This window comes from Massilia luteola (assembly GCF_034420155.1).
In the GTDB taxonomy this organism is placed as follows: Bacteria; Pseudomonadota; Gammaproteobacteria; order Burkholderiales; family Burkholderiaceae_D; genus Telluria; species Telluria luteola.
Map to the genome: position 1 here is coordinate 1 of NZ_JAXOFN010000025.1, position 57,237 is coordinate 57,237.

General features: G+C 65.1%; 50 protein-coding genes and 1 pseudogene (1 of these 51 only partly in view). 30 read left to right on the forward strand and 21 right to left on the reverse strand.

The features are described from left to right. Nucleotides 1-449: 449 nt before the first annotated feature. Together U9J41_RS21850 and U9J41_RS21855 are read left to right on the forward strand one after the other, a co-directional pair. Complete coding sequence (locus U9J41_RS21850; protein WP_322404263.1) at nucleotides 450-1,379, forward strand: aldo/keto reductase; 930 nt, start codon at nucleotides 450-452, stop codon at nucleotides 1,377-1,379. A gap of 13 nt (nucleotides 1,380-1,392) precedes the next feature. Next, a complete protein-coding gene (locus U9J41_RS21855; protein WP_322404264.1) occupies nucleotides 1,393-1,701 on the forward strand; it encodes a metal-sensing transcriptional repressor in 309 nt (102 codons plus the stop codon). Nucleotides 1,702-1,833: 132 nt separating this feature from the next. Here U9J41_RS21855 and pssA read toward each other — a convergent pair whose 3' ends face one another. Beyond that, a complete protein-coding gene (pssA, locus tag U9J41_RS21860) occupies nucleotides 1,834-2,616 on the reverse strand; it encodes a CDP-diacylglycerol--serine O-phosphatidyltransferase (protein WP_322404265.1) in 783 nt (260 codons plus the stop codon). A gap of 144 nt (nucleotides 2,617-2,760) precedes the next feature. Between pssA and U9J41_RS21865 the strand changes: the two genes are divergently transcribed. Continuing rightward, the gene (locus U9J41_RS21865) at nucleotides 2,761-3,726 is read left to right on the forward strand and encodes a CAP domain-containing protein (RefSeq protein ID WP_322404266.1); all 966 of its coding nucleotides are present in this window, start codon (nucleotides 2,761-2,763) and stop codon (nucleotides 3,724-3,726) included. 6 nt (nucleotides 3,727-3,732) lie between these two features. Next, on the forward strand, nucleotides 3,733-4,353 hold the full coding sequence (locus U9J41_RS21870; RefSeq protein ID WP_322404267.1) for an Hpt domain-containing protein: 621 nt from the start codon (nucleotides 3,733-3,735) through the stop codon (nucleotides 4,351-4,353). A 43-nt stretch (nucleotides 4,354-4,396) separates the two neighbouring features. Here the strand turns inward: U9J41_RS21870 and U9J41_RS21875 are convergent, their stop codons facing one another. Continuing rightward, entirely contained in the window at nucleotides 4,397-4,609 is a 213-nt protein-coding gene (locus U9J41_RS21875) for a hypothetical protein (protein ID WP_322404268.1), read from the reverse strand. 333 nt (nucleotides 4,610-4,942) lie between these two features. After that, nucleotides 4,943-5,521 carry a DUF1439 domain-containing protein gene (locus tag U9J41_RS21880; RefSeq protein WP_322404269.1) on the reverse strand — a complete coding sequence of 193 codons (579 nt, stop codon included), beginning with the start codon at nucleotides 5,519-5,521 and terminating at the stop codon, nucleotides 4,943-4,945. 333 nt (nucleotides 5,522-5,854) lie between these two features. On the opposite strand from U9J41_RS21880, the gene U9J41_RS21885 reads away from it, so the two are divergent. Both U9J41_RS21885 and U9J41_RS21890 read left to right on the forward strand, forming a co-directional pair. After that, nucleotides 5,855-6,349: a chemotaxis protein CheW gene (locus U9J41_RS21885; protein ID WP_322404270.1), complete on the forward strand. Its 495-nt coding sequence runs from the start codon at nucleotides 5,855-5,857 to the stop codon at nucleotides 6,347-6,349. A 17-nt stretch (nucleotides 6,350-6,366) separates the two neighbouring features. Continuing rightward, nucleotides 6,367-8,064, forward strand: coding sequence for a methyl-accepting chemotaxis protein (locus U9J41_RS21890; RefSeq protein WP_322404271.1), 1,698 nt, complete (start codon nucleotides 6,367-6,369; stop codon nucleotides 8,062-8,064). 30 nt (nucleotides 8,065-8,094) lie between these two features. Here the strand turns inward: U9J41_RS21890 and mnmE are convergent, their stop codons facing one another. From mnmE to rpmH, 5 genes are all read right to left on the reverse strand, one after another. After that, nucleotides 8,095-9,474 carry a tRNA uridine-5-carboxymethylaminomethyl(34) synthesis GTPase MnmE gene (gene mnmE / locus U9J41_RS21895; protein WP_322404272.1) on the reverse strand — a complete coding sequence of 460 codons (1,380 nt, stop codon included), beginning with the start codon at nucleotides 9,472-9,474 and terminating at the stop codon, nucleotides 8,095-8,097. 203 nt (nucleotides 9,475-9,677) lie between these two features. Beyond that, nucleotides 9,678-11,330, reverse strand: coding sequence for a membrane protein insertase YidC (gene yidC / locus U9J41_RS21900; RefSeq protein WP_322404273.1), 1,653 nt, complete (start codon nucleotides 11,328-11,330; stop codon nucleotides 9,678-9,680). 9 nt (nucleotides 11,331-11,339) lie between these two features. Beyond that, nucleotides 11,340-11,600, reverse strand: a complete 261-nt coding sequence (yidD, locus tag U9J41_RS21905; protein ID WP_322404274.1) for a membrane protein insertion efficiency factor YidD — start codon at nucleotides 11,598-11,600, stop codon at nucleotides 11,340-11,342. After that, the gene (gene rnpA / locus U9J41_RS21910) at nucleotides 11,597-12,052 is read right to left on the reverse strand and encodes a ribonuclease P protein component (RefSeq protein WP_322404275.1); all 456 of its coding nucleotides are present in this window, start codon (nucleotides 12,050-12,052) and stop codon (nucleotides 11,597-11,599) included. The genes yidD and rnpA overlap by 4 nt, the downstream gene beginning before the upstream one ends. A 34-nt stretch (nucleotides 12,053-12,086) precedes the next feature. Further along, on the reverse strand, nucleotides 12,087-12,221 hold the full coding sequence (gene rpmH, locus U9J41_RS21915; RefSeq protein WP_075796440.1) for a 50S ribosomal protein L34: 135 nt from the start codon (nucleotides 12,219-12,221) through the stop codon (nucleotides 12,087-12,089). Nucleotides 12,222-12,590: 369 nt separating this feature from the next. Between rpmH and dnaA the strand changes: the two genes are divergently transcribed. The 7 genes from dnaA (at nucleotide 12,591) to U9J41_RS21950 (ending at nucleotide 24,821) form a co-directional block, all read left to right on the forward strand. Beyond that, a complete protein-coding gene (gene dnaA, locus U9J41_RS21920; protein WP_056438002.1) occupies nucleotides 12,591-14,000 on the forward strand; it encodes a chromosomal replication initiator protein DnaA in 1,410 nt (469 codons plus the stop codon). Between the two features lie 114 nt (nucleotides 14,001-14,114). Continuing rightward, nucleotides 14,115-15,221 carry a DNA polymerase III subunit beta gene (gene dnaN, locus U9J41_RS21925; RefSeq protein ID WP_322404276.1) on the forward strand — a complete coding sequence of 369 codons (1,107 nt, stop codon included), beginning with the start codon at nucleotides 14,115-14,117 and terminating at the stop codon, nucleotides 15,219-15,221. Nucleotides 15,222-15,459: 238 nt separating this feature from the next. Beyond that, on the forward strand, nucleotides 15,460-17,964 hold the full coding sequence (gene gyrB, locus U9J41_RS21930) for a DNA topoisomerase (ATP-hydrolyzing) subunit B (protein WP_322404277.1): 2,505 nt from the start codon (nucleotides 15,460-15,462) through the stop codon (nucleotides 17,962-17,964). A gap of 157 nt (nucleotides 17,965-18,121) precedes the next feature. Continuing rightward, the gene (locus U9J41_RS21935; protein WP_322404278.1) at nucleotides 18,122-19,591 is read left to right on the forward strand and encodes a DUF3375 domain-containing protein; all 1,470 of its coding nucleotides are present in this window, start codon (nucleotides 18,122-18,124) and stop codon (nucleotides 19,589-19,591) included. Continuing rightward, nucleotides 19,572-20,288 carry a DUF4194 domain-containing protein gene (locus tag U9J41_RS21940; RefSeq protein WP_322404279.1) on the forward strand — a complete coding sequence of 239 codons (717 nt, stop codon included), beginning with the start codon at nucleotides 19,572-19,574 and terminating at the stop codon, nucleotides 20,286-20,288. Before U9J41_RS21935 ends, U9J41_RS21940 begins: the two co-directional genes overlap by 20 nt. Next, nucleotides 20,285-23,647, forward strand: coding sequence for an ATP-binding protein (locus U9J41_RS21945; protein ID WP_322404280.1), 3,363 nt, complete (start codon nucleotides 20,285-20,287; stop codon nucleotides 23,645-23,647). Before U9J41_RS21940 ends, U9J41_RS21945 begins: the two co-directional genes overlap by 4 nt. Further along, on the forward strand, nucleotides 23,631-24,821 hold the full coding sequence (locus U9J41_RS21950; protein WP_322404281.1) for a Wadjet anti-phage system protein JetD domain-containing protein: 1,191 nt from the start codon (nucleotides 23,631-23,633) through the stop codon (nucleotides 24,819-24,821). Before U9J41_RS21945 ends, U9J41_RS21950 begins: the two co-directional genes overlap by 17 nt. A 21-nt stretch (nucleotides 24,822-24,842) precedes the next feature. Here U9J41_RS21950 and U9J41_RS21955 read toward each other — a convergent pair whose 3' ends face one another. The 3 genes from U9J41_RS21955 to U9J41_RS21965 form a co-directional block, all read right to left on the reverse strand. Further along, a complete protein-coding gene (locus U9J41_RS21955) occupies nucleotides 24,843-25,409 on the reverse strand; it encodes an HNH endonuclease (protein WP_056437990.1) in 567 nt (188 codons plus the stop codon). Nucleotides 25,410-25,485: 76 nt separating this feature from the next. Further along, nucleotides 25,486-26,565 (reverse strand): acyltransferase family protein, encoded by a 1,080-nt coding sequence (locus U9J41_RS21960; protein ID WP_322404282.1) that lies wholly within the window; start codon nucleotides 26,563-26,565, stop codon nucleotides 25,486-25,488. A gap of 281 nt (nucleotides 26,566-26,846) precedes the next feature. Beyond that, the gene (locus U9J41_RS21965; protein ID WP_322404283.1) at nucleotides 26,847-28,058 is read right to left on the reverse strand and encodes an extracellular catalytic domain type 2 short-chain-length polyhydroxyalkanoate depolymerase; all 1,212 of its coding nucleotides are present in this window, start codon (nucleotides 28,056-28,058) and stop codon (nucleotides 26,847-26,849) included. A gap of 185 nt (nucleotides 28,059-28,243) precedes the next feature. Here U9J41_RS21965 and U9J41_RS21970 point away from each other — a divergent pair, with 185 nt between their 5' ends. The 7 genes from U9J41_RS21970 to U9J41_RS22000 all read left to right on the forward strand — a co-directional run bounded on the left by U9J41_RS21970 (nucleotide 28,244) and on the right by U9J41_RS22000 (nucleotide 34,982). Then, entirely contained in the window at nucleotides 28,244-28,561 is a 318-nt protein-coding gene (locus U9J41_RS21970; RefSeq protein WP_322404284.1) for a hypothetical protein, read from the forward strand. A 235-nt stretch (nucleotides 28,562-28,796) separates the two neighbouring features. Beyond that, nucleotides 28,797-29,429, forward strand: coding sequence for an HAD hydrolase-like protein (locus tag U9J41_RS21975; RefSeq protein WP_322404285.1), 633 nt, complete (start codon nucleotides 28,797-28,799; stop codon nucleotides 29,427-29,429). Nucleotides 29,430-29,767: 338 nt separating this feature from the next. Further along, the gene (locus tag U9J41_RS21980; protein WP_322404286.1) at nucleotides 29,768-30,220 is read left to right on the forward strand and encodes a MarR family winged helix-turn-helix transcriptional regulator; all 453 of its coding nucleotides are present in this window, start codon (nucleotides 29,768-29,770) and stop codon (nucleotides 30,218-30,220) included. Next, nucleotides 30,217-32,259, forward strand: coding sequence for an FUSC family protein (locus U9J41_RS21985; protein ID WP_322404287.1), 2,043 nt, complete (start codon nucleotides 30,217-30,219; stop codon nucleotides 32,257-32,259). Before U9J41_RS21980 ends, U9J41_RS21985 begins: the two co-directional genes overlap by 4 nt. Before the next feature lie 11 nt (nucleotides 32,260-32,270). Continuing rightward, nucleotides 32,271-32,477, forward strand: coding sequence for a DUF1656 domain-containing protein (locus U9J41_RS21990; RefSeq protein ID WP_056437962.1), 207 nt, complete (start codon nucleotides 32,271-32,273; stop codon nucleotides 32,475-32,477). A 5-nt stretch (nucleotides 32,478-32,482) separates the two neighbouring features. Then, nucleotides 32,483-33,460 carry an HlyD family secretion protein gene (locus U9J41_RS21995; RefSeq protein WP_322404288.1) on the forward strand — a complete coding sequence of 326 codons (978 nt, stop codon included), beginning with the start codon at nucleotides 32,483-32,485 and terminating at the stop codon, nucleotides 33,458-33,460. A gap of 10 nt (nucleotides 33,461-33,470) precedes the next feature. Next, nucleotides 33,471-34,982 (forward strand): TolC family protein, encoded by a 1,512-nt coding sequence (locus U9J41_RS22000; RefSeq protein ID WP_322404289.1) that lies wholly within the window; start codon nucleotides 33,471-33,473, stop codon nucleotides 34,980-34,982. 179 nt (nucleotides 34,983-35,161) lie between these two features. Here the strand turns inward: U9J41_RS22000 and U9J41_RS22005 are convergent, their stop codons facing one another. From U9J41_RS22005 to U9J41_RS22015, 3 genes are read right to left on the reverse strand one after another with little or no spacing between them, the layout of a single operon-like run. Then, entirely contained in the window at nucleotides 35,162-37,381 is a 2,220-nt protein-coding gene (locus U9J41_RS22005; protein ID WP_322404290.1) for a xanthine dehydrogenase family protein molybdopterin-binding subunit, read from the reverse strand. Then, nucleotides 37,378-38,385 carry an FAD binding domain-containing protein gene (locus U9J41_RS22010; protein WP_322404291.1) on the reverse strand — a complete coding sequence of 336 codons (1,008 nt, stop codon included), beginning with the start codon at nucleotides 38,383-38,385 and terminating at the stop codon, nucleotides 37,378-37,380. The genes U9J41_RS22005 and U9J41_RS22010 overlap by 4 nt, the downstream gene beginning before the upstream one ends. A gap of 10 nt (nucleotides 38,386-38,395) precedes the next feature. After that, nucleotides 38,396-39,004 (reverse strand): (2Fe-2S)-binding protein, encoded by a 609-nt coding sequence (locus tag U9J41_RS22015; RefSeq protein WP_425260913.1) that lies wholly within the window; start codon nucleotides 39,002-39,004, stop codon nucleotides 38,396-38,398. Nucleotides 39,005-39,278: 274 nt separating this feature from the next. Between U9J41_RS22015 and U9J41_RS22020 the strand changes: the two genes are divergently transcribed. Further along, nucleotides 39,279-39,701, forward strand: a complete 423-nt coding sequence (locus U9J41_RS22020; protein WP_322404293.1) for a hypothetical protein — start codon at nucleotides 39,279-39,281, stop codon at nucleotides 39,699-39,701. Between the two features lie 65 nt (nucleotides 39,702-39,766). On the opposite strand, the pseudogene U9J41_RS22025 reads toward U9J41_RS22020, so the two are convergent. Next, nucleotides 39,767-40,042: pseudogene (locus U9J41_RS22025) on the reverse strand (transposase); the annotation flags it as partial. A 236-nt stretch (nucleotides 40,043-40,278) separates the two neighbouring features. Continuing rightward, nucleotides 40,279-40,845, reverse strand: coding sequence for a GTP cyclohydrolase I FolE (gene folE / locus U9J41_RS22030; RefSeq protein ID WP_322404294.1), 567 nt, complete (start codon nucleotides 40,843-40,845; stop codon nucleotides 40,279-40,281). A gap of 150 nt (nucleotides 40,846-40,995) precedes the next feature. Here folE and U9J41_RS22035 point away from each other — a divergent pair, with 150 nt between their 5' ends. After that, nucleotides 40,996-41,874 (forward strand): hypothetical protein, encoded by an 879-nt coding sequence (locus tag U9J41_RS22035; protein WP_322404295.1) that lies wholly within the window; start codon nucleotides 40,996-40,998, stop codon nucleotides 41,872-41,874. A 39-nt stretch (nucleotides 41,875-41,913) separates the two neighbouring features. Here the strand turns inward: U9J41_RS22035 and nudC are convergent, their stop codons facing one another. Continuing rightward, nucleotides 41,914-42,735: an NAD(+) diphosphatase gene (gene nudC, locus U9J41_RS22040; protein ID WP_322404296.1), complete on the reverse strand. Its 822-nt coding sequence runs from the start codon at nucleotides 42,733-42,735 to the stop codon at nucleotides 41,914-41,916. Between the two features lie 276 nt (nucleotides 42,736-43,011). Between nudC and U9J41_RS22045 the strand changes: the two genes are divergently transcribed. Beyond that, a complete protein-coding gene (locus tag U9J41_RS22045; protein ID WP_322404297.1) occupies nucleotides 43,012-43,470 on the forward strand; it encodes a hypothetical protein in 459 nt (152 codons plus the stop codon). Between the two features lie 28 nt (nucleotides 43,471-43,498). Next, nucleotides 43,499-44,551 (forward strand): glycosyltransferase family 9 protein, encoded by a 1,053-nt coding sequence (locus U9J41_RS22050; RefSeq protein ID WP_322404298.1) that lies wholly within the window; start codon nucleotides 43,499-43,501, stop codon nucleotides 44,549-44,551. Between the two features lie 37 nt (nucleotides 44,552-44,588). Here the strand turns inward: U9J41_RS22050 and U9J41_RS22055 are convergent, their stop codons facing one another. The 3 genes from U9J41_RS22055 to U9J41_RS22065 form a co-directional block, all read right to left on the reverse strand. Further along, entirely contained in the window at nucleotides 44,589-45,434 is an 846-nt protein-coding gene (locus U9J41_RS22055; protein ID WP_322404299.1) for a glycosyltransferase family 2 protein, read from the reverse strand. Next, nucleotides 45,431-46,057 (reverse strand): DUF4254 domain-containing protein, encoded by a 627-nt coding sequence (locus tag U9J41_RS22060; RefSeq protein WP_322404300.1) that lies wholly within the window; start codon nucleotides 46,055-46,057, stop codon nucleotides 45,431-45,433. The genes U9J41_RS22055 and U9J41_RS22060 overlap by 4 nt, the downstream gene beginning before the upstream one ends. 118 nt (nucleotides 46,058-46,175) lie before the next feature. Beyond that, a complete protein-coding gene (locus U9J41_RS22065; protein WP_322404301.1) occupies nucleotides 46,176-47,342 on the reverse strand; it encodes an MFS transporter in 1,167 nt (388 codons plus the stop codon). A gap of 362 nt (nucleotides 47,343-47,704) precedes the next feature. Here U9J41_RS22065 and U9J41_RS22070 point away from each other — a divergent pair, with 362 nt between their 5' ends. Further along, the gene (locus U9J41_RS22070) at nucleotides 47,705-48,931 is read left to right on the forward strand and encodes a DUF418 domain-containing protein (protein WP_322404302.1); all 1,227 of its coding nucleotides are present in this window, start codon (nucleotides 47,705-47,707) and stop codon (nucleotides 48,929-48,931) included. Here U9J41_RS22070 and U9J41_RS22075 read toward each other — a convergent pair. Further along, on the reverse strand, nucleotides 48,898-49,446 hold the full coding sequence (locus tag U9J41_RS22075; protein ID WP_322404303.1) for a putative glycolipid-binding domain-containing protein: 549 nt from the start codon (nucleotides 49,444-49,446) through the stop codon (nucleotides 48,898-48,900). The two genes, U9J41_RS22070 and U9J41_RS22075, sit on opposite strands and share 34 nt — an antisense overlap. A 138-nt stretch (nucleotides 49,447-49,584) precedes the next feature. Here U9J41_RS22075 and U9J41_RS22080 point away from each other — a divergent pair, with 138 nt between their 5' ends. The 5 genes from U9J41_RS22080 to U9J41_RS22100 form a co-directional block, all read left to right on the forward strand. Further along, entirely contained in the window at nucleotides 49,585-50,658 is a 1,074-nt protein-coding gene (locus U9J41_RS22080; protein ID WP_322404304.1) for an AI-2E family transporter, read from the forward strand. A 349-nt stretch (nucleotides 50,659-51,007) separates the two neighbouring features. After that, a complete protein-coding gene (locus tag U9J41_RS22085; protein ID WP_322404337.1) occupies nucleotides 51,008-51,493 on the forward strand; it encodes a gluconokinase in 486 nt (161 codons plus the stop codon). A gap of 90 nt (nucleotides 51,494-51,583) precedes the next feature. Beyond that, entirely contained in the window at nucleotides 51,584-54,616 is a 3,033-nt protein-coding gene (locus U9J41_RS22090) for a TonB-dependent receptor (RefSeq protein WP_322404305.1), read from the forward strand. A gap of 12 nt (nucleotides 54,617-54,628) precedes the next feature. Next, nucleotides 54,629-55,951 (forward strand): GntT/GntP/DsdX family permease, encoded by a 1,323-nt coding sequence (locus U9J41_RS22095; protein ID WP_322404306.1) that lies wholly within the window; start codon nucleotides 54,629-54,631, stop codon nucleotides 55,949-55,951. Between the two features lie 5 nt (nucleotides 55,952-55,956). Then, nucleotides 55,957-57,237 carry the 5' portion of a glycosyl hydrolase family 28-related protein gene (locus tag U9J41_RS22100; RefSeq protein WP_322404307.1) on the forward strand. Its footprint extends 1,743 nt past the window's final position, so only the first 1,281 of its 3,024 coding nucleotides appear in the window; the start codon lies at nucleotides 55,957-55,959; its stop codon lies beyond the right edge, outside the window.

Below are 57,237 nucleotides of genomic sequence, written 5' to 3' on the forward strand. Positions count from 1 at the left end.
GATCAGTTCTTCGATGCCAGCCTTCGTATTCGATAACGATTTGGACTTCAACTTGTCGTTCGTACTGTTGAGCAGCATGCAGTCCAGTTTTTTCTTCGAAACGTCTACGCCAAGATAAAACATTACTCTTCCTCGTGTTATTGATTTCCCTAATCCACTCCACACTCGCCTTGTACATGCAGGGTCAGCGCCCTCGGATACCGTCCAGTGTTCAGCAATGGGGTGGGAGAGGTGAAGGGCTTAATCTACACTCGAAGGTCGATGCCTTAAGGGTGGGCACAAGCTGGTCTTCACCTCAGCTGATGGTAGCTAACCATCAACTCTATCAAGATACAAGGGTGGGCACGCCGTGCCCACGCGTGGCGTTTGCGGTTTGCGAACGGCGGCGTGGGCACAGGGGTGCCCACCCTACGTCTATAATGACCCTACGATTACCCGGAAGAAGAACGATGACCTCTGCCCTGCCCCGCGACCTGTCCTGCCCGCGCATCGCCATCCGCAAGAACGGTGGCCTCGAACTGTCCCGCATCGTCGCCGGCATGTGGCGCATGGTCGAATGGGGCATGACGGTGGAGCAGCGCATCGCCTTCATCGAGCAGTGCATCGCGCTGGGCGTCACGTCGTTCGACCATGCGGACATCTACGGCAACTACGGCGTCGAAGGCCTGTTCGGCGAAGCCCTGCGCGCCCAGCCTTCGCTGCGCGACCGCATGCAGCTGATCAGCAAGTGCGGCATCAGGCTGCTGTCGAATAAACGCCCGCAGCACACCATCCAGCACTACGACACGAGCGCCGCGCACATCGTCGCCTCCGCCGAGGAATCGCTGCGCCAGCTGCACACGGACCGCCTGGACCTGCTGCTGATCCACCGCCCCGACCCGCTGATGGATTTCGACGAGATCGCGCAGGCCTTCACGCGCCTGAAGCAGGACGGCAAGGTGCTGCACTTCGGCGTGTCGAATTTCAGCCACCACCAGTTCGAGGCGCTCGATCGCCGCATCGAGCTGTCGACGAACCAGGTGGAATTCTCGCCGCTGCACGTGGCGCCGATGTTCGACGAGACCTTCGACGGCCTGCAGGACAAAGGCGTCGCGCCGATGATCTGGTCGCCGCTGGCCGGCGGCCGCCTGTTCACGGCCAACGATGCGAACGCCGAGAACCTGCGCCTCGTGATCAAGGACATCGCCGACCGCCTGCACCAGCCGTTCGCCAGCGTGGTGTTCGCGTGGATCATGCAGCTGCCGTCGCGCCCCTTCCCGCTGACGGGCAGCGGGCGCATCGAGGCGATCTCGGTCGCGGTCGCCGGCACCACGTTCCAGCTGGCGCGCGCCGACTGGTTCACGATCCTGCGCGCGGCGCGCGGCCACGACGTCGCGTAAGCGCAGCGGCGCCATGGCCGAACCGCTCAAGATCGTCGAAGGCCGCGCGCTGACGGCGCAGCAGAAGAAGGATTTGCTGAACCGCCTCGCGCGCGTGGAGGGACAGCTGCGCGGCGTCCAGAAGCTGATCGCGCTGGCCGATACGCCGTCCGATTGCGACGCCGTGGCCCAGCAGATGGCGGCCGCGCGCAAGGCGCTGGACCGCTCGTTCGTACAGCTCCTCACCGCCAGCATCGTCACCCATACGGGCAATGCGGGCGACGTCGAGGAAGCGAAGGTGGCCGCGGCGCATCTGGCGGCCCTGTTCGACAAGTTCGCGTGATGCATCGTGGGCGGAGGCCGCCCACCCTACGGCCCTGACGCATCGTGGGCACGGGGTGCCCACGCGTTCAGCCAGCTCGTGCGGGCACATGTCGTCCGGACGCGCGGACGGCAAGCCGTCCACGCTGCCCGTTCATTCGTCGTCGTACACCTTGGGCGGCGCGATCTTCGTCCAGCCACCCCGCCACGCGATGTTCAGCAGCAGCGTCGCGCCGATATAAAACACGAAGAACAGCGCAAAGAAGCGCGTCCGCAACAACACCAGCAGCACGATGCAGACCGCCAGCGCGACGAAGGCCGCCTTCGATTTCGGCTGCTTGGAGCTCGGGAAGCGGATCGTCGACACCATCAGCGTGCCGACCGCGATCATCAGCAGCATGACGAGGAAGGCGCCGGCCATGTCCGCCACCGGATCGGGCCATGCGACCACCACCGCGGCCACGCACGCGGCGCCGGCCGTGATCGGCATGCCGACGAAATAGCGGGGATCGGTCCTCCCGACCATCACATTGAAGCGCGCCAGGCGCAGCGCACCGCAGGCCACGAACACGAAGCAGGCCAGGCCGCCCATGCGCACGAGGGTCGGGTGCGCGGCCCCCATCTGGGCGAAGCCGTAGCAGTACAGCAGCAGGCCCGGGGCGCAGCCGAAATTCATCACGTCGGCGATCGAATCCAGTTGCACGCCGAACGCGGACTGCGTGTTGGTGGCGCGGGCGACGAAGCCGTCGAGGGCATCGAAGACGCCGGCCAGCACCAGCAGGATCGCGGCCAGGCGATAGTCGGACGGATCGCCCACGGGCGCGTTGTCGACCGAGATCACGATGCTGCCGAAACCGCAGGCGATCGACAGCAGGGTCACGAAACTGGGTAGGGCAAACTTGGCGCGCGCGAGGCGCTGCTGGCGGGTAGCGTTCACTGAAATCGTTCGAAGCGGAAGAATGGCTTATTTTACATGGGCTTATGCCGGGGCCGCGATTGTCCGTACGCTCGTCGCCGCGCGCCGATTTCGCCTAGAATGGAAGCTCTTTTTAGCCGGCACGCCGGGCACTGGGAGTTTCATATGACGAACAGCATGCATCGTGTGCGGCAAATTGCCCTCGCCTGCACCGCGGCGTGGGCGCTGGTCGCCTGCGGCGGCGGCAGCGGCGGGAGCAGCAATGCCGCCGTCTCGAACGGCACGCCGTCGACCGGGTTCTCGGGGCAGGACGCCTCGGCGCCCATCGCGACCAACAACATCGCCACCGACGGCCTGAACTGGATTAACTACCGCCGCGGCCAGATCGGCATGCCGGCCCTCACGCACAATGGCGTCATCGATGTCGCGGCCCAGGGCCATTCCGACTACCAGCGCATCAACAACGTCGTGACCCACGACCAGACGGCCGGCAAACCGGGCTTCACGGGCGTGGACCTGGGGGCCCGGCTGAAGGCGGCCGGTTACACGTTTGTCGGCGAAAACGCGATCGGCGAAGTCATCTCGGCAACCACGAACGGCACCGGCTTCTACATGGCCGAGGAACTGATCACGGCCATCTATCACCGCTTCGTGATCTTCGAGCCCATGTTCAAGGAAATCGGCACCGGTGCGGCGACGTCGTCGGGCAACTATAATTACTTCACCGCCGACTTCGTCGCCAACAACCGCTACGGCAGCGGCATCGCCGCCGGCACGCTCGTGACGTGGCCGTTCAGTGGCCAGACCCAGGTGCCGGCGAACTTTCTCAGCGATTACGAGGAGCCGGATCCGGTGCCCAACATTAATAACGTCGGCTACCCGGTCAGCGTGCACACGAACCTGACGCGCAAGCTGACGGTGCAGAGCTTCACGATCCGCGCCCACGGATCCGGCAGCGACCTGTCCACGCGCCTGCTGGTGCAAGGCCAGGATGCGAACACGCACACCCAGTCGGCGGCGGCGATCGTCCCGCTGGCCCCGCTGGCGGCGGCCACCACCTACGACGTCGCCTTCACGGGGGCCATCGACGGCACACCGGTCAGCCGCAGCTGGTCGTTTACGACAAAATAACACCCGATGGACAGTCCCGATCAACGCCACCTGCCCGCTGCGCTCGACGACCCGGCCGTGAATCACGCGGGCGGCATCGCGCGCCTGATGGGCGACGGAAACCTGTTCGGGCGCGTCCTCGCGCGCTTTCGCAACGAGTACCGCCAGGCCGCGGCCGGCATCCGTACCGCGCACGACCAGGGCGACGCCGTGCTGGCGCTGCGCCTCGTGCACACCCTCAAAGGGGCCGCCGGCATGATCGAGGCGGTGCCGCTGCGGCGCCAGGCGGACGTCGTGGAGCGGATGCTGCACACGAACGATGGCGGCATCCACGGCAGCCTCGCGCGCCTGCAGGACGAACTGGAACGGGTGCTGCGCGAACTGGATGCACTGGCCAGCACCCTGCCCGAGCGCCGTCCCGCGGCGCCGGCGACACGGCCGCCGCAAACCGGTCACGACGCCGTGGGCCGCCTCATGACGCTGCTCGACGAAGGCAATGGCGATGCGGTCGACCTCGTGCGCGAGGCCGCCGGCGCGCTGGCCGCTCAACTTGGGGAAGACGATTACCGCGAGGTGGCGGATCTGGTCGAATGCTTCGATTTCGACGGTGCCCTGGCGCTGCTGCGCAGCCGGGCCGACGGCGGCTGACCGCGCCGCTGCGATCGCCGTCAGCAACACGCGGTGCCGCGGTTCAGCGGTTGTATTCCGCTTCTTCGTCGAACGAGTCGGCGCAGGATTTGCCGCAGAAGCGGCGTACGCTATCGAGCGGTTTTTCGCAATACCAGCACGCGCCCTTGGGCGGCAGGCTCAGACGGGCTGGCACCGGCGTCGCGCTCATCGAGGCGGCGACGATCGGCTCGACAGGCACGCTCTTGTCCGGAACACTTTCCTGTATCGTTTCCAAGGTTACCCCCTTACCCGGCAGCACGTCAGTAACGCAGAGATTACTTTAGTGGAACACCGTGTGCATGAGAAAGCGCAAGCGCGGTTGTGCCCGCTTCTGCGGTTCGTGCTGTTGTGGTCTTTCAAACCAGTGTGCGCCGTTTGCGCTACCTGTGCAACGCTTGGGCCCAGCTAGTTTTAAAGAAACAACAGTTGCAGTGTCCCGACGTCATCGTCACCGATGCCGGACCGTCCAACTGCCGGAAATAATAGCAGTACTGGTAACGTATGCATCTGGCCGTTCAATCGTGCGCGCCGGTCGTATCGGATTTGCGACGCGCAGTTTTGGCAACCGTCAGCGCACCGGTTCCAGCGTGACGAACAGGGCGTCGGGCGCCGTCTCGAGCCGCGTCGGAACGAACTGCATGCCCGCATAACGCAGGTCTTCGGGGTGGAAACTGTAGACCGGCATCTCGCGCAGCAATTGATTCACGAGCACATCGGCAGCGCGGCCCAGGTCACGCACGCGCTTGCTGTCCATGCCGTCGACGTCGAAACGGTCGACGTGGGTCGCGGAGAGGACGACGGCGTTGCGCGCATTGTCCAGCACCAGATGGCCGGACAGCGCGAGCGTGCCGTTCCACGACTGGCGCAGGAACGGCGGCGATACGGACACATCCAGGGTGAGGCCGACGCGGTCGGTGTCCGGCAGGATCGCCAGACGTGGCCGGGTCAGTTGCACGTCGAACAACTCGAGCATGCGGTTATGCAGCGGAAAGCGGCGCTCCAGGCCGGCCTGCAGGCGAGATTGCGACAGCTCGATGCGGCGCGGCCCGACGATGCTGGCGCACGACGCCAGCAGACTGCCGCCCGCCAGCGCCAATGCCGCCTTGCCGAAGCGCCGTCTCGTCATCCCGTCTTGCGTCGCCGCCATGGTTGCCTCATTCGTCAATGGATGGGGCAAGCCTAGCACATCCGCGGCGGGCGTCATTTGGCGTTACTTCCCGATACAGAACCGGCTGAAGCGATTCGCCCGCCTGCACCCGGCACGCAGCGCTGCACCATCAAAACGGGAAATTCCCAGCCGCACATAAGGATTTCCCTAGAGAAAAATAATCCCCGACCGATTTTCCCTCATGGAAATTTTTGTTAGCGTTGCTATCCGCAGAAACCAACAGTTCCAACAGTTCCAACAGTACCGACATTAACTCGACCAAACCTGGCCTCGTTGTCCAGGCACTTCATTTCATTACCGCAAACAATAAAAATGCAGGACACATCCCAACATGCTTCTTCGCGACCGGCACAGCAACCCTGTGAATTTCTAGCCTTCAGGCTTGGGAACGAGGAATACGGCATCAGCATTCTGAAAGTGCAGGAAATTCGCGGTTACGAGGCCGTGACCGCGATCGCCAACGCTCCGGTTTTCATCAAAGGCGTGGTGAACCTGCGCGGGATCATCGTGCCGATCGTCGACATGCGCGTCAAATTCGATCTCGGCACACCCGTCTACGACCAGTTCACCGTGGTCATCATCCTCAACATCGGTACGCGGATCGTCGGCATCGTCGTCGACAGCGTGTCCGATGTGATTACGCTCAATGCGGAACAGATCCGTCCCGCTCCGGAAATGGGTGCGGCCGTCGATGCCGATTACCTGATCGGGCTCGGCACGCTGGATCAGCGCATGCTGATCCTGATGGACATCGATAAGTTGATGTCGAGCGCGGAAATCGGCCTGATTCAGAAACTCACCACATGACCAATAGAAAAACAATCATGAAATTATCCAATCTTAAAATCGGCACGCGTCTTTATTTCGGCTTCGGCGGTATCGTCCTTCTGATGCTGGTCTTGCTGACGATCGCCTATACCAACTTTGCCCGGCTGGGCAAGGCAAACGAACTGAACATCCACACCTACCGGGTGCTGGAAGAAGTCAACGGCATGCTGGGGAACCTGGTCAACGTTGAAACCGGCGAGCGTGGCTTTGCGCTGACCGGCAACGAAGCTTCGCTGGAACCATTGAATGAAGGCCAACTGGCCTTCAAAATACACTTCGAGAAGGCGAAGTCGCTTACAGCAGACAATCCTCACCAGCAAGAGCGTCTGCAGAAACTGAATGCCGCACAACATCAATGGCTTGCGGATGCAATCGATCCGGTCATCGCGATGCGGCGCGATGTCGCCGACGGCAACATGGACGGCATCATCACGTTCGAGCGGGCGGGCAAAGGCAAGCGGGGCATGGATGCGATGCGTGCCCTGCTCGCGGACATGGACAAGGAAGAACGCTCACTGCTGGCGCAGCGCATCACGGAAGCCAATGCATTGCGTTCGCTGACGAGCGCAACCATTATCGGCGGCGGGATCGTGACGGCGATACTGGCCGCCTTGCTGGCGCTCTGGCTGACGGCGAACATCACCAAACCGATCGGTGTTGCGGTCGACCTCGCGCAACGCGTGGCCAAGGGCGACCTGACGGCCGGCATCGAGGCCACATCGACGGATGAAACCGGACAGCTGATCATCGCATTGAAGGACATGAACGACAATCTTGCCCGCATCGTGACCGAAGTGCGCAACGGCACCGAAACCATCGTTTCAGCCTCCGATCAAATCGCCTCGGGCAACATGGATCTGTCGGGCCGGACCGAGGAGCAGGCAAGCTCGCTGGAAGAAACGGCCTCCTCGGTGGAAGAACTGACCTCGACCGTGCAACAGAACGCCGATCACGCGCGCCAAGCCAACCACTTGGCAACATCTGCCTCGGAAGTGGCGCAAAAGGGTGGTTCCGTCGTGTCCGAAGTGGTACAGACGATGGGCTCCATCAATGACTCCGCCAGGAAGATCGTCGACATCATCAGCGTGATCGACGGCATTGCATTCCAGACCAATATCCTGGCCCTGAACGCAGCCGTGGAGGCGGCCCGCGCCGGAGAGCAAGGACGCGGTTTCGCGGTCGTCGCCTCCGAAGTGCGCACCCTGGCCCAACGCTCGGCAAACGCAGCCAAGGAAATCAAGGCGCTGATCGGCGATTCGGTCGAGAAAGTCGAAGTGGGAAGCAAGCTGGTGGATCAGGCAGGCGCGACGATGGAAGAAGTGGTTGCCAGCGTCAAGCGCGTCACTGAAATCATTTCTGAAATCGCGGAAGCGAGCGCAGAGCAGCGCAACGGCATCGAGCAGGTCAACCAGGCCATCACGCAGATGGACCAGGCGACGCAACAGAATGCGGCCCTCGTCGAGGAAGCGGCAGCTGCCGCGAATTCGCTGAAGGATCAGGCCAGCAATCTCGACCAGATGGTGTCCGTCTTCAAGCTCCCCGGCGCGCAACAATCCGCGTCCCACCGCACGGCAAGCGTGAACCCCATCATGGGCAGGCGTGTAGCCTTGAAAGCAATGCCGACGGCGCCCGTGCGATCGGCAGCGCTGACCCGGCCGACGGCGACGGCCGGCGAGGAATGGGCGGAGTTCTAAGCCTCCCGCGCCGGCGCACCGTGCAGCAGATCACTTGCCGATACAGAACCTGCTGAAGATCACCCCCAGCAGATCATCCGGCGTGAACTGCCCGGTGATGCTGGACAGCTGATCCTGCGCGAGCCGCAGCTCCTCGGCGAACAGGTCGAGCGACTGGTCGTCCTGCGCCGCGTGTTCGGCGGCGAACCGCAGGTGCTCGCGCGCGTTGCGCAATGCGACGAGGTGGCGTTCGCGCGCGAGGTACAGCGATTCGCCCGTCTGCTGCCAGCCGGCGATGCGCAGCAGTTCCGCGCGCAGCAGGTCGATGCCGAGCTTTTCGTGCGCCGACAGATAGATGTGGGCCGCGTCGGCACTCTGGTCGATGCCCGGCTGGTGGCCCGACAGGTCGATCTTGTTCCAGATGCGCACGACGGGCACGCCGGCCGGGAACGCGGCGACGATCGCTTCGTCGGCCTCGGCGGGGCCCAGGCTGGCGTCGAGCAGGTGCAGGATCACGTCCGCCTTGCCGACCTCGCCCCAGGTGCGCTCGATGCCGATGCGCTCGACGACGTCGATGCCCTCGTCGATGGCGCGGATGCCGGCCGTGTCGACGATGTTCAGCGGGATGCCCTCGACCTGGATCGTCTCGCTGACTTTATCGCGCGTGGTGCCCGCGATCGGCGTGACGATGGCGACGTCCGAGCCGGCCAGTGCATTCAGCAGCGACGACTTGCCGACGTTCGGCTGGCCGACGAGCACGACGTTCAGCCCCTCGCGCAGCAGCGCGCCCTGGGCGGCCTGGCGGAACACGGCTTCGAGCGCATCGACGATGCCCTTCAACTGGCCGCGCGCATTCGATTTCTCGAGGAAGTCGATCTCCTCCTCGGGAAAATCGAGCGTGGCCTCGACGAGCATGCGCAGGTTGATCGTCTTGTCGACCAGTTCATGAACGACCTTCGAGAACGCGCCGGACAGCGATTGCGACGCCGATTTCGCGGCGGCCTCGGTGGACGCGTCGATCAGGTCGGCGACGGCTTCGGCCTGGGCGAGATCGAGCTTGTCGTTCAGGAAGGCGCGGCGCGTGAATTCGCCCGGCTCCGCGAGGCGCAAGTCCGCGTCGCGGCCTGCCTCCAGCACGCGCGCGAGCAGCATGCGCAGCACGACGGGGCCGCCGTGGCCCTGCAGTTCCAGCACGTCCTCGCCGGTGTAGGAATGCGGCGCCTTGAAGTACAGCGCGAGGCCTTCGTCGATGACGGTGCCCGCGGCATCCTTGAACGGCAGGTAGGTGGCGTGGCGTGGCGCCAGCATCGCGCCCGGGAACAGCGCGGCGACGAGCGGAGACAGGTCCTTGCCGGAGGCGCGCACCACGCCGATGCCGCCGCGTCCGGGGGCGGTGGCGATGGCGGCGATGGGGGAGGTGTCGAGTTTCATGGGGTGCGATTGTAGTTGATCGAAGGTGCGAGTGCTGGCGGCATCGGCGCGCGTTCCAACGTCGTCCTCGCGCAGGCGGGGACCCAAGTGCTGCCGGCGCCGTCGTAACGCATACAAACTGGGCGCCCGCCTGCGCGGGAACGGCGGCTCATCAAAAACAAAAAGCCCGTGAAGACACGGGCTTTTCGGTCACCAGGCCAGGCTTACTTGGCCGGCGCGAACTTCTTGGTGATGACGTACTGCTGCGCCATCGAGATCAGGTTGTTCACCACCCAGTACAGCACGAGGCCGGACGGGAAGAACAGGAACATGACCGAGAACGCCAGCGGCATGAACATCATCATCTTGGCCTGCACCGGATCGGCCGGTTGCGGATTCAGGCGCTGCGTGATGAACATCGAGATCGCGTACAGGACCGGCAGGATGAAGAACGGATCCTTCAGGGTCAGGTCGGGAATCCACAGCCAGGTCGCGCCGCGCATCTCGACCGCGGCCTGCAGCACCCAGTACAGGGCCAGGAACACCGGCATCTGCACCACGATCGGCAGGCAGCCGCCCAGCGGGTTGATCTTCTCGGCCTTGTACAGCTCCATCGTGGCCTGCTGCATCTTGGCCGGATCGTTCTTGTGACGCTCGCGCAGCGCCTGCATCTTCGGCGTCACGGTCTTCATCTTGGCCATGCTGCGGTAGCCGGCCGCCGACAGCGGGAAGAACAGCAGCTTGATCAGGATGGTGAAGGCCATGATGGTCCAGCCCCAGTTGCCGATCATCGAGTGCAGCCAGTTCATCGTCGCGAAGATCGGCTTGGCGATGATCGCGGCCCAGGCGTAGTCGCGCACCAGGTCCAGGCCCGGGGTCACTTTTTCCAGCAGGCTCTGCACTTGCGGGCCCGAGTACAGGCGCGCGGCGTTGGAGACGGTCGCGCCCGGCGCGACGGTGCCCAGCGGCTCGACGGCGCCGATGGCGAACAGGTCGTTGCCCAGGGCCTTCGTGTAGATGTCGCGCTGCGCCTTTTCCGGCGGGATGAACGCCGAGACGAAGAAGTGCTGCGAAATCGCGATCCAGCCGTCGGTCGCCGTCTTCGTATGGTCGTCCGTGCCCTTGGCGATCTTGTCGAAGGTCAGCTTCTGGTAGTGATCCTGCGACGTCCACAGCGTGGGGCCGGTGTAGCTGCTGTTGAAATAGGTGTCGCCTGCCGGCTTCATGCCGTCATGCTCCAGCTGGAAATACAGCGACGGGGTCACCGGTGCCTGGGTCAGGTTCGTCACGTCGTGACGCACGTCGATCACGTAATCGTTGCGCTTGAACGTGAAGGTCTTGGTCAGGCGCACGCCGCCCTGCTCCGCGTCCAGCACGAGCTGCACCTGGTTGCCGTTGTCCAGCGTGCGCACGCCCGGACGGGCCGTGAAGGCGGTGTTGTGGTTCGGCAGGACGCCGGCCGTGCTGGTGCCCGTCAGGCCCGTCTGGGCCAGATAGACGCGCGGGCCATTGCTCTGGAACAGCACCTGGTTCTTGGTCGGGTCGACCTTGTCGCGGTACTTGAGCAGCTCCAGGCGACGGATGACGCCGCCGGCCGTGTCGATGTCGGCCTTGACGACGTCGGTGGTGATCGTGATGACCTGGGTCTGGACCGGTGCGGGCGCGGCAGGCGCGCCCGGGACAGTCGCGGCCGGGGCCGTCGTGGCGGCAGTCGGCAGGTCGTTCGGCTTGACCGGGTTAGGGGCTTGCGCGACCTTGGCCGGCGGCTGCGCCGAGAACATCGACTGCTTGCCGTTGGCCACCATCCAGTCGTTCCACAGGACGACCAGTGCGACGGCGAACACGATCCACAGGATGGTACGTTTATTGATTTCCATTGGTCTTATTCAGGAATGCTTGCAACCGCAAGCGGTTGGTGAGGAATGCTGCTCTCCGGGACGCGGTACCAGGTCGACGCCGCCCTCGTTCCACGGATGGCAACGGCAGATGCGGCGCACGGCCAGCCAACCGCCGCGCGCGGCGCCGTGGATCTTGACGGCCTCGATCGCGTAATTGGAACAGGTCGGATAGAAACGGCAGTTCTGCCCGAGCATCGGAGACACCAGCAACTGGTAACCGCGCAACAGCCAGACGAGCAACCGGTTCATGATAATCCCGGTTGCGAACCTGAAGGCGCAACGCTCGCCGCCTGTGGAGCGGCGGCGCCGGCCTGATCGGCTTTGCGGACACGCGGTGCCTGCGACGCGAACAGGCGCGCCAGTTCGACGCGCAGCAGCGCCTTCAAGGCGGACGTCGTGGCCGGACCGTCCTTGCCGTTGACGGGACGGGCCAGACGGACGATGCAGTCGAGCGCCGGCAGCGGCGTGGTGCGGAACAGTTCGCGGGTGATGCGCTTGATGGTGTTGCGCGTGACCGCGCGCGGCGCAAAACGTTTGGCCGCGACGACGCCCAGCCGCGCATGAGGCAGGGCATTCGGTCGGGTATACAGCACGAAATGCGCGGTTTTTTGTGCAGGGCGCAAACGAAAAACGGATGAAAACTCATCCGTTTTTACGATACGCCGAACGCGCGCGAAGTCGTGCGAACCTTCGCCTGTCATGTGACGTAGGCGTGGTCGATGCCGCTTCCTGGGCTTAGACAGCCAGGCGCTTGCGGCCTTTGGCGCGGCGAGCGTTCAGGACAAGGCGGCCACCACGGGTAGCCATACGTGCGCGGAAGCCGTGCGTGCGCTTGCGACGAACGACGGAAGGTTGGTAAGTACGTTTCATGGTGGTCTCGCTTAAAGCAAAATAGAATGCAAAAAATCGGGGCTGAGCTCACGCTGAGTCAGCATTGCGCCAATGACATTTCGCAGTTGTTAAGCCAGCGTCACGCCACAGCAAAGCTAGTCGCCTGTGTGCTCATTGTTGGATTAACAAAGCGTACGGGCGGGGAACCCTGAATTAAACTGCATTTTTGGTTCGGCTGTCAAGGAAGCCGTTGCGTTGCGGCTGCGTTTTTGTGCACCGCAAACCGCTTCGCCCGTATACAAAGCCATCGGACAAGCTGCCCGGTTTCGGTGGAAAATTCGCGAATCGCCTGTGGATAACTTGCGAGAACACGGGTAAAATAGAGTGTTACGCTTAACTTAGTCATGTATGGATAACTTTTGGCAGACCTGTTCCAACCAGTTGGAGCTCGAGCTGACACCGCAGCAATATACCGCGTGGATCAAACCACTTGTCGCCCTCGACTACGAGGACGGCAAGCTGCGCATTGCGGCGCCCAATCGCTTCAAACTCGACTGGGTGAAGTCGCAGTTCGCCAACCGCATCACATCGTTCGCGTCCGATTATTTCCAGCGGCCGGTCGACGTGCAGTTCGTGCTCGACCCCAAGAACAGCATGCCGAAGAAAACGGTAGCGGCACCGTCCTCCGCGCCCGCCATGACGGGTGCGCTGGGCGTGAACGCCGCCGCCGACAAGACCGTGCCGGAGATGCCCGTCGTCACGCCGGACAACGTCATCGCGAACAATCCGCGCCGCGAACAGAGCCGCGTCAATCCGGACCTCACGTTTGAGAACTTCGTGACCGGTAAGGCGAACCAGCTGGCGCGCGCCGCCGCGATCCAGGTCGCGAACAACCCGGGCGTCTCGTACAACCCGCTGTTCTTCTACGGCGGCGTCGGCCTCGGTAAGACCCACCTGATCCACGCGATCGGCAACCAGGTGATGGCCGACCAGCCGGGCGCGCGCATCCGCTACATCCATGCGGAACAGTATGTGCGCGACGTCGTGACGGCCTATCAACGCAAGGGCTTCGATGACTTCAAGCATTACTACCACTCGCTGGACATGCTGCTCATCGACGATATTCAATTCTTCGGCGGCAAGAGCCGCACGCAGGAAGAGTTTTTCTATGCGTTCGAAGCGCTGATCGCGGCCAAGAAACAGATCATCATCACGTCGGATACCTATCCGAAAGAGATCACCGGCATGGACGACCGCCTGATCTCGCGCTTCGACTCCGGCCTCACGGTTGCGATCGAACCGCCGGAACTGGAAATGCGCGTGGCGATCCTCATGAAGAAAGCGGAATCGGAAGGCGTGATGCTGAACGACGACGTCGCCTTCTTCGTGGCCAAACACCTGCGCTCGAACGTGCGCGAGCTGGAAGGCGCGCTGAGGAAGATCCTCGCGTACTCGCGTTTCCACGGCAAGGACATCACGATCGACGTCGTGAAGGAAGCGCTGAAGGATCTGCTGTCGGTGCAGAACCGTCAGATCTCCGTGGAAAACATCCAGAAGACCGTGGCCGACTTTTTCAACATCAAGGTCGCGGACATGTATTCGAAACGCCGCCCGGCCAACATCGCGCGGCCGCGCCAGATCGCGATGTACCTGGCGAAAGAGCTGACGCAAAAAAGTCTGCCGGAAATTGGCGAACTGTTCGGCGGCCGCGACCATACGACGGTGCTGCACGCGGTGCGCAAGATCGCGCAGGACCGGACCAAGAACGCCGAATGCAACCACGAATTGCACGTGCTGGAACAGACGCTGAAGGGCTGACGGGCAGAGGGGAAACTGCCTGATTTTTCAGCAACTTGCGAAAAGGCCGTGTCCCCGATGATTTCTGGCAAAATATTGCGCGAACAACATTTTTACCCCTAATCGAGGATATCTATGCAACTGGTCAAATCCACCCGAGACACGCTTCTCCGGCCACTGCAGATCGTGAGTGGTATTGTCGAGCGTCGGCACACCATGCCGATTCTGGCCAATATCCTCATCCGCAAGAATGGCGAGAGCGTCTCGTTCCTGTCGACCGACACCGAGGTGCAGATCACGACCCTGGCCAATATCGGCTCGGGTCCCGAAGAAGCCGGCACGACCGTCGCCGCGCGCAAGCTGCTCGACATCCTGCGCGCGCTGCCGGAATCCGGCGACGTCACGATGACCCTGCTGAACAAGCGCCTCACCGTGCAGAGCGGCAAGTCGCGCTTCGCGCTGCAGACGCTGGCGGCCGAGGAATTTCCCACGGTGTCCGTGGCCGACACCTACAACGCGACCGTCACGCTGCCGCAAAAGACGCTGAAGCACCTGTTCAACATGGTGCACTTCGCGATGGCCCAGCAAGACATCCGCTACTACCTGAACGGCCTGCTGCTGGTGCTGGAGGGTAATAACGTGATCGCCGTCGCCACCGATGGCCACCGCCTCGCGTTCTCGCAAGTCACGGCCGAGCAGCACTTCGAGCGCCAGGAAGTGATCATCCCGCGCAAGACCATCCTGGAACTGCAGCGCCTGCTGGAAGAAAGCGACGACACGGTCCGCCTCGACATCGCCGCCTCGCAGGTCAAGCTGACCTTCGCCGACATCGAACTCGTGTCGAAGCTGGTGGAAGGAAAATTCCCGGATTACACGCGCGTGATCCCGAAAGGCTACAAGAACGACTTCACGATCAGCCGCGAAGAACTGCTGCGTTCGCTGCAGCGCGCGGCGATCATGACGAGCGACAAGTTCAAGGGCGTGCGCTGCATGATTTCGCCGGGTTCGATGAAGATCAGCTCGACCAACGCCGACCAGGAAGAAGCTGTCGAAGAGCTGGAAATCGACTACGGCGGCGACACGATCGACATCGGGTTCAACGTCACGTACCTGCTGGACGTGCTGAACAACCTCAAATGCGACCAGGTGAACATTTCGCTGGGCGATTCGAATTCGTCGGCACTGATGTCGATTCCCGACAATGGCGACTTCAAGTACGTCGTCATGCCGATGCGTATTTAATTCGGGCAAAGCGCCCATATATTCGTCCTGTTTGCGGGGATTCAAGTGGTGATTGGATCCCTGCCTGCGCGGGGAGCCGTTTCCGGCAGTGCCGGGAACGACGGTTTTGAGGCCGCGTGCCCCAATCCGTCGTTCCCCCCAAGTTCGTAACCGAAGCCACTCCCCGCATTGATCGACGATCCAGACAGCTGGCTGTCCGCCCGTCCGTCTGATTCACACGTTATTTGAGAAAGCAGTCATGTCCGAGAACACTCAAGCAGTTTTGGAAGCCTCTCTTGCCAAAGTGGAAGAATATGGCGCCGCGTCGATCCAGATCCTGGAAGGCCTGGAAGCCGTGCGCAAGCGTCCGGGCATGTACATCGGCGACACGTCGGACGGCACCGGCCTGCACCACCTGGTATTCGAGGTGCTCGATAACTCGATCGACGAGGCGCTGGCCGGCTACTGCACCGAGATCCACGTCACGATCCATTCCGACAATTCGGTCTCGATTACCGACAACGGACGCGGCATCCCGACCGGCGTCAAGATGGACGACAAGCACGAGCCGAAGCGCTCGGCGACCGAGATCGCCCTGACCGAATTGCACGCCGGCGGCAAGTTCAACCAGAACGCCTATAAAGTGTCCGGCGGCCTGCACGGCGTCGGCGTCTCGTGCGTGAACGCGCTGTCGAAGCTGCTGCGCGTGACCGTCCGCCAGAACGGCAAGGTGCACCAGATGGAATTCGAGCGCGGCGTCCCGCTGAACCGCGAAATCGAAATCCGCGACGGCTTTGAAGTCTCGCCCATCAAGGTCATCGGCGAAACCGACAAGCGCGGCACGGAAGTCCATTTCTGGGCCGACGAGCAAATCTTTTCGCACGTCGAATTCCACTACGAGATCCTGTCGAAACGCATCCGCGAACTCTCGTTCCTGAACAACGGCGTCAACATCAAACTGACCGACCAACGCACCGGCAAGGAAGAAGTATTCGCCTTCGAAGGCGGCACCCGCGGCTTCGTCGAGTACATCAACAAGTCCAAGACCGTGCTGCATCCGACCGTGTTCCAGGCGACCGGCGACCGTATGTCGGAAAACGGCACCAATGTCTCGGTGGACGTGTCGATGCAGTGGAACGACGCCTACAACGAGCAGGTGCTGTGCTTCACGAACAATATCCCGCAGCGCGACGGCGGCACCCACCTGACCGGCCTGCGCGCGGCGATGACGCGCGTGATCAACAAATACATCGACGAGAACGATTTCGCCAAGAAGGCGAAGGTCGAAATCTCGGGCGACGACATGCGCGAAGGCCTCACCTGCGTGCTGTCGGTCAAGGTGCCCGAGCCGAAGTTCTCGTCGCAAACGAAAGACAAGCTCGTGTCGTCGGAAGTGCGCGGCCCGGTCGAGGAAATCGTGGCGAAGACCCTCACCGACTTCCTGATGGAAAAGCCGAGCGACGCCAAGATCATCTGCGGCAAGATCGTGGAAGCGGCGCGCGCGCGCGAAGCCGCGCGCAAGGCCCGCGACCTCACGCGCCGCAAGGGCGTGATGGACGGCCTGGGCCTGTCGTCGAAGCTGGCGGACTGCCAGGAACGCGACCCGGCGCTGGCCGAGCTGTACATCGTCGAGGGTGACTCCGCGGGCGGCTCCGCCAAGCAGGGCCGCGACCGCAAGTTCCAGGCCATCCTGCCGCTGCGCGGCAAGGTGCTGAACGTGGAAAAGGCGCGCTTCGAAAAGATGCTGTCGTCGGAACAGATCACGACCCTGATCGCGACCCTGGGCACGTCGATCGGTCCGGACGAGTTCAACGTCGACAAGCTGCGCTACCACCGCATCATCATCATGACCGACGCGGACGTCGACGGCGCCCACATCCGCACCCTGCTGCTGACCTTGTTCTACCGCCAGATGCCACAACTGGTCGAGCGCGGCCACATCTACATCGCGCAGCCGCCGCTGTACAAGGTCAAGGCCGGCCGCGACGAGCGCTACCTCAAGGACGACGTCGAGGAAGCGAGCTACATGATGCGCTTCGCCCTGAATGGCGCCGCGCTGCTGCCGAAGGAAGGCGCGGAACCGGTCACCGACGGCGCGCTGGGCGACCTGGTCGACAAGTACAACAAGGCCAACGCGATCATGATGCGCCTGTCGCGCGTGATCGACCGCGCGGCCCTGTCCGCCATCATGACCGGCGTGAAGCTGGACCTGTCGAGCCAGGAAGCGGCCGAGAAATCGGGCGAGGCGCTGGCGAACGCGATCCACGACCCGAGCGTGAAGGTGGGCGTGCGTTCCGACGAACTGTCGGACAAGCACAGCCTGCGCATCGAACGCATCCACTACGGCAACGTGCAAGTGACCTCGATCGACGCCGACTTCGTCGCCGGCGCCGACTACAAGACACTGGAAACCTCGGCCGAAACGTTCCAGGGCCTGATGGGCGCAGGCGCCATCATCCGCCGCGGCGAAGGCGACAAGATGAAGGAATTCGCCGTCCGCGACTTCCAGCAGGCCATGGAATGGCTGCGCGAAGAAGCCGAGCGCGGCGTCTCGAAGCAGCGCTATAAGGGTCTGGGCGAGATGAATCCCGAGCAGCTGTGGGAAACGACGATGGATCCGACCGTGCGCCGCCTGCTGAAGGTGCAGATCGAGGATGCGATTGCGGCGGACCAGATCTTTACCACGCTGATGGGCGATGAAGTCGAGCCCCGGCGTCACTTCATCGAGTCGAATGCGCTGCAGGCGGGGAATATCGACGTCTAAAAAAATCGATGTTGCAGGTCCCCGGACAACCTGCAAAATTTCCCAGCATTTGCAAAATTCAACGGCCTCCTTCGAGGCCGTTTTTTCTGCCAGGTCGACGACGTCCCGAAAGCCGGCGGCGGCCTGCGCTACAATCGCGTATTCCTCTCTTCGCGCAATGAAAGCCGACAAGCCCCTCGCCCTCTACCGACAACTGCGCAGCCAGCCCTTATGGCGCCTGTTGGCGGCCGATACGGGACCCACTGTGCTCGCGCTGCTGCAGACCCACCTGCACGACGCCGAGCGCAGCCTGCCGGCCTCGATCCTGCATGAGCGCATTGAACGAGACCTCGAGCAATTGCGCAATCGTGGCGAGGACTGGCCACAGGCGGCGCAATCGTATGTGGCGCGCTGGCTGGCCGAGGGCTATCTCGAACGGCGCTTTCCGCCCGGTTCCAAGGAAGAAGAATACGAGCTCGCCACCTCGGCGGTCGATGCCATCCGCTTTGTCGCCGGCCTGGTCAGGCCGCACAATGCAGCCACCGAAAGCCGTCTCGGCCTGGTCATCGGGGCACTGGCCAAGCTGGCCGACGACACGGATACCGACAAGGAAAGACGCATCGCGCGCCTGCGCGCGGAGCAGGAAAGGATAGCGCGCGACATCGCCGACATCGAGCACGGCACGTTCCAGGTCTTGTCGCACGGCGCGGCGCTGGAGCGCACGCGCGAGATCATCGCCCTGGCCGACAACCTGGCCGGCGACTTCCGCCGCGTGCGCGACCAGTTCGAGCAGTTGAACCGCGATCTGCGCGAACGGATCATGGATAACGATGGCAACCGCGGCGACGTGCTCGACGCTTTGTTCGCCGGCATCGACGTCGTCGCGGAAAGCGAGGCGGGACGCACGTTTTCCGCATTCTGGCGCCTGCTCACTGACCCGGTCCAGTCCGCATCACTGGACGACGCGCTGGACCAGTTGATGTCGCGCGATTATGTGGCCACCCTGAGCCTCGATGAACGCCGTTTCCTGCTGGGCCTGACCAGAACGCTGCTGGAGCAGGGCGGCATGGTGCACGATGTGCTGCAGTCGTTTGCGCGCAGCCTGAAGAATTTCGTGCAAAGCCGCGAGTTCATCGAACAACGGCGCCTGAACCAGCTGCTGCGCAAGGCGCAACGGGCTGCGCTGGGCCTGAAGGACGAAATCAAGGCGACCGAAGCCCTGCAATATACGCTCCCGCTCACCAGCAGCAGGCTCGCATCGCTGTCGCAGTGGGTGTTGCACGATCCCGCGTTGCAGGCCTTGCCCGACCGGATGGCGGATGCCGATGCCGTCCCTCTCGACCTGGCGATGATCGGGGAACTTGTCGCGCAATCCGAAATCGACTTTCGCTCGCTGCAAGAGAACATCAGTTGCGTGCTGGACATACGCTCACAAGCGTCGGTCGGTGAAGTCTTGCGCGAATTCCCTGCCAGCCAGGGCCTCGGCAGCGTGCTGGGGCTGCTTGCTTTGGGCGCGCGTCATGGCATCGTGGCGGAAAGCGGCGAAACCGTCGCCTGGATCGGCGGCGATGGCATTGCCCGCCAGGCGCGCATTCCTCTCATCTATTTCTTGAAGGAGAAGCTCAGTGATGTCCGAGCCGGCACATGACGATACGACGGCGCCCGCTGCCACCGGGGACGCGCAGTCGGCCGGCGTTTTATTCGTCAACGATACGGGCGAACTGCCGCTCGACACGCGCCGCGTGCTCGTGCAGTTGCTGTCCGGGCCGTCGCTGGAAGGCCGGCGCCATCCGCGGCTGTGGCCGGTCCTGCTGCGCGACGAGCAGGTCATCCGCCGCCGTCTTGCCGAACTGTTTCTCGAGCTGGTACTGGATCGCGATCTCCAGGTCGCCTTCACCAGCCAGGTCGCCGCCGACGAACTGGACATTCCGATCCTGCTGCGGCGCGCACAGCTGACCTTCATCGACTCGGTCTTGCTGCTGTTCCTGCGCCAGCGCCTGACCCAGGCCGATTCGCACGGCGAGCGCGCGGTGGTCGCGCGCGACGAGATGACGGAAAACCTCATGCCGTACGAACGTGCCGCCAGCACCGATCGGGCCGGTTTCAGCAAGCGCGTCAACGCCTCGATCGAAAAGCTCAAGAAGCATAATATCTTGCAGAAGCTGCGCGCCAGCGACGACCGTTTCGAGATCTCGCCGACACTCAAACTGCTGTTCTCGGCCGAGGAAATCATCGCGCTGACCGCACTGTACGACCGCATGGCGGCGGGGGAACTGCCCACGCTGGCGCGCCAGCCATTGGACGGCAACGAGGACGAGGACGAGGACAAGGACGAGGGATCATGAGCCTGACGACGCTGGACGCCGGCGAACAATTCCGTATGACCCGCCTCCAGGTGTACAACTGGGGCACGTTCAGCGGCCTGCACGATATTCCGGTCAGCAAACGCGGATTCCTGATCGTCGGTCGCTCGGGCGCGGGCAAGTCCACCTTGCTCGATGCCTTGTCCGCGCTGCTGGTCCCGCCGCGCTGGATCGATTTCAATGCCGCCGCGCGTGAAGCCAGCCGTGCCGGCCGCGACCGCAACCTGGTCAGCTATGTGCGCGGTGCCTGGACCGCGCAGACCGATACCGCGTCGGGCGAATCCGCCGTACGTTACCTGCGCGCCGGCACGACCTGGTCGGCCCTAGCATTGCAGTACGAGAATGGCGCCGGGCAGCATGTGGCACTCGTCCAGCTGTTCTGGGTACGGGGCAATGCCAACAGCAACCGCGACGTGAAGTCGTATTTCCTCGTCCTCGAACGTCCTTTCGATCTGCGTGAGCTGCAAGATTTTGGCAGCAATAATTTCGATGTGCGCAAGCTGAAGCAGCTTCTGCCGGATGCGTTCGCACGCGATGAATTCCGGCCGTATTGCGAACGCTTCTGCCGCCTGCTGGGCATCGAAAGCGACATGGCCCTGCGCCTGCTGCACAAGACGCAATCGGCCAAGAACGTCGGCGACCTGAATGCCTTCCTGCGCGATTTCATGCTGGACAAGCCCGAAACCTTCGACGTGGCCGACCGCCTGGTCAGCGAGTTCGGCGAACTGCACGCCGCACACCAGGCGGTGGTGACCGCACGCGAACAAGTGCAAGTGCTGGCCCCCGCACGCAGCCGGCACCAGCATATGGCGTCACTCGAGCTGGAGCGCAATGGCTTGCAGGAACTGGTGGCCGGCATGCACAGCTATCGAGAGCGGCTGCGCATGGACCTGCTGGCCGAACACATTAGCGCGCTCAAGATCGAACTGGAGGGCCTGGGCGGCAATGTCCAGCGCCATCAGAGCTTGCTCGACAATCGCAGCGCCGCCTTGCGCGACCTGGAACGCCAGCGCCGCGAAGCTGGCGGCGAACAGATCGAATTCTTCAAGGGCGAGATCGACACGCTGGAAACGCAGCGCAAGGAACGCATGCGCAAGCGCTCGCAGGCAGTCGCGGCGTGCAAGGCGCTTGGCTGGGACTTGCGTGCATCGCCGCAAGGCTTTGCGGACATGCTCGGCATGGCGCGCCAGGAAATCGATGACTGGCAAAATGACGACGCCCAGCAGGATGCGCTCCTCGCGCTGGACCGCGAAGCCACCAGTGTTGCGGCGCGGCGCGCCATCGTCGAGCATGAGCTTGCCTCGCTGCGGCGCCAGCCATCGAATATTCCGGCACCCATGCTGGAGCTGCGGCGCCAGATCGCCACGGCCGTCGACGTGGCGGAAGCGGCCCTGCCCTTCGTGGGAGAACTGATCGAGGTCAAGTCCGACGAAAGCGCATGGCGCGGCGCCATCGAGCGCGTGCTGCACGGCTTCGCGCTGTCGCTCCTGGTGCCGGAAGACCATTACGCCGCCGTTTCCGCTTACGTCAATGACACCAATCTCGGACACAAGCTGGTCTACTACCGCACCGTGCGCGCCGAACAGCCGGCGCGGCCGCTGCAGGCGCAATCCCTCGTGCTGAAGCTGAAAGTCAAGGATGACGGATTTTCCAGCTGGCTGCAGAACGAACTGCGGCAACGCTTCGACTACGATTGCGTCGATTCGCTGCGCGCATTCCGGGCGGCGCGCGAACGCGCGCTGACGCGCGAAGGCCAGATCAAGCACAACCGCTCGCGCCACGAAAAGGACGACCGCAACAGCGTCGACGCCCGCCAGTACTGGGTGCTCGGCTTCGACAACCGCGCCAAGCTCGCCTTGTACGAGCACGAAGCCCGCCAACTGCAGGCGCGCGCGGCGCAACTGGATGCGCAGCTGGACGCCTTGCGCGGCCAGCGCCAGGCGCGCGCCGGCCGCCTGCTGCAATGCCAGACGCTGATCAACCTGCAATGGCAGGAAATCGACGTGTTGCCGCTGGCGGACCGCATCGCAGCCGTCCAGCGCCAGCTCGACGCCCTGAGCACGGGTAACGCCGACCTGCAGCGCATCGAGGAGCGCCTGCGCCAGCAGGAAGACCTGGTCAGGGAGGCGCGCGCTGCCCTGAACGATGAACTCGTGGAACAACGGTCACGCCAAAAGCTGTGCGCCGAACAGGAAGACCTGCTGGCCACCCTGCGGGGCGATCCCGCCATCGTGCCGCTGACGCCGCACCAGCAGGCGGGTCTGGCGCAACGGTACGCGGCCGGGGGCGGCCGGCCAAGGCTGAAGGACGTGGACAGCGCCGACCGCGCCGTCGGCAAAGCGCTGCACGACGACATCCGCGCCATCGACAGCGAACTGGCGCAAGGCGAAAAATACGTGGAAGCCCGGTTCGCCCAATTCATCGGTCAATGGCGCGCCGATGCGGACGGCCTCGATGCGCGGCTGGCGGCGGCGCCCGATTTCTTCCGCAAGCTCGCGCGCCTCGAATCGGATGGACTGCCGGCCCACGAGCAGCGTTTCTTCGACCTCCTCCAGAACCAGAGCCACCAGAACCTGGCGGCTTTGTCCAGCTACCTGAACGACGCGCGCAAGGCGATCCTGGGGCGCATGGAACTGGTCAACGACAGTCTGCGCCAGGTGCCCTTCAACAGCAGCGAGCATCAGCGCACCTACCTGCACATCCAACCCAAGGATCGCCAGTTGCCGGAGGTGCAGCAGTTCAAGCAGGACATCGCGGCCGCGCTCAAGCATGCGTGGATCGACGACCGGGAATTTGCCGAGGCCCGCTTCATCGATTTACGGCGCCTGGTGAACCGGCTCGCCAGCCAGGAGCCTGAACATCGCCGCTGGCGCGAAGCGGTACTCGACGTGCGCCAGCATGTGGAGTTTATCGGCCGGGAATTCGACGAAGACGGCCAGGAAGTGCAGGTGCACCAGAGCGGCGCCGGCCTCTCCGGCGGACAACGGCAAAAGCTGGCGACGACGGTGCTGGCCGCCGCCCTGCGTTATCAACTCGGCGGCCACGATACCGGCATTCCGCGTTACGCGCCCGTCGTACTGGATGAGGCGTTCGACAAGGCCGACAATGAATTCACGGCGCTGGCCATGAACATCTTTGCCAACTTCGGCTTCCAGATGATCGTCGCCACCCCGCTCAAGTCCGTGATGACGCTGGAACCCTTCATCGGCGGCGCGTGCTTCGTCGATATCCGCGAACGCAAGGCATCCAGCGTGCTGTTGATCGAATACGACGACGAACGCCAGCGCCTGAAGCTGGCCGAACGCCTGCATGCGGGGGACGCGCTTGAAACTGCCGACTGACGTACACGCACTGCTGCGGCGCCGGTTCGACAGCCGCCATCGCGACTGGCTTGCCGGCCCGGATGCCGGCGACGAATGGCCGCTGACGGTCCCGTTGGGCATACCCACCGAACAGGCAGTGCGGGACCGGCTGGACGCCGCCCTCGCCTGGGTGCGCGCGTGGCAATCGTGGCGGGGCGTGGGAGAACTGTGCTGGACGGAGCGGCGCTGGCGCACACTCGGCACGCAGCGCGTGCCCGAATCGCTGCGCCTCGCCGGCCCGCGCGACGTGGCCATCTGGCTGGACGACGTGGATCGCTGGGACCGGGCTTGCCGTCGCCAGGCCGAGATGTGCCGACGCTGGCCCGTGCTGGAGGGGCGCCTGGGCCGGTTGTTCGACGCCCTTGCCGATTATCCGGAATCCGAATTCGACAGGCTGACGGCCACGCTGGCCTGGCTCGAACGCCACCCCGATTCCGGCCTGTACCTGCGCCAACTGCCGATCCCGGGACTCGACACGAAGTGGATCGAGGCGCGCAAGGCTGTGCTGGCGGAGCTGCTGTGCCGCGTTACGGGCCGGACCGATACGCCCGGCGATTTTCATGCCCTGTGCGGCCTGCGCCGCCCGCCTTTCCGGCTGCGCATGCGCGTGCTCGATCCCGCGCTGCGCGCCGGCGTGGGTGGGCTCGGCGATCTCACGGTGCCCGTCGACGAGCTGAAACGGCTGCCCGTCGAACCCAGGCATATCCTCATCGTCGAGAACCTGCAGACCGGACTCGCGCTGGGCGACCTCCCCGGCACCGTGGCATTCATGGCATTGGGCTACGGCGCAGAACTGCTCGCCCGGCTTGCCTGGGTAAGCCGGGCCGACTGCCTGTATTGGGGCGACATCGACACGCATGGATTCGCCATCCTGAGCCATCTGCGCGCGAAACTGCCCGGCGTGCGCTCGATGTTCATGGATGAATCGACCTTGTCATCGCATCGCGACCTGTGGACCAACGAGCCCAGCCAGCACGCCGCGGCCGAATTGCCCGGCCTCCATCCCGACGAGCAGGCCGTGTACCGCGCACTCAAGCTGAACACGCTGGGGCCGGCGGTGCGCCTCGAGCAGGAGCGGATTTCATGGGATGTCGCCTGGCCGGTACTCGCCGATGTGCTGAGTCCTCGGGGTAACTCGCTGCCGATGACTTGACGAGCAGCGACGCCGCTTCAGTCAATTCAACAACCGGCTGTGCTTCGGCAGCTGTGCCGTCAGATACTCATGCTGGTCAGCCAGAATATTTCGGCCCCTCAACAGGTAATGCTCCGCGCGGCACGGCACATACGGCACATAGATCAGCGGCCGGAATTGCTCGACCAGCAGATTGCCCTTTTCCTGATTGCAGCGCTTGCAGGCGGTCACGCAGTTCATCCACGTATCCTTCCCGCCGCGCGACTTCGGCAGGATATGGTCGCGCGACAGGTCCTTGTGCGCGAAGCGGTTGCCGCAGTAGGCACACGTATAGCGATCGCGCTTGAACAGGAGGTCGTTCTGATGCGTCAGCGGCAGTCCGACCTTGAACATGCGCGTCATGATCTCGCTGCCGGCGATGGCAATAATCGGTTTGACCGCGATCTTCGACTGCACGCCGGAACGGGAATAGCCGCCGCGGAAAACGAACTCGCGATCGCCCAATTCCCAGGCCACCTTGCCGGTTACGTAATACAAAATCGCGTCTTCTGGCGGGATCCAGTCGAACGGATTGCCCGCAATATCGAGTGCCAGGATCTGGGTGTTCATCGTGTCCACCTTCGTCTGATTGGCACAGACTATCTTCAATACAAAAAAAAGTCAGCAACTGATGCTGACTTTCGTTTTAGCTCCGCACTCTGACCGGCTTCGCGGCAAACGGCCGCGCCGCGGCCGGCTTCGCCAACCCGGACAGGAATCGCCCGAGGGGCGTCTCGACCCAGTGGAAAAACACGGCACCCGCCGCCACGCTGGCCGCCCATGCCCACACCACGCCGGCACCTTGTAGATACGCATCGTCCGGCACGAAGCGCGTGAACGCCGCGTTCACGACTAGGCACACCGGAAAGTGCACGAGAAAAATCGAGTACGAGATCTTGCCGAGGTAATTGATGACGGACCACCCCGAGTTCGCATACGTGCTCAGCCGCGTGCGGCCGAACAGGAACAGGACGCCGGCAACGACCGCCGCCACCGCGATGCGGATCCGGAAATCGAGTCCCAGCGCCAGCACGGTCGGCACGATCAACAGCAGCAGCAAAGCGAACGTCGCAGGGAACGGCCGGCGCGGATCGCTCGCCCACCACGCGAGGATGCCGAGGCCGTAGCTGCCGAAGAAGTAAGGTGCCCACACGTCGAAATCGGCGTCGCGATTGAAGTACAGCAGTGAGATGCTCACGCCCAGCGTCACCAGCAGGGGCATCAGCCAGGTCGTGGGCCGGTTGCCGGCGACGCGTCCACCCAGCCACAGCAGGCCGGTGATCAGCGCATACAGCTGGAAATCGATGGCGACATACCAGGCGCCGGCGGACAGCGACTCATAGCCCAGCACGCTTTGCAGCAAGAGGACGTGCGCGGCCAGCTGGGACAGATTGGGCGGCGCCGAGATCGAATCGTGGACCATCCACGTGCGCGCGAGCGCGGACGCGCCGATCGCCAGGAACATGGCCACGATGAATGGCGGGGCCAGCTTGATGTAGCGGCGCCAGATCGTGCCCAGCGGATTGCCGATGCCGGGCAGGCCGGCGGGCGACAGGGATTTCGCGACGAGGAAGCCGCTGATGACGAGGAAGGCCTGGACGGCGATGCGGCCGTTGTGGTCGAGCCAGTCGATGATCGACGGCATCAACGGCCGCGCGGCATCGGCCATCGGACCGTAGAACGCCAGGTGATGCAGCACGATCAGTTGCGCAGCACCGGCTTTCAAGAGATTGATCAAGCCAAACTGTTTTTGGACCGCTGCGTTCGGTCCAGACACTCCCGGATCTTTCATGTGTGAGCCCAGCCATTCAAAGTTGCCCAATGCCAATCAAGCAACAAGGTTGTCGATACAGCTGAGCGGGCGGCCATGATAGCCGAGCTGAATCGTGCGGGACCACGCTTTACACCTCGTAAAGCTTGTTACATAAAGATGCAAATTAGTTTTACAGATAGTGGCCGATATCGCGTTTTGTTGATGATCCCGGCCACGTAGAATGACTAAAGTGTTCAGGAACAACTCCCATAGGCGTAATACCCCGCCGACGTCTGCCTGACATCCGTATACGCCATCAGCATGTAATACCCCAGATACTGGTTCGAATTCTTCGCATACACCTGTCCATCGGCGCCGATATACGCCCGGCCGGCCGACACATGCGACACATTGCTGGCATACCAGTGGCTGCACGTGAACGGCGCCGCCTTGTTGCCGCTGACGATCTTGTCGATCATGGTCTTGATGGCGACCATCTGCCCGCCGCTCTTGGCCGGGAAATTCACGTCCTCGTAACCCCACCAGTCCCAGCAACCGCCCGGATTGTTCGCGGTGACGATCGTTTGCGGATACAGCACGATGATGTTGTTCGTATCGGCCCAGCGGTTATAGCCGGCGTTCTGATAAAAGGCCGTGCCGACGACCGATGCGCTTTGCAGGCAGCCGTGGAATGCCACGTGCAGCCGGCACGACTGCCCCGCCGCGCAGGTGGCCGGCACGTAGGCGTAGCCGCTGCTGGCCATGCTGTAGGTGTTCGGGTTGAAGTTGCCCCAGAAGACGGACTGGTCGAAATTAATAAAACTGCCGGAAAGCGTACCCGTATTCTTGGGATTCAGCGGTCCATACATCCATTTCAGGATTTCGCCCGCGGTATCGAAGTTGCAGTTATCGACGTAAGGGCTGCCGTTGATGGCGCAGCCGTTGCCGAAGAAATCGGTCGGGACCGAATGCTCGGCCGCGAGATTGTTCTTGTAATAGATATTGGCGGCCGGGAGGTAGCTGCCATACATCGTCTTGAGATCGTCCATGACGGGCTGGCGCACCGTCGAATCGATCGTCCCCGACAACAGATACACCTTCGATGCCGCCATATTGCTGGTCGGGTCGATATAGCCATTGCCCGACCACGTATTCACCACCGACATCAGGTACGGCAGATTGCGCGAGCCGGTATTGGCCATGCACGGGCCGATCGAGATCGCGGCATTGCCCTGGGAGCAGTAATAAGGGCCGCCGGCGATGACGCCCGCGCCCTTTCTGACCGTTTTCGAATACGCGAAATGCATCTGCACGGCCATGTCGGCGCCGGATGAAAAGCCGGAGACCGACACGTCGTTCACGCTGACGTTGTACTTGGGGAGCGCGACGACCGCCGCGAAGGCGCTCGTGCCGAGAAAGCCAATGAGGATGCAGGCAAGATGTCTTGCCCTGATCAGGATTGCCATGTTGTCTCCGATTGTTGTTGTGAGATTGACTCGAATCAGATTAGTTGAGGTAGACCGATGTGCAAGCGCAAAGCAATGTGCGCGCTTGATCAGGCGGCTGTGCAAAAACGCCCGCCGGCACCATTGCCACCGTCGAGATCTCGACCCGCAAGACGCGCTCGTCGGTCGCCATGTCCGGCGCGGCGATGCAGAAGGTGCTGCCAGGCGTGAATCCGCTGAAGGCATTGCAGACGCTGCCGGGCGTGCGCTTCCATACAGCCGACCCGTGGGGCAACAATGAGCAGAACCTGGCGCTGCTCGTGCACGGCTTCGACGGCCAGCAGCTCGGCTACACGCGGCGCGCGCCGGTCGTCGTGCAATCGTTCGAAACCGCCGGCCTGAAGGCCTTGCGCAAGGGCCTCGGCAAGCCGTCCAACGTCACGCTGGCCCAGCTGGTCATCGCGGGCGGGGCGTACGACAAGGAGCGGCCGGCCGATGCCGCCGCCGGCGGCGGCCTGACGTAAGGCGGGATGGTCACGGCGCGCGGCCTGCGCGACATCGCGGCGTATGCGGACGTCGTCGCGCCGAACACGCGCGCCGTCATCCCGCCGGCGCGGAACGAACGCAGGGTCGGTCGCGGAGATCCGGCGCTATCTCGGGACGGGCATCGACGGGCTGCTCCCGGACGATCCTGCGCTCGCCCGCAAAGCCATCGACGGCTGATCGTCGTCCACGTGGCGCGGCGTGTACCATGTGCGCATGACTTACCGCCTCGCCATCTTCGACTTCGACGGCACGCTGGCCGACTCGTTTCCCTTCTTCCTCAGCGTCTTCAACACGATCGCCGACCGCCACGCGTTTCGCCGCATCGACGTCGAACGCGCCGGCGAGTTGCGCCACCTCGGCGTGCGCCAGATGATGGACCACGTCGGCATGCCGGCCTGGAAGCTGCCGCTGGCCTCGAAGACCTTCATGGCGATGATGCGGGACAGCGCCCACGCTATTTGCCTGTTCGACGGCATCGCGGACGCGTTGCGGCATCTGCACGGCCAAGGTGTGCTGCTCACCGTCGTGTCGTCGAATGCCGAGCATAACGTGCGCACGGTGCTGGGCCCGGAACTGGCGGCGCTGATCCGGCGCTTCGACTGCGGCATGTCCGTGTTCGGCAAAGCGAGCCGCATCCGCGCCGTGCTCAAGGCCTGCGGCGTGGCGCCCGCGGATGCCCTCTACATCGGCGACCAGGCCCTTGACGCCGAAGCCGCGCGCAAGGCCGGCGTGGCGTTCGGGGCCGTGCACTGGGGTTATGCCACCATCGAAGCTCTGCGCGCGCAGGCGTGCGTCACCGAGTTCGTGACGCCGGCGGAGCTGCGCCGGATCGCTGCCGCAGCCTGACGCCTGACCAGCGGCTGTCGCGTCACGGGTAACGTGGGCGCCCCGTGCGCACACGCTCAACCGGCGCATACCCGGCCACCACGATGCACTCGCACTACAGGTAGCGTGGGCACCCCGTGCCCACGCGGTCAACCGGCGCATATCCGGCCGACACCATGCACACGTCACGCGTGGGCAGCGCATGCCGCACGTCCATGCCGTCGTTATCGGTCGAGCTGCCCACCCTACGGCTGACGCTGAGGATAGCGCCGTGTCCGTCATGCGTTGCATGGAAATAGTTTGCATGCTAAACTTTTGCATATCAACAGTACTCAATCAAAGTATTTACGCAAACCAACATGCGCCTCACTGACCAGACCCTGAGCAGTCTCACCGCCGCGCTGACCCACGCGTCGCGAGCCTACCGTGCCGCCGCCGACAAGGTCGCGTCCGATTTCGGCCTGTCCCAGGCGACCGGCCTGCCGGTGCTGGTCATCCACCGCTTCGGCGACAACGGCGTGCGGCCGGGCATCCTCGCCGAGACGCTGAGCCTGGAAGCGTCGTCGCTCGTGCGCGTCGTCGACCACCTGATCGGATCGGGCCTGGTCGAGCGCCATGAAGACCCGCAGGACCGCCGCGCCAAGATCCTGCGCCTGACCGACGAGGGCCTGAAAACGGCCCACCAGATGGACCAGGCCCTGACGCCCTTCCGCCGCAAGCTGTTCGGGGAGTTCGACGCGGCCGACGTCGAGGCCACGCTGCGCGTCCTGTCCGGCCTGCCGACCGCCATCGCCACGATCCAGGCCGCATGAACCTGCCAACCCGGTCGGAGATGCTGTTCTCCGTCAAGTCATTCGCGGCAGCGATGCTCTCGGTATATTTATCGATGCGCATCGGACTGCCGCGACCCTTTTGGGCGATGATGACGGCGTACATCTGCGCCGCGCCGTTCGCCGGACCGACCCGCTCCAAGGGCCTGTACCGCGCGGGTGGCACCGTCCTGGGCGCCATCGCGGTCACGTTCCTCGTGCCGCGCCTGATCAACTCGCCCGAATTGCTGTCGCTGACGCTGGCGCTGTGGATTGCCGGCTGCCTGTATTTCTCGCTGCTCGACCGCACGCCGCGCTCCTATATGCTGATGCTGGGCGGCTACACCGCCGGCCTCATCGCCTTCCCGGCCGTGAACGATCCGAGCGCCATCTTCGACATCGCCCTCGCGCGCGTCGAGGAAATCCTGCTCGGCATCACCTGCGCCACCGTCGTGCACAGCCTCGTGCTGCCGCAACCGTTCGGTCCGATGCTGCTGGCGCGCCTGGACAATGCCGTGTGCGACGCCCACCACTGGATCCGCGACGCGCTGAATCCGGCCGGCGATGCGCGCGCCGCCTCCGACCGCCGCAAGCTGGCCGGCGACATCACCGAGATGCGCCTGATGACGACCCACCTGCCGTTCGACACGTCGCACCTGCGCTGGACGGAGACGGCGGTGAACGCGCTGCAGGAACGCCTGGCCGCGTTCGTGCCCATCGTCTCGGGCGTCGAGGATCGCCTGACCGCGCTGCGCGACATGGGGGCCACGGACGTGTCGGAACGCTGGCGCGTGCTGCTCAAGGACGTCGTCGCCCTCACCGAAACGCCGAAGGACGTGGCGCTCGACGCCCCGGGCGCCGCTTTGCGCCGGCGCATCGACGCGCTCGAACCGGCGGTGGACGAGGAACTCGGCTGGGCCGGCATGATCGAAGTGAACCTGGCCGCGCGCCTGCGCCGCCTGATCGACGTCTGCATCGAAACGCGCGCCTTGCGCCAGCACATCGACGCCGGCGTGCACGGCAGCCTGCCCGAGGCCGTGCGCCACCGGCCGGGCGTGCCGATGAGTGCGCTCCACCACGACCGCGGCATGGCCGTGCTGTCCGCCTTTGCCGCCGCGGTCGCCGTGCTGGCCTGCTGCGCGTTCTGGATCCTGACCGGCTGGCCGTCCGGCGCGGCCGCCCCGATGATGACCGCCGTGCTGTGCTGCTTCTTCTCCACGCAGGACAATCCGGTGCCGTTCATCAAGACCTTCATGTGGTACTCGATCTTTTCGATCCCGATGTCGGCCGTTTATCTGCTGGGCATCCTGCCGGCCGTGCACGGCTTCGAAACGTTCATCCTGGCATGTGCCCCGACCTTCCTCGTGCTGGGTGTGTTCGTCGCACGGCCCGCCACGTATGGCCGCGCCATCCCCTTCCTGTTCGGCATCTGCGGCACCCTGGCGATGGTCGACACGCACAACGCCGACATGGTCTCCTTCATGAACAGCACGCTGTCGCAGGTCGTCGGCTACGTCGCGGCCGCCGTCACCACGAGCGTGTTCCGCACCGTCGGCGCAGGCTGGACGGCGCGCCGCCTGCTGAAGGCCGGCTGGCGCGAGCTGTCGCGCCTGGGCAGCGGCGAACGGGTGCCGTCGCTGCCGGAATTCTCGGCGCGGATGGTCGACCGCGTCGGCATGCTGACGCCGCGCCTGGCGCTGGCCGGCAAGGACCAGGACCTGCAAGCCGTCGATGCCCTGCGCGACCTGCGCATCGGCCTGAACATGACCTTGCTGCAAAGCGTGCGCGCCCAGCTGGGGCGCGGCGAAGCGGCCGTCGGCCCGCTGATGAAGCAGTTGTCGCGCCATTTCGCGCTGCGCCCGGCCGTCGACGCCGGTTGCGAACGCAGCCTGCTGGATACGCTCGACAACGCCCTGCGCGCCATCTGCGCCGGCCAGCGCGACGCGGCCCAGCGCGAGGCCCTAGCCGCGCTCACCGGCATGCGCCGCGACCTGTTTCCCAAGGCGGCGGCCTATGCGCCGTCGCTCGCAACCGCACTCTGAAAGGCGATCCGATGATCGGCGAAGTCAGCATCTACGGCCTCTACGTTCCTCCGCTCCTGCTGCTCGCGCTGGCGGCGCTGGTGGTATCGCGGCTCATCAATCTGGTCCTCGCCAGGACGGGCTTTTACCGCCTCGTCTGGCACCCGGCCCTGTTCGATTTTTCCCTGTTCGTCATCGTGCTCGGCGCACTGACGTATTACACACGCAACTGGTCTTGAGAGCTATGAAAACTATATTGGCGGCGATTGGCCGGGTAAGTCTCACGGCGGTGGTGACCGCGGGCGCGGTCTATGCGGGCTGGCAGTTGTGGCACCACTACGAGCTCGAGCCCTGGACGCGCGACGGCCGCGTGAAGGCCTATGTCGTGCAGGTGGCGCCCGACGTAACGGGCCAGGTGACCAAGGTCCACGTGCACGACAACCAGCAGGTGAAAGCGGGCGAGCCGCTGTTCGAGATCGACCGCGCCCGCTTCGAACTGGCCCTGCGCCAGGCCGACGCCCAGGTGACGGCGGCCACCGCCGCGCTGGCCCAGGCGCAGCGCGAGAACAGGCGCAACACCCAGCTCGACGACCTCGTGTCGCAGGAAACCCGCGAGCAAGGCCAGACCCGCACCGACCAGGCCAGAGCCGCGCTGGCGCAAGCGATCGTCAACCGCGACACGGCCAGGCTGAACCTCGAGCGCACGCACGTCGTGTCGAGCGTGGACGGCATCGTGACGAACCTCGACCTGCGCGAGGGCGCGTACGCCACCACGGCGCATCCGGTGATGGCCGTCGTCGACAGCGGCTCGTTCTATGTCGAAGGCTATTTCGAAGAAACGAAGCTGCCCGGCATCCAGCTGGGCGATCCGGTCGACATCACCCTGATGGGCACGCGCCAGCCGATCCACGGCCACGTCGACAGCGTCGCCGAAGGCATCACCGACCGCGACCGCAGCACCGGCGCCAACATGCTGCCGAACGTGAATCCGACCTTCAACTGGGTCCGCCTGGCCCAGCGCGTGCCGGTGCGCATCGCCCTCGATCCGGTGCCGGCCAACGTGCGGCTCGTGGCCGGGCAGACGGCGACCGTCAAGGTGCTGCCGGCCCCGGCCAAACCCGCTGCGGCACCGGCTGCGGCACCGGCGGCACCCGCGGCACCGGCCAAGGCGGCCGCTGTCGTCGCCGTCGCGGCCAAGTCCGCAACCGCCACCACACATTGACGCAACGATCATGAACCTTTACCGCTCAACCGCCAAGAAAGCATGCGCGCTGACGCTGATGGCGGCGGCGCTGGCCGCCTGCACCACGGTCGGCCCCGACTACCACGTACCAAAAGAAGCCGTGATCAAGCGCGACGCGGCCAACGCCCCGTTCATGGGCGCGACCGAAACGCCGTTCAAGTCCGACCCGCTGCCGGCCGACTGGTGGCATCTGTACCAGGACCCGCTGCTCGACAAGCTGATCGCCAAGGCCTTCGCCAACAACGCCGACCTCCGCGTGGCCGCCGCCAACCTGCAACGCGCACACGGCGTGCTGGACGAGGTCGAGGAAAAGAAACGCCCCGAAGTCGAGATGAGCGCCGCGCCGCTGTACGGCCGCATCGCCGGCGCGCAGCTGGGCATCCCTGAACAATTACCTACCGACGGCTTGTACGACGGCGACATCAAGATCGGCTACACGCTCGACCTGTGGGGCCGCATCCGCCGCGCCGTCGAAGCGTCGGAAGCGGACGTCGGCGCCGCGCAGGCCGCCAGCGACCTGACCCACGTGATCGTCGCGGCCGACACGACCCGCGCCTATGCGGAAGCGTGCTCGGCCGGCTATCAGCTCAAGGTGGCGCAGCAATCCGTCGACCTGCAGGCAAAATTCGCCAGGCTCACGACCGAACGCGTCCAGCGCGGCCGCGGCATCGCCATCGAGACCACCCGTGTCCAGGCCCAACTCGAGCAGCTGCGCGCCAGCCTGCCGCCGCTGGAAGCCCAGCGTCGCACGGCGCTGTACCGCCTTGCCGTTTTGACCGGCGAAGTGCCGAGTCAGTTCCCGGCCGAAGTCGCGCAATGCGCCACGCCGCCGCGCGTCGCGGCGACGATCCCCGTCGGCGACGGCGCCGCGCTGCTGCGCCGCCGTCCGGACGTGCGCCAGGCCGAACGCCAACTGGCCGGCGCGACCGCGCGCATCGGCGTGGCGACGGCCGAGCTGTACCCGAACATCACCCTGGGCGCATCGGTCGGCGCGGTCGGCATGATGAGCCAGTTCAACGATGCGAACACCTGGAAATTCAGCCTGGGCCCGCTGATCTCCTGGAACCTGCCGGCCACCAGCTCGGCCCGCTCCCACATCGCCCAGGCCAAGGCCAGCACGACGGGCGCGCTGGCCCGCTTCGACGCCGTCGTGCTGAACGCGCTGCGCGAGACGGAAAGTGCGCTGACCGTCTACGCCCGCGAACTCGACCGCAACGCCTTCCTGCGCGCCGCGCGCGACCAGAGCGCGCTGGCATCGCGCCAGTCGGCCAAGCTGTACCGGTTCGGCCGCACGGACTTCCTGTCCCAGCTGGACGCGGACCGCACGCTGGCCAGCGCCGAGAGCATGCTGGCCGCGTCCGACGCGCAGTTGGCGGCGGACCAGGTGCAGCTGTTCCTGGCCCTCGGTGGCGGCTGGGAGAACACGCACACGAAGCATGGCGAAAAGCATGCTTCGGGTAGCGTGGACGGCGCTGCCGGCCACGCGTCCAGCCAGCCTTAAATATCTGAAACGTCAAACGAATTTATTCGTCGAGACTCGCCCGCGGCGTGCTCGTCCTGCTCAACCTCACGTATCGTCACGTATCACGGCGTGGACGGCGAGCCGGCTGCGCGCCCGGGCTGCGCGCTCCGGACTACGCGCCCAGGACTGCGCGCCCCGGGCTACGCGCCCCGGTCCTCCTACAACAGCTTGTCGAGGGTGACGGGCAGATCGCGCACCCGCTTACCGGTCGCATGGAACACGGCATTCGCGATGGCGGCGCCGACGCCCGTGATGCCGATCTCGCCGATCCCCTTCGCGCCCAGCGGGTTCACGTGCGGATCGTCCTCGTCCACGATCTGCACGTCGATCGCCTGGATGTCGGCATTCGTCGGCACGTGGTATTCGGCGAAGTTGCCGTTCACCGCACGGCCGTCCCGCTTGTCGATCATCGTTTCTTCGAACAGCGCCAGGCTGATACCCCAGACGATGCCGCCCATCAGCTGGCTGTAGCCCGTCTTTTCGTTCATCAGCTTGCCGACGCCGTAGACACCGACCACGCGCGGCACGCGGATCTCGCCCAGGTCTTCGTCCACCGTCACCTCGACGAATACGGCGCCGAACGCGTGCATCGAATATTTCTGCTTCTCGTCGCCGGGCTCGGCCTTGGCTGTCACCTCCACCGGACTGCCGTGGCGTGCAACGATCGCCTGCATGGCGACACGCCGGGCCGGTTCCGCCAACAGATACAGTTCGCCGCCATCCGTGGTTGCATCCACGCCGACCTCGTCTGCAGTCGCGCGGAACAGGGGAGAACGCTCGTCCGCGGCGGCGATCCCGAGCAGTTTCAGGCGCAGCGCCTGTCCTGCCGCCTGCACGGCCGGCGCCACGCTGGCCACCGTCATCGATCCGCCCGAGACCGGCGCTTCCGGCATCCGCGAATTGCCCAGCTCGAAACGCACGCGCTCCACCGGCACGCCGAGCGCGTCCGCTGCGACCTGGGTCATCACGGTGTAGGTGCCGGTGCCGAGGTCTTGCGTGCCGGAGCGGAACAGCGCAGTGCCGTCGGGCAGCAGCGTCGCGGAACACGCCGCCGGCGAGCGGTTCGTCGGATAGCTCGCCGTCGCCATGCCCCAGCCGACCAGCTTGTTCCCCTGCCGCATCGAGCGCGGCTGCGGATTGCGGTCGCGCCAGCCGAACCGTTCCGCACCGATCTCGTAGCACTGGCGCAGCGATTTGCTTGAAAACGGCAAGTCCTTGCCGGGATCGCGCTCGGTGTAATTTTTCAGGCGCAGTTCGAGCGGGTCCATGTGCAGCTCGCAGGCCAGTTCGTCGATCGCGCAATCCAGGGCATACGAACCGGTGGCCTCCCCGGGCGCGCGCATGAACGTGGGCGTGCCCAGGTGCATGCGCGCGAGGCGGTGCGACGATTCCTGGTTCGGGCTCTCGTACATCATGCGCGTGACGAGGCCGCACGGCTCGATCCAGTCCTCGATCATCGACGTGTACGCGATCGTGTCGTGGCTGGACGCCATCATGCGCCCGTCCGGCAGCGCCGCCATGCGCATGCGCTGCACGGTGTTGGGACGGCAGCCGACCGGGCCGAACATCTGGTTGCGGTCCAGCGACAATTTGACGGGCCGCCCCAGCTGCTTCGCGGCCATGGCGGCCAGCACGACGTGCGACCACGCGGAGCCTTTCGAACCGAAGCCGCCGCCCACGTAAGGGCAGATCGCCGTGACGTTTTCCGGCGGCATGTCGAAGATGCTGGCGACGATGCGTTGCACGCCTTTCATGTACTGGGTCGAGTCGTACAGCGTGAGGTGGTCGCCGTCCCAGGCGGCAATCGTCGCGTGCGTTTCGAGCGGGTTGTGGTGCTCGACCGGCGTCGTGTAGGTGACGTCGATCCGCGCGCTGCCCGCCAGCAGCCCGGCGTGCAGGTCGCCGCGTTTCGTGTCGGTGTCTTCCGCCAGCACCTTGTCCGGCGGATGCAGCGATTGCCTGGCCTGCTCGAAGTCGACCATGGCCGGCCTGCGCTCGTACTCGATGCGCAGCCGCGCGCCGGCCTCGCGCGCGCGCTCGAACGTGTCGGCCACGACGACGGCGATCGGCTGGTTGTTGTAATAAACGTCGTCTTCCTGCAGCAAGGTCAGCCTGCGGCCGACGGGCGGCTGGATCTTGCCGTCTTTTGTCTTCGGCGGCAGGCGCAGGGCGTTCTCGTGGGTCATCACGAGCAGCACGCCCGGCACGTCACGGGCCACGCTGTCGTCGATGGAAAGCACGCGTCCGCTGGGAATCGTGCTGGTGACGAGGACCGCATGCGCCACGTTGTCGACCGGATGCTCGGCCGAATAACGCGCCGCGCCGCTGACTTTCGCCCACGCGTCGACGCGATTGATGGGTGCGCCCGTGATGCTCATGCCATACCTCCCATCAGGCCCGTGGCGACGCGCAGCGCCCGCGCGACCGCGCGCTGCGCCAGCTCGACCTTGAACGCATTGTGCGCATGCGGCTGGGCACCGGCGACGGCATCCGCCCCCACCTTGCCCAGCACGGCGTCGCTCAACGCGGCCAGCGCCTGGCCGCGCAATCGCTGTTCCGCGCCGAGCGCGCGCCAGGGTTTATGGGCGACCCCGCCCAGCACGATGCGCAGGTCGCGGATGATCTCGCCGTCCAGGTCGACGGCGGCAGCCACCGACACGAGCGCGAACGCATAGCTGGCGCGGTCGCGCACCTTGAGGTAGTGCGCGTGCTGCGCAAACGGCGACGGCGGCAGTTCCACGGCCGTGATCAGTTCGCCCGGGCGGATCACCGTGTCGTCCTGCGGACGGTCTTCCGGCAGGCGGTGGAAATCGGCGACCGCCACCTGCCGCTCGCCGTCCGGGCCCTGCAGGCGGACGACCGCGTCGAGCGCGACGAGGGCCACGCTCATGTCCGACGGATTGGTCGCGATGCAGTGCGGGCTGGCGCCGAGGATCGCATGGATGCGGTTGTGGCCGTCGATGGCGTCGCAGCCCGAGCCCGGATCGCGCTTGTTACAGTGCGGGAAAGCCGGATCGGTGAAGTAATAGCAGCGCGTGCGCTGCAACAGGTTGCCGCCGACGGTCGCCATGTTGCGCAGTTGGGTCGACGCGCCGTTCAGCAGCGCTTCCGACAGCAGGCGGTAGCGCTGGCGCACGAGCGGGTGATTGGCCGCCGCCGTGTTGCTGGCCATCGCGCCGATGCGCAGGCCGCCGCCCGGCAATTCCTCGATGTCGGCCAGTGCCAGCCGGCTCACGTCAACGAGGCGCACCGGCTGTTCGATGCCGCTCTTGTACAGGTCGAGCAGATTGGTGCCGCCGCCGATGAATTTGGCGCCGGGCTGACGCGCCAGCTCCAGCGCATGGTTCACGTCCCTGGCACGGTCATAGAAGATCGATTGCATGCGCGTCCTCCTAGGCCTGGCGCAAGACCACGCTGTGGACGGCCTTGACGATGTTGGGATAGGCGCCGCAGCGGCACAGGTTGCCGCTCATGCGCTCGCGGATCTCGTCTTCCGACAGCGCGCCCGGCGCCAGCTGGTCGCCTTCGGTCAGCATGCTGGCTTGCCTTGCCTTCACTTCGTCCAGCAGCGCCACGGCCGAACACACCTGCCCCGGCGTGCAATAGCCGCACTGGAAACCATCGCAATCCATGAAGGCCTGCTGCATCGGATGCGGCAGGCCTTCCGTGCCGAGGCCCTCCACCGTCGTGATCTCGCGGCCGTCGTGCATGACCGCCAGCGTCAGGCAGGAATTGATGCGCTGGCCGTCCACCAGGACCGTGCATGCCCCGCACTGGCCGCGATCGCATCCCTTCTTGGTGCCGGTCAGGCCCAGCACGTCGCGCAACGCGTCCAGCAGCGTCACGCGCGGCTCGATCGTCAGGTTGTGCTCGGCGCCATTGATCCGCAAGGTCAGCGGTTGCGGCGGGGCGCAGGGCAGCGTTGCGCCCTGCGCCCGCTGTTCCGATAGATTCTGGTCGTCGTCTGGCATGCTTGGCTCGCTTCCGTTCCGAAATGGCAGGCTACCGTCAGACCGGCCCGGTCCGCACGGGTTCCTGCCGAGGCTAAAAAGGGATGACGCCGCTCTTCAAGCCTTGATCCAGGCCAGCGGTGCGTCATAAGCATCCTGGTCATCATCTCTGAAATCAAAAAATCACGGAGCGCGCCAGAATCTAATTCTTCAAAGAAATCAGTGACTTGGGTTCAGGCGTGAAAGGCCGCCGTTGCGGTCGACGTTTGAAGGGCTCTATACTCATGCAGTGATGCATGGAAGCATCGCTAACCCGGAAATGACCATGCGCTCCACCTTGCTCCTGTTGACACCGCTCTTGCTGCTGGCCGGCTGCGTCAACGAATCGGCCAGCTATACGATCGACGGCAGCGACCACGCCCTGACCGTGGTCGTCACGCAAGACTATTTCTGGAGCAAACAGGTGGGCCTGCGCGTGATCGCATCGCGCCTGCCGGACTGCCAGCGCCAGTTCGACCTCGGCAAGACGCCGCTGGCCGACCTGAACGTCGAGCTGTTCTCGACGGGCGAGGAAGCGTTCCTGCTGCGCTCGGGCAATGAGATGTGGCAACTGGAAACCCGTGACTGCAGCCAGCTGCCTGAGCCATCGGACAATGTCCAGGCGCAGCCGATCGGCGTGTTCCACATGGACGCGAAAAAGAAATTCGTGTTCGAGCCGGCGGAAGGCTCGGTGGCGGCCTCCCGCTGATTCGCGCGGCCAGGATGTCAGCGCTGGCCGGTCAACTGGCGCAGCCGCGCGATTTCGGCCGTGCGTCCGATCCGGTCGAGCGCCTGCTCGAGCAGGGTGCGGTCGCCTTCGCGCAGCATCGTCCATTGCGTGAAATATTCGTGCACGGTACGCCAGGGCGGGAACTCGGGCGGCATGCTGCGCCAGGCGCTGCCGGTGTGGAGGAAGTACAGGACGGCGCAAAACACATCGTACAGATCGTGCTTGCGCGGCCGGGTCTTGCGGCGCGCCGCTTCCAGCATTTCACGCACGGTCTCGAACTGTTCACGCAGTACATCGCTTGGAAAGGTTTGCCTGGCCATGTCGATCGCCTCAAAAATCACTTGGAGACACATGATCCGGAACAGGTTCCCGATCATCGACGGGGCGTAGCGCATTGTCGCGACGGGATCGAACACGGGCGCCCAGTAAATACACAGTCTAGCAGCGTGTTCGGAATCATGGCGGCTTTTTTTCGGCCCCATGCGCACGGCATCGCGCCACCGGCAAACGGAGGCGGAGAAGGAGGGAACGCGGGGCGGCATGCCGCCCCGGCGGGTCAGTCGCGGGCCAGCGACAGGAATTCGGTGCGCAGCGCCAGGTTCGGCTGCAGTTCACCCAGCAGGGTCGAGGTGATGGTTTCCTCGCCCGGGGTGCGGATGCCGCGGCTTTCCATGCACATGTGGCGGCACTTGATGACCACGCCCACGGCTTTCGGTTCCAGCACTTCCATCAGCGTGTTGGCGATTTGCACCGTCAGGCGTTCCTGCACCTGCAGGCGCTTGGAGAACACGTCGACGAGACGGGTCAGCTTCGACAACCCGACGATCTTGCCGTTCGGCAGATAGCCCACCGTCGCCTTGCCGAAGAACGGCGCCAGGTGGTGTTCGCAATGGCTGTAGACCGGAATGCCGCGCACCACGATCAATTCGTTGTATTCCTCAGCGCCGTCTTCGAAAGCCTTGAGGATCTCGACCGGGTCCTGGTCGTAGCCGGAAGTCCAGTGTTTCCAGGCCTTGGCGACACGCGCGGGCGTCTCGTGCAGGCCGGAGCGGTTGGGATCTTCGCCAAGGCTGGACAGCAGGCGGCGCCAGTCGTGCTCGGTGAAGACTTCTTTGTCAGACATGGTGAATCCTAAAATTTTCGATTGCCGAGAGTATATAGAAAATGGGGGGAATCCACAGATGGCGGCAGCTTCCTTGCGCAAATCGGACGCCGCACCGTCGCGGATGCGCTAGCGTAGTCGACGTCCTTGTCACTGCGCGGGAGAACATCCATGCTCGGAAGCACTGTCCTGGAAGTCGCGATCGGCCTGACATTTTGTTATGGCACGGTCGCCCTGATCGTCAGCACCTTGCAGGAAGCGCTGGCCGCGGCGTTCCGGCTGCGTGCCAACACGCTGCTGGCGGGCGTCAAGAGCATGCTCAACGACCCGTGCTTCGACGCTCTGGCGCGCGCCGTCTACATGCATCCGCTGGTCAACCCGCACACGGACGGCATCGCGCCGAACGAGCGGGACATGCGTACGCGGCCATCGTACATCGAACCGGCGCATTTTGCGATTGCCCTGGTGGACAGCCTGTGGAAAGTGCCGGGCGACTTCATCCAGCTTTCCGGCGCCATCGAGACGATCCCCGATCCGCAGCTCCGGCAGGTGATGCGCGGGTTGTACGGCCGCGCGCGCGACCTGCAGCAATTCCAGGACATGCTGGCCGGCTGGTTCGACAACGCCATGGCGCGCATGTCCGGCACCTATAAACGGCGGCAGCTGCTGATCTCGCTGCTGCTGGCGCTGCTGCTGGCAATCCTGTTCAACATCGACAGCATCCACCTGTTCCGCACTCTATGGCAGCAACCGTCGCTGGCCGCGCACCTGCGCGATGCCCCCGGTGCGCTCGACCCGGCCGTGTTCGACGCCCTGATGGCGCTGCCGATCGGCTGGACCCGGTTCCCGCCGATGCCCGGCGCCGACTTCGCGCTGCAGGTCGCCGGCTGGCTCGTCACGGCGTCGACCGCGCTGTTCGGCGCACCCTTCTGGTTCGACCTGATGCAGCGCGTCGTGCGCATGCGCAGCACGGGCACCCGGCCGGAAGAACTGCCGCTGGCGCTGCGCGTCGAAGGCAGGATCGCGGCCGCGGCCACGCCACTCCCCTGATGCCGGCCGCGCCGGGGCCGCGCGTTCTCCTGCGCGGCCTCAGCGCCCTGCCGGACGGTGGCTGTCGACCAGCATGCTCGACACCGACACGTGCGGCACGCGCTCGGGCCACTCGTCATCCGGGCCGAACCAGCGCGCTTCGAGGATCTCGTTGGGATCGGTGCGGATGTCGCCATCCAGGTAATCGGCCGTGAACGCGATCATCAGCGAGTGCGGGAACGGCCACGACTGGCTGCCGAAATAGCGCAGGTTGTGCACGCGCAGGCCGACTTCCTCGAACACTTCGCGGTGCACGGCTTCCTCGATCGCTTCGCCGGCCTCCAGAAAGCCGGCCAGCGGCACGAAGCGCTTTACGGCCGACTGGGTGTGCAGCGCCAGCAGCACTTTGTCGCCGTTGCGGATCAGGACCATCATCGCCGGCGAGATGCGCGGATACGCCATGTGGCCGCAGTTCACGCACTTGAAGCAGCGTTCGCCCGCCGCCAGCACGGTGCCGCTGCCGCAGGCGCCGCAAAAACGGTGGGTGCGCGCCCATTCTGCGACCTGAGACGCGCGCGCGGCCACGCCGAGCCGGGCTTCATCGAACTCGCCGAACAGCGAACGCAACCCGCGCCAGGCGTACCCGGCCGGTGCCTGCGCCTCGTCGTCGACCCAGGCGGTCTGGCAATAACGCCCCTCCAGCAGACCGACCGGTTGCAGCCGCGGCGGATCGAGCGCGAGGCTGCGCACCGCGGCGTCGTCGGGCAGGCCAAGGTCGGCCTCGCGCACGAGCAGCCGCCCGCCGTGGAAGACGAAGGACAGCGGCGCGGCATCGTGCTGCGGGGCCATCAGGGGCGTGAACGAGGCGGGCGTCTGGAGCATGGGATATCCGGTCATCAAGGGAACTGCCGAAGATGATACCGTCTTTCGCCACACCGAATGGATGAACTAATCCAGCGCATCGTGCTCCAAGACTTAGCTGGACCTTTGCATCGCAATCCCACCAGGAGGAGACGATGACCGATGTTCCCGTCGTACTCGGTATTAACCGGATCAATGCGCGCATCAGGCGGCGCGAGTGGTTTCGCCGCCTGCCCCGCACGCCCTCGCGATACCGCCTTTCCTCGTGACCAAACGGATCCAACCGGAGCTGCCCACATGATCCGCGCGTATCCGCAACGGGCCAGCGTGCAGCCCGGCGCCACATTGATCCTGCACGTGTCCACCGACAGCCGCCGTTTCCGCGTCACCTTCCACCGCTGGGGCGACGGACCGATATGGATGCTGCGCAGCGACTGGCTGGCCGGCGCATGGACGACCGACGCCGCGCCGGACGTCGACCGGAACTGGCCGGCCTATCACTTTCCGATTCCACGGGACTGGCCCTCGGCCGTCTACATCGCCGACTTCGACGAGGACGGCAGCAAGACCACATTCGATCTCGCCCGCGGCGCCGGGAGCGCCCTGTTCGTCGTGCGCCCGCGGCACGAGCGGCGCGGCGCCAGCACCGTATTCCCGGCCGGGACGACCGACTGGGCGCAAGTCCGCGACGCCGGCCGGGATCGCCAGCCGGAGCGCAGCACATGCAATGTCCCCGACTGTCTGTCGCGTGTGTAAGGCAGATGCCTCGTCAAAGGAGGAAAACGTGTACCGTCGACCACTGCTGCAGCGCCTCGATCCGTCGTCGGTTGTGGTATTCCGCGCCCTCCACCTGGGCGACATGCTGTGCGCGGTGCCGGCGCTGCGTACGCTCCGCGCCGCGCTGCCGCGTGCCCACATCACGCTGGTGGGCTTGCCCTGGGCGCAGCAATTTGCCGACCGGTTCGACACGTACGTGGATGAGTTCATCGCCTTTCCCGGCCATCCCCTGCTGCCCGGGCAACCGGTGCGGCAGGAGGCGCTCGCGCATTTCTACACGAGCCTCTGCACCCGCCAGTTCGCATTGGCGCTCCAGTTGCACGGCAGTGGCGACGTGGGCAATGACATCGTCAGCGGCTTCGGTGCGCAGGCCATGGCCGGTTTCTGTCGTGGCGGTCCTATCGTCCGCGACCGCACCGTCCTGTTTCCCTATCCGGAAATCGGTGCGGAGCCGGAACGGCTGCTGTCCCTGATGGAACAACTGGGCGCGCCATCGACAGAGGTGCATCTGGAATTCCCGCTGTCGCGGCAGGACGAGGATGAATGGCGTGCAAGCGGCCTCGGCGGCACCCTCGTTCCCGGCGCATACCTGTGCATCCATCCCGGCGCGCGCAAGCGGGACACATGCTGGCCGGCGCACCTGTTTGCCGAGGTCGGCGATCGCCTGGCGGCGGAATTCGGCCTCAAGGTGGTGTTGACAGGATCGGCCGAAGAAGCGGACCTGACGGCCGACGTCGCTGATCGCATGCAGCACACGCCGCTCGACGCCGCCGCCCCGATCTCCATCGGCGCGATGGCCGTCCTGCTGCGCGATGCCAGGCTATTGCTCTGCAACGACACAGGCGTTTCCCATATCGCGGCCGGCCTCAAGCTCAAAAGTGTCGTCGTATTCAGCAAGGCCGACATCGCCTGCTGGGCGCCACTCGACCGTCATCGGCACCGCTGCATCTGGGACCCGGGGGCGGATCGCGCCCAGGTGGTACTGGAACACGCACGCGCCTTACTCTCCGACACGGCGCCGAGCCGTCAGCGCAGTGCCGGCATGTGGCCGTACTGGTAGCGATAGTGATCGGCAAGGCCCGCAATCTCGAGTCAAGTCATCCGTGCGGCCCCGGTACGCCGTCCGCCGGCGGGTCGGCCAGCGGCAGCACATACGGCGCGTCGATGGCCCGTGCCGTGATCGTCGTCGGCAGTTCCATGTGATACGCACCGGACGGCAGGATGGCACAGCCGCCATAGCAGGCCATGACGCGCTGCTGGGCCAGCACGTCTTCGCCGCAATGCTGGGCCGGCAGCTCGCGCCAGAAGTCGAAGCCGCCCGCGGCCCTTAACTTGGCCGTATCGAACATCACGCATCCGCCGACCCAGGCGATCTTGTAGCGCCGGGTCGCCGCGCGCTCATGCTTCAGGCGGGACTGCACGTGGAACAGATTGGCCGCGCTGTGCAGGTGATGGCGTGCCCATGCCGGACTGCCGGGGCGTATGGTTTCCGGCATCACGGGACCATCCCAGAATTCGATCGCCTCCTGCATCGGCCGCAATTGTCCCAGGTAGCTCAATCCGTGCGATGCGCTGCCGACGAGGCCGCATCGTTCCGCGCTGATGACGGCGTGCAAGCGGGCGACCAGGTCCGGTTCGAGGATCACGTCGTCGTCGACGAACAGGCAGCAGGCGGCCCGCGCCTGGGCCAGCAGGAATGCGCGCTGTTCGGCCATGCCGCGGCGGCGCGCACGCAGGAACGTATCGACGCTGCGCCCGCGCGCGCGCAGGTAGCGCAAGACGGCCTGCACTTCGCCGCGCGCGCACGCGCCCTCGTCGTCCGACTGGTCGGCAAGCACGATGCGCAGGGCCGGCCAGGTCTGGGCGCCGAGTGCCGTCAACGTGACGGCGAGCGCCGCGGGCCGGTTGCGGGTCGGGATCAGGACGTCGATCGTCTCGCTCACGGCGTCGCCCGTCCATTCCGCGGCGCCTGGCCGTTCAGGTAGGGATTGAGCGCGGGATCGTCGTACATCTTGAACTGGCGATAGCGCTTGAAATAAGCCCGCCCGGCCCGCGCCTCCGCGAGCAGGAGGTCGAGGCAGGACATCAGGTCCCGGCGCTGCGTGAGCAGCCGCTCGAGCTTGTCGGTGCAGGCGCGGACGTGGTCCTCGTCGGCATCGGCGCGCTGCGCCTGCGCGCGCATGTGGTGGATCTTGAGGGCCAGGATCGACAGGCGGTCGACCATGGCGCCCGCCGTTTCGCTCGAGAGCCGGGCGCCGGGCTGGCAGACGACCTGGTTCAGGCCGGCCAGCAGCGTTTCGTCGATGGCCTCGACCGCGTCGTTGCGCTTCCGGTTGTAGCGGTCGATCAGGCGCTTGCCGGCCGCGATCTCGGCGGGCGGCACGTCCAGCCGGTGCGCCCGCTCTTCCTCGCGCCACAGCAGGCCGTTGTAGCGGTGGTTGTCATCGATCCATGCCCACACGCCGCCGCCCGGGCCGGCACCTTGGGACATCACCGGCCAATCGCGTTCACGCAGCTGGCGGTCGTGGAACCAGACGACGGACACGGCATCGATTTCGCTTTGCATGGAGACTCCGATCCTGAGCAGACGAGTGACGTTGCTTGGAGTACGCAGGCGTACTGGAGTTCTTCGGAATTCGCACGGGCTTGGCACAGCGCAAACGGCGCGTGCCGGAAGAAAAAGATTACTTCAGCAGGCGCGAACGGCTGGCCACGAAGGCGATGAGGGCAGCCAGCACGCCGATGTAGGCGATGGCGACCTGCATGCCCAGGCCTTGTGCGATGGCACCGATTACCGGCGGGCCCATCAGGCTGCCGCTGTAGGCCATGCTCGCCACGCCGGCCAATGCCGCCGGGCCTTGCGCGCCGGCGGCGCTGAACACGAACGGGAACACCAGCGCCATGCCCATGCCGGCGACGGCGAAGCCGAACAGGGCGAAATAGGCATTCGGCGACAGCACGGCGAAGAACAGGCCGGCGGCGCCCAGCATCGAGCCGCTGGTGACCAGGGGACGGGCACCGTGCCGGGCCTTGAGCTTGTCGCCGACCAGGCGGGCCAGCAGCATCATGACGGAGAACGCGGACAGCGCCAGCGGCGCCAGGCCATCCGACGCGCCGAAATGCGCTTTCAGGAATACGCCGCTCCAGTCGGCGATGCTGCCTTCCGCCATCGCGCCGAGGAAACCGATGGCGCCCAGGAACAGCAGCGGGCCGCGCGGCAGCGACAACGATTTTTTCTCGACGGCTTCGCCGGCATCCGTCGCGTCCAGCAGGGAATAGCCGAAGTACAGCGCCAGGGCCAGCGGACCGGCGAGCATCACGAAATGGGTCGCCGGTGCGATGTGCAGGCTCGCCATCAGGCTGCCCAGGGTCGCGCCCACCAGGCCGCCGGCGCAGCCGAGGCCGTGCAGCTTCGACAGTTCCGGTTTGCCGGTCTGCTTTTCGCGCCGGGTCGCGGCCGAGTTGACGGCGACGTCGAAGGTGCTGGCGGTGATGCCGAGGCTCAGCACCGCCATCATCAGCAACGGCACGGTCGGCGCGGCGCCGATGGCGATCAGCACGGCGAGCAGGGCCATGCCGGAAACCAGCATGGTCTTGCGCGCGCCGAGCGAACCCATCATGCGCGATGAAATAGGGTACGACAGAACGGCGCCGAGGCCGCCGCAGAGAAGAATCATCGACAACGCCGAGTGCGACACGTGCACGCGCTGGGCCATTGCGGGAATACGGCCAGCCCAGGAACCCATGATCATGCCGAACACCGTGAACAGGAGCGGCAAGGCAAACGACTGGGATTGCGACAACGCGATGTTGCGGGCGCTGGCGGTGCTGACGGGCAGATGATTTTGCATTCAGTAGATATCTGTTGTTAAAAGTCTATCTTCGACGCGGAAGCGAACAGGGGGCCAAAAGCAAACGCCAACCGATTGGCTGGCGCGCGGAACACTGACGGGAGGCAATTTTACGACCTTTCCGCACGCATTTCTTTGCCACTCGGAAAAAATTTTAGAGGGATGTATCGGGTGGCGTTGATCCGTTGCTGGTTGCCGACAAACCCGTCGCGAAGCCACCGCTTTGTAACCAGATGTGAACAAATGACGAGAAAAGCCGGCGGCAGCCCGGCCTGTCGCCCTGCCCTTTCTTGCAGAAAAAACCATTGGGAATGAAACCGTTTTCAACCTAGAATTATCTGGCCCAACGAACCGGACATTCCATGACGCCCCATCCCAAGACGCCATCGCCCGTGACCAACACGCCCCGCCTCGACCTCGTTGACGCGCTGCGCGGCTTTGCGATCGTCTCGATCATGCTGTTGCATAACCTCGAGCATTTCGACCTCTACTTTTCGCCGCCGGGTGAGCCGGCCTGGCTGAAGGGGCTCGGTCAGGGTATCTGGAACACGATGTTCGCCCTGTTCGGCGGCAAGTCCTACGCCATCTTCGCCCTGCTGTTCGGCCTGACCTTCTACCTGCAATCCGACGCGCGGGCCCGGCGCGGGGAGGATTTCCGGCCGCGCTTTGCGTGGCGCATGCTGCTCCTGCTCGGGTTCGGGCTGGTGAACAGCGCGTTCTACCAGGGCGATATCCTGGCCATGTATGCCGTGCTCGGCCTGGTGCTGATCCCGGTCGCGCGCCTGCGTACGCGCACCGTCTTCGTGCTGGCCTGCTTTCTCAGCCTGCAGCCGTTCGCCTGGCTCGACGCGCTGGCGGCACTGGGCAGCGCGCCGGGCAAGCTGCCGGATCCGGCATCCTGGGCATACTTCGGCCGCGCCGACGAGTATCTGAAACACGGGTCGCTGCTCGACGTCTGGATCGGCAACCTCACGAACGGCAAGCAGGCGGTGCTGCTGTGGAGCTGGGAAATGGGGCGCATCCTGCAGATTCCCGCGCTGTTCATGTTCGGCATGCTGGCCGGGCGCGCCGGGCTGTTCGCCGTCGATGCGACGAATCGCATCGTCTGGCGCCGCGTCTTTTTTGGCGCGCTGCTGCTGCTCGGTCCGCTGCTCGTCGTCCACAGCCACCTGGAAGCGTGGATCGATGCCGAGGCGCTGCGCCGGCCGCTGAACGGCATTTGCGAACCGCTGCTCAACCTGGACATCATGCTCCTGCTCGTGACCGGCTTCGCGCTGTGGTACCGCCGGCCGTCGGGCGCGCGCGTGCTCGGCATGTTCCGTTCGCTGGGTCGGATGAGCCTGACGAGCTACATGATGCAGTCGATCGTGGGCACGACGCTGTACTACGGCTTCGGATTCGGCCAATACGCGACGACCGGCACCGCGCTGGCATTGGTGATCGGCATCGTGCTCGCGGTATTGCAGGGCGCCTTCAGCGCCTGGTGGCTCAGGCGCCACAAGCAGGGGCCGCTGGAAGGGGTGTGGCACCGCCTCACGTGGATCGGCACGGCCGCTCAGCCGGCGACGCGCGTAAACATGCCCTCGTAGCGCAGCACGAGGCCGTCGCCGTCGATCTCGAGCTGCGCGGTGAACGGGCGGGACAGGCTTTCGAACAGCACCCGGTCCGGCGCCATGCTGGTGTAGGCCTGGGACACGGGCTGGACGTCGAGCTTGGGCAGGTCGACGTACGCGACCTTGATTTCCTGGCGCTGGCGCAAGGATTCGCCCAGGCGCCGGATCGGCAGCGTGTTGGTGAAGGGGCTGCCGGACAGGTCGACGTCCAGGCAGCCCTGCAGCGCCGGCAGCGGGGTGCCGTCGGCCGCGGTCCAGTTGCCGGCACCGTCGGCACGCAGGCACACCCTGTCCTTGCCCGCGACGTGCACGTCGAGACTGCGCACTTGCCAGTGCTCGTCGCAGCGCAGCGCGTAGCTGCAGGCAAACAATCGGCCGCCCGCAGGACCGATGAGTACGCCGTCGGCCGTCACGCCGGCATCCCCGATCTCCAGTTCGACATGCTCCAGGCCGCCACTCTGCTCCGTTGCCCAGCGATAGCTGCGTTTCATGCCGCCTCCGTCCGTTTTCCGTGCATGCCCACTGTAGCACCATGCCCGCAACCATGTTGCCGAGTTGCGCGCCAGCGATGCGGGCCTCGCCGTATCATGTTGACAAGGCCCGACGGGAGGCTACCCCTAGGAGAAACTGTGTTCGGTATCGATGCGCGTACGGCCCGCGTGGTGTGGACGGCCGCGCTGGTCATTGCAGGCTTGTACGGCGTCTATCTCGTGCGGACGACGCTGCTCGTGATGCTGATCGCCGTGCTGTTCAGCTACCTCATCTATCCGCTGTTCGTGCTGGCCCAGCGCCGGGTCGGCGGCCGCATTCCGCGCACGCCCCTGCTGTGCCTCGTCTACCTCGTCGTCATGGCGCTCGTCGCGCTGGCCGTCGGGCTGTTCGGCAACCAGGTGGCCGAGCAGGCGACGACGCTGGCGCACCAGTTGCCGACCCTGCTCGATCCCGCCACGCTGGAAAAGCGCCTGCCGCTGCCCGGCCTGCTCGAACCGCTGCGGGCGCGCCTGGCCGGTTTCCTGCGCGACCTGTTGCAGGGCGGCTCGGCGGAAGCGATGCCGTTCGTGCGCAACGTCGGCTTCGGACTCGTGCACCTGGCCGGCAACCTGATCTACGTCATCGTCGTGCCGATCCTGAGCTTCCTGATGATCCTGCAGGCGCCTGTCTTCGACGGCTTGCTCGTGACGATGAGCCACCGCCGCAACGGCGCCTTCTGGACCGACGTGCTGCACGGCCTGAACACGGTGCTGTCGAGCTATGTGCGGGCGCTGGCCCTGTTGTCGCTCGCAACCTTGCTCACCTACGGCATCGTGCTGTCGCTGCTGACGGTGCCGTTCGCGCTGCTGCTGGCCGGGGTGGCGGCCGTGCTCGAGGTGATTCCGGTGCTGGGTCCGCTGGTCGCGGCCACCGCCATCGTGGGCGTGGCCCTGTTCAGCGGCTACGAGCACGTGGGCTGGGTGATCGCCTTCATCACCGCCTATCGCATCTTCCAGGACTACATGCTGAACCCGTACCTGATGAGCGAAGGCGTGGACGTGCCGCCTATCCTCGTCGTGTTCGGCCTGCTCGCCGGCGAGGAACTGGCGGGCGTGTCCGGCATCTTTTTGTCCGTGCCCTTCCTGGCCGCGGTCAGGATGGTGGCCATACAGGTGCGTCTGCACCGCGCCAAGATCACGAGCCCGGCCACGACGCCGTCCGCACCCGGCTGATGTTCGCACCGCAACCGTGTTGTAAACGCCACACCTGACCCGGCAACTGCGGCTACGCACAACTGATAGCGCTATCAGTCATCTCGTGATGTTTCTCCTATGACGCGACAGGAAGATGCGCATTGCGTCATTCAATCCGCATAAGGCCGCCCGCGCACGTTTCGCTCCGCAACATGAATAAAACTTTACAAACGCGCCGCCTTATTGAAGACTTGGCAAAAAATGATAGCGCTAACGGTCGCTTCGAATCGAAAGGAATCAAGTCAGTATGGCACCACCAACCGATGTATCCATCCACTCCGCCGACCGCCGCGGTGACGACCGCCACAGTAACGACCGCTGGGTCGTGATGGGCGTCTGCGGATGCGGCAAGAGCACGATCGCTGCCGCCCTCGCGCGCGCCCTGGACACCGCGTTCATCGAGGGCGACGCGTATCACCCGGCACCCAACGTGGTCAAGATGTCGGCCGGTATCCCGCTGACGGACGACGACCGCACCGGCTGGCTGCAGACCCTCGCCACCGAGATCGCCGCCGCGCGCGAACGGGGCGACGGCATCGTCGTGTCGTGCTCGGCACTCAAGAAGCGCTACCGCGACCAGCTGCGCCAGGCCGATCCGAACCTGCGTTTCGCGCACCTGGCGGGACCGCGCGGCACGATCGCGGCGCGCATGCAGACGCGCATCGGCCACTACATGCCGATCACCCTGCTGGACAGCCAGTTGCGCGACCTCGAGCCGCTGCAGCCCGGCGAGGCCGGCATCACCCTGGACATCACCCAGCCGCCGGAGAACCTGGTGGCCAGCATCATCGCATCGACCGACAGGACGGACTGAAGACAGCAACAGATCAAAAGTCGTCGCATTCCGGCCCAGCCGCCCACCGTCCGAGGCGGCGCCGACCACACGAGAACAAATGGAGACACCATGCGTACACCACTACAACGGACCCTGATCAATCTTGCCGTCGCCAGCGCCTGCGGCGTCCTGGGTGCGACCGCCCACGCCCAGCAAGTCGAGCAAGCACAACACGCCCCGGCCGATGCCCAGGGCGCAAGCCAGTCCGCCCAGACGGCATCGTCCGCCCCGGACGCCCAGGCCACCCCGGCCGCCCCGGCGGCAGATGCGGCCACCGCCGCCGTCCCGGAAACGAACGTCGTGCGCATCTCCGGCTCGCGCATCGCGTCCCGCGGTTTCACGCAGCCGACGCCGACCACGAGCCTGTCCGCGTCCGACCTGGAAAAGGCGGCGCAACCGAACCTGTTCAACACCCTGGCCGAACTGCCGGCGCTGCAGGGCAGCACGGGCCGCACGACGAGCACGAACAGCACGTCCAGCGGCATCCAGGGCCTCTCCTCGCTCAGCCTGCGCGGCCTCGGCACGCTGCGCACGCTGACCCTGCTGGACGGCCAGCGCGTCGTCGGCGCCAACGTCACGGGCGTGACCGACGTCAGCCAGTTCCCGCAACTGCTCGTCAAGCGCGTCGACGTCGTGACGGGCGGCGCGTCCGCCTCGTACGGTTCGGACGCGGTGGGCGGCGTCGTCAACTTCATCACCGACAAGAAATTCACGGGCTTTAAGGCCAACGTCGAGGGCGGCCAGACGCGCTACCACGACGACAAGAGCGGCACCTTGCAGGCCGCCTGGGGCAAGGGTTTCATGGACGACCGCCTGCACGCGACCGTCAGCGGCGAATTCAGCAAGGAGAACGGCATCGATTCGCCGGGCTTCGGCGAAGTCGGCGCCAACGGTCGCACGTGGTATCGCAACACGGTGTTCCAGCGCCGCCCGCTGTCCCAGACCAATGACGGCCAGCCGGAATACAAGGTCATCGACCACGCCCAGCAATACCAGTATTCCAAATACGGCCTGATCACGAGCGGCCCGCTGCAGGGCACCGCGTTCGGCGACGGCGGCGTGCCCTATCAGTTCGCCTACGGTTCGAACGGCGTGCCGACCCGCACCGGCCAGGTCACCAACTGCGTGAATCCGTTCTGCGTGGGCGGCGACCTGTCCGGCAGCGTGGGCGCCGGCACGAACCTCGCCATGAACTTCAAGCGGCAAGTCGCCTACACGCGCCTGTCGTGGGACATCGATCCGGATAACGAGATCTATGTCACGATGAACTATGCGCAGGTGAAATCGCACTTCTCGCCGAACCCGGGCGCGGCCAAGCAGGCGAACCTGACGATCCAGTGCGACAACCCGTTCCTGCCGGCCTCGATCGCGGCGGCCTGCGCGGCCAACAACATCAAGAGCTTCCAGTACGGCACGGCGAACGCGATCTTCCCGGCCAACATCAACGTGCATCCGACGCGCACCCAGCGCCGCTTCGTCCTCGGCGGCGACGGCAAGTTCACGCTGTTCGGCAAGGACTGGTCGTACGACGCCTACGCGGAACACGGCGAGAACACGACCAACATCAACGTCCACGACATCACGCTGAACACGCGCTACAACAACGCGATCGACGCCGTGCGCGATGCCAGCGGCAGGATCGTCTGCCGCAACGCCGTCGCGGCCGCGAACGGCTGCGTGCCGCTGAACATCATCGGCAACAACCCGGTCGATCCGGCCGCCTGGGGCTATATCGCGCCGGCCGCCGGTCCGATCCAGCGCACGACGCAGAGCCAGGACGTGGCCAGCGCCAACTTCAACGGCGAAGTGTGGGAAGGCTGGGCGGGTCCGCTGGCGGTGGCGACGGGTGCCGAGTGGCGCCGCGAGAAATACGACGTGCATGGCGACCCGTACGGCGCCGGCGTGTCGCCCGATTCGATCGACGCCGCGGCCTACCCGGCCGACCCGACCCTGAACGCCCCCGTCGGCAATAACTGGTACGCCGGTAACTATCACAATGGCGCGGGCGCCTACAACGTGCGCGAGGCGTACGTGGAACTCAACCTGCCCGTGCTGAAATCGGACACCTGGGGCGAAGCGAACCTGAACCTGGCCGACCGCCGGACCAAGTACAGCACGGCCGGCAGCGTCAGCAGCTGGAAGATCGGCGCCACGTGGAAGACGGGCATCGACGGCCTGCGCTTCCGCGCCGTCAGCTCGAAGGACGTGCGCGCGCCGAACCTCTCCGAACTGTTCGCGGCGCCGGTCGTCGTCAACAACCAGGTGCAATACCAGGGCAACACGGTCAGCCTGCAACAGCGCACGGTCGGCAACACGAACCTGCGTCCCGAGATCGCGCGCAACAATTCGTTCGGCATCGTGCTGAGCCAGCCGAGCTGGGCGCCGGGCTTCGCGACGTCGCTCGACTATTACGACATCAAGGTCAACGACGTGATCTCCACGCTGTCGATCCAGCAGGAAGTCGACCTGTGCACGGCCGGCAACAAGGAAATCTGCTCGGCGATGGTGCTGAACAGCCCAGGCAACAACTATGTCACGGTGCAGAACTTCAATCTGGCGTCGCTGCACCTGAAGGGCTTCGACATCGAGTCCTCGTACCGCACGAACCTCGACAAATTCAGCCTGCCGGGCCGCTTCACCGTGCGTGGGCTGGCCACGCGCACGCTGCACTTCATCACGGATTCTGGCGTCGTCGGCACGATCCCGTCGGAAGGCGCGGGCGTCAACCTGGGCAACACGCCGAAGTGGAAACTGCTCGCCACGCAGACCTGGGACAACGATAAACTCAGCCTGACCCTCACCGAACGCTGGTTCAGCGACGGCAAGTACAGCAACGAGTACATCGAGTGCCAGACCAACTGCCCGGTGTCGACCCTGACCCACCCGACCATCTACGACAACAAGATGAAGGGCGCGACCTACATCGACTTCGGCGGCAGCTACAACGTGTCGAAGCAGATGATGGTCTACTTCAAGATCGACAACCTGGCGGACCGCGATCCGGAACCGGCGCCGCAGGCCAACCCGAGCTTCGCGATCAACCCGGCCCTGTACGACGTCGTGGGACGCACGTACCGCGCCGGCCTGCGCTACAACTTCTGATCGGAGGCCGCCGTGTGGAACCTGCTGTCCGTACTGCTGGCGGTCGGCCTGCTGACGGTGATGATCGCGTGGGGCAAGGTGCAGCCGCTCCTCGCGTTCGTCGTCGCGGCACTCGTCGCCGCATTGATGCTCGGGATGCCTGCCGCGAAGATCCCGGGCGCGATCGAAAAGGGAATCGGTGACCTGCTCGGGTCCCTGGTCGTCGTCATCTGCCTGGGCGCCGTGTTCGGCAAGCTGATCGCCGACAGCGGCGCCGCCCGGCGCATCGCCATCAGCCTCGTCAACGGGCTCGGCATGCACCGGATCCCGGTGGCGATGACCGTCACCGGCTTCGTCGTCGGCATGCCGCTGTACTACAACGTCGGCTTCGTGCTGATGGTGCCGCTGATCTTCTCGCTCGTGTACCAGTCGGGCCGGCCGGCCGTGGCGCTCGGCATGCCGCTGCTAGCCGGCCTGTCGATCGCGCACGGCTTCCTGCCGCCGCATCCGTCCGCGACGGCGCTCGTCGTCGCGGTGCATGCGGACATGGGCACGACCCTGCTGTACGGCCTCGTCGTCGCGATCCCGACCCTGATCATCGCCGGCCCGGTCTTCGCCATGTCGCTGAAAAACATCCGGGGCGAGCCTGCCCCGATGTTCCGCACCGTGCAACAGGAGATCCCCGACAGCGAACTGCCCGGCACCTTCAACAGCTTCGCCACCGCGCTGCTGCCCGTCGTGCTGCTGGGGGCACTCACGCTCGTCACGCTGGTCCGCCCGGACCTGGCGAAACCGCTCGGGTTCCTGTCCAGCCCACTCATCGTGATGCTGCTGTCGTACGGCGTCGCCGTCGTGACCCTGGGCGTCGGCCGCGGCCGCCCGTTCAAGCACGCGACCGACAGCGCCGCGGGCGCATTGCGCGAGATTTCGCCGATCCTGATGATCATCGCCGGCGCCGGTGGCCTCAAGGAAGTGCTCACGCAGTCCGGCGTCAGCGCGGAACTGGGCACGCAACTGGCCCACATGCCGGTGCCGCCGCTGCTGCTCGGGTGGGCCGTGGCGACGCTGATCCGCGTCTGCCTCGGTTCCGCCACGGTGGCCGGCATCACCGCGGCCGGCGTCGTCGGACCGCTCGTGCAGAGCTCCGGCGTGAACCCGAACCTGATGGTGCTGGCGGTCGGCGCGGGGAGCCTGATGTTCAGTCACGTGAACGATTCCGGCTTCTGGATGTTCAAGGAATATTTTGGTTTGTCGTTGAAGGACACCTTCCGCTCGTGGACGATGATGGAGACCCTCGTCGGCACGTTCGGGCTGCTGTTCGTGATGCTGTTGTCGTTGTTCGTCACCCAGGGATAAAAATAATGAAGACTACGATTTCCATCCTGCTGGCCGCGACGTGCGCGCTCGCAGGGCCGGCGCAGGCATCCGTGTCCGCCTTCCAGACCATGCCCGACGATCCGCACGCCGTCGTCGTGCATGCGCGGGGCGACGGCAGGACGGATGACAGCGCCGCCATCCAGCAGGCCCTCGACGCCGCGGCCAACAAGGGCGAGGGCGGCGTCGTGTTCCTGCCGTCGGGCCGCTACCGCATCACGAAGAGCATCCTGATCCCGCTCGCCGTGCGCCTGTACGGCGTCGGTCCGACGCGCCCGGTGTTCGTGCTGGCGCCGCAGACACCCGGCTTCCAACAGGGCGTCGCCAACATGGTGATCTTTACCGGCGGCGACCAGTACACGGTCGGCAAGGTGCCGATGCCCGTGGCGGGCGCCGTCGGCGCGCAGAAGGACGTGCGCGACGCGAACTCGGCGACCTTCTATTCCGTGCTGTCGAACGTCGACTTCGAGATCGGCGCCGGCAACCCGGCCGCAACCGGCGTGCGCATGCACACCGCGCAGCACTCGAACCTGTCGCACATCGATTTCAATATCGGCAGCGGCCTCGCCGGCGTCTACCAAGTCGGCAACATCGCGTACGACCTGGCATTCCACGGCGGCCGCTACGGCATCCTCGCCGAAAAGACGTCGCCCGCGTGGCAGTTCACCCTCCTCGACTCCAGCTTCGACGGCCAGCGCGACGCCGCCATCCGCGAGCACGAGGCCGGGCTCACGCTGGACAACGTCGACATCCGCGACACACCCGTCGGCATCGACATCGACCGCGGCTACGGCGACTGGCTGTGGGGGAAGCACGTGCGCTTCGAGAACGTGGCGAAGGCCGCCGTCGTCATCAGCAACGAGGACAACGTCTACACGCAGATCGCCTTCGAACACGCGTCCGCGCGCAACGTGCCCACGTTCGCGCGCTTTCGCGACAGCGGCAAAACGCTCGCCGGCGCCGGCCGCGCGTACGAGGTCACGGAACTGAATTACGGCATGAAGCTCGATCAACTGGGCGCGCCGGGCCGCTTCACGACGAATTACAAGACGGCGCCGCTGCCGGCCAAGTCCGCGCCGCAGCGCGTGCTGACACCGCTGCCGCCCACGAAGGAATGGGCCAACGTGCGCACATTCGGCGCCCAGGGCGACGGCCGCGCGGACGACACGGCCGCCATCCAGAAAGCCATCGATTCCAACCGCGTCGTCTACCTGCCGCAGGGTTTCTACATGGTGAACGACACGATTCGCATGAAGCCGGACACCGTG

What these genes read in the sequence shown, in the direction of transcription:
- U9J41_RS21935 (WP_322404278.1), top strand. Translation starts at nt 18,122, where the DNA reads ATGAAAGCCGACAAGCCCCTCGCCCTCTACCGACAACTGCGCAGCCAG.
- U9J41_RS21870 (WP_322404267.1), top strand. Translation starts at nt 3,733, where the DNA reads ATGGACAGTCCCGATCAACGCCACCTGCCCGCTGCGCTCGACGACCCG.
- U9J41_RS22010 (WP_322404291.1), bottom strand. Translation starts at nt 38,385, where the DNA reads ATGCAATCGATCTTCTATGACCGTGCCAGGGACGTGAACCATGCGCTG.
- U9J41_RS22065 (WP_322404301.1), bottom strand. Translation starts at nt 47,342, where the DNA reads ATGCAAAATCATCTGCCCGTCAGCACCGCCAGCGCCCGCAACATCGCG.
- U9J41_RS22035 (WP_322404295.1), top strand. Translation starts at nt 40,996, where the DNA reads ATGCTCGGAAGCACTGTCCTGGAAGTCGCGATCGGCCTGACATTTTGT.
- U9J41_RS21990 (WP_056437962.1), top strand. Translation starts at nt 32,271, where the DNA reads ATGATCGGCGAAGTCAGCATCTACGGCCTCTACGTTCCTCCGCTCCTG.
- U9J41_RS21865 (WP_322404266.1), top strand. Translation starts at nt 2,761, where the DNA reads ATGACGAACAGCATGCATCGTGTGCGGCAAATTGCCCTCGCCTGCACC.
- gyrB (WP_322404277.1), top strand. Translation starts at nt 15,460, where the DNA reads ATGTCCGAGAACACTCAAGCAGTTTTGGAAGCCTCTCTTGCCAAAGTG.
- U9J41_RS22000 (WP_322404289.1), top strand. Translation starts at nt 33,471, where the DNA reads ATGAACCTTTACCGCTCAACCGCCAAGAAAGCATGCGCGCTGACGCTG.
- rpmH (WP_075796440.1), bottom strand. Translation starts at nt 12,221, where the DNA reads ATGAAACGTACTTACCAACCTTCCGTCGTTCGTCGCAAGCGCACGCAC.
- U9J41_RS21975 (WP_322404285.1), top strand. Translation starts at nt 28,797, where the DNA reads ATGACTTACCGCCTCGCCATCTTCGACTTCGACGGCACGCTGGCCGAC.
- nudC (WP_322404296.1), bottom strand. Translation starts at nt 42,735, where the DNA reads ATGCTCCAGACGCCCGCCTCGTTCACGCCCCTGATGGCCCCGCAGCAC.
- U9J41_RS21970 (WP_322404284.1), top strand. Translation starts at nt 28,244, where the DNA reads ATGCAGAAGGTGCTGCCAGGCGTGAATCCGCTGAAGGCATTGCAGACG.
- U9J41_RS21855 (WP_322404264.1), top strand. Translation starts at nt 1,393, where the DNA reads ATGGCCGAACCGCTCAAGATCGTCGAAGGCCGCGCGCTGACGGCGCAG.
- U9J41_RS21965 (WP_322404283.1), bottom strand. Translation starts at nt 28,058, where the DNA reads ATGGCAATCCTGATCAGGGCAAGACATCTTGCCTGCATCCTCATTGGC.
- U9J41_RS21940 (WP_322404279.1), top strand. Translation starts at nt 19,572, where the DNA reads ATGTCCGAGCCGGCACATGACGATACGACGGCGCCCGCTGCCACCGGG.
- U9J41_RS21890 (WP_322404271.1), top strand. Translation starts at nt 6,367, where the DNA reads ATGAAATTATCCAATCTTAAAATCGGCACGCGTCTTTATTTCGGCTTC.
- U9J41_RS21850 (WP_322404263.1), top strand. Translation starts at nt 450, where the DNA reads ATGACCTCTGCCCTGCCCCGCGACCTGTCCTGCCCGCGCATCGCCATC.
- U9J41_RS22070 (WP_322404302.1), top strand. Translation starts at nt 47,705, where the DNA reads ATGACGCCCCATCCCAAGACGCCATCGCCCGTGACCAACACGCCCCGC.
- rnpA (WP_322404275.1), bottom strand. Translation starts at nt 12,052, where the DNA reads ATGACAGGCGAAGGTTCGCACGACTTCGCGCGCGTTCGGCGTATCGTA.
- U9J41_RS22090 (WP_322404305.1), top strand. Translation starts at nt 51,584, where the DNA reads ATGCGTACACCACTACAACGGACCCTGATCAATCTTGCCGTCGCCAGC.
- U9J41_RS21945 (WP_322404280.1), top strand. Translation starts at nt 20,285, where the DNA reads ATGAGCCTGACGACGCTGGACGCCGGCGAACAATTCCGTATGACCCGC.
- U9J41_RS22045 (WP_322404297.1), top strand. Translation starts at nt 43,012, where the DNA reads ATGATCCGCGCGTATCCGCAACGGGCCAGCGTGCAGCCCGGCGCCACA.
- folE (WP_322404294.1), bottom strand. Translation starts at nt 40,845, where the DNA reads ATGTCTGACAAAGAAGTCTTCACCGAGCACGACTGGCGCCGCCTGCTG.
- U9J41_RS22075 (WP_322404303.1), bottom strand. Translation starts at nt 49,446, where the DNA reads ATGAAACGCAGCTATCGCTGGGCAACGGAGCAGAGTGGCGGCCTGGAG.
- yidC (WP_322404273.1), bottom strand. Translation starts at nt 11,330, where the DNA reads ATGGAAATCAATAAACGTACCATCCTGTGGATCGTGTTCGCCGTCGCA.
- U9J41_RS22085 (WP_322404337.1), top strand. Translation starts at nt 51,008, where the DNA reads ATGGGCGTCTGCGGATGCGGCAAGAGCACGATCGCTGCCGCCCTCGCG.
- U9J41_RS21980 (WP_322404286.1), top strand. Translation starts at nt 29,768, where the DNA reads ATGCGCCTCACTGACCAGACCCTGAGCAGTCTCACCGCCGCGCTGACC.
- U9J41_RS22020 (WP_322404293.1), top strand. Translation starts at nt 39,279, where the DNA reads ATGCGCTCCACCTTGCTCCTGTTGACACCGCTCTTGCTGCTGGCCGGC.
- U9J41_RS22060 (WP_322404300.1), bottom strand. Translation starts at nt 46,057, where the DNA reads ATGCAAAGCGAAATCGATGCCGTGTCCGTCGTCTGGTTCCACGACCGC.
- dnaN (WP_322404276.1), top strand. Translation starts at nt 14,115, where the DNA reads ATGCAACTGGTCAAATCCACCCGAGACACGCTTCTCCGGCCACTGCAG.
- U9J41_RS21985 (WP_322404287.1), top strand. Translation starts at nt 30,217, where the DNA reads ATGAACCTGCCAACCCGGTCGGAGATGCTGTTCTCCGTCAAGTCATTC.
- U9J41_RS21955 (WP_056437990.1), bottom strand. Translation starts at nt 25,409, where the DNA reads ATGAACACCCAGATCCTGGCACTCGATATTGCGGGCAATCCGTTCGAC.
- dnaA (WP_056438002.1), top strand. Translation starts at nt 12,591, where the DNA reads ATGGATAACTTTTGGCAGACCTGTTCCAACCAGTTGGAGCTCGAGCTG.
- U9J41_RS21880 (WP_322404269.1), bottom strand. Translation starts at nt 5,521, where the DNA reads ATGGCGGCGACGCAAGACGGGATGACGAGACGGCGCTTCGGCAAGGCG.
- yidD (WP_322404274.1), bottom strand. Translation starts at nt 11,600, where the DNA reads ATGAACCGGTTGCTCGTCTGGCTGTTGCGCGGTTACCAGTTGCTGGTG.
- U9J41_RS21995 (WP_322404288.1), top strand. Translation starts at nt 32,483, where the DNA reads ATGAAAACTATATTGGCGGCGATTGGCCGGGTAAGTCTCACGGCGGTG.
- U9J41_RS22005 (WP_322404290.1), bottom strand. Translation starts at nt 37,381, where the DNA reads ATGAGCATCACGGGCGCACCCATCAATCGCGTCGACGCGTGGGCGAAA.
- U9J41_RS21885 (WP_322404270.1), top strand. Translation starts at nt 5,855, where the DNA reads ATGCAGGACACATCCCAACATGCTTCTTCGCGACCGGCACAGCAACCC.
- mnmE (WP_322404272.1), bottom strand. Translation starts at nt 9,474, where the DNA reads ATGAAACTCGACACCTCCCCCATCGCCGCCATCGCCACCGCCCCCGGA.